The 57,438-nt window shown below is 40.6% G+C and carries 51 protein-coding genes; 5 read left to right on the forward strand and 46 right to left on the reverse strand.

The features are described 5' to 3' along the window. Positions 1 to 185: 185 nt before the first annotated feature. The 16 genes from LKD48_RS09905 to LKD48_RS09980 form a co-directional block, all read right to left on the reverse strand. The gene (locus LKD48_RS09905) at positions 186 to 440 is read right to left on the reverse strand and encodes a hypothetical protein (RefSeq protein WP_308731918.1); all 255 of its coding nucleotides are present in this window, start codon (positions 438 to 440) and stop codon (positions 186 to 188) included. A 259-nt stretch (positions 441 to 699) separates the two neighbouring features. Beyond that, the gene (locus LKD48_RS09910) at positions 700 to 2,142 is read right to left on the reverse strand and encodes an ATP-binding protein (protein WP_308731919.1); all 1,443 of its coding nucleotides are present in this window, start codon (positions 2,140 to 2,142) and stop codon (positions 700 to 702) included. 122 nt (positions 2,143 to 2,264) lie between these two features. After that, complete coding sequence (locus LKD48_RS09915; protein WP_308731920.1) at positions 2,265 to 2,909, reverse strand: ATP-binding cassette domain-containing protein; 645 nt, start codon at positions 2,907 to 2,909, stop codon at positions 2,265 to 2,267. A 33-nt stretch (positions 2,910 to 2,942) separates the two neighbouring features. Continuing rightward, complete coding sequence (locus LKD48_RS09920; protein ID WP_308731921.1) at positions 2,943 to 3,848, reverse strand: hypothetical protein; 906 nt, start codon at positions 3,846 to 3,848, stop codon at positions 2,943 to 2,945. Further along, entirely contained in the window at positions 3,835 to 4,626 is a 792-nt protein-coding gene (locus LKD48_RS09925; RefSeq protein ID WP_308731922.1) for a hypothetical protein, read from the reverse strand. Before LKD48_RS09925 ends, LKD48_RS09920 begins: the two co-directional genes overlap by 14 nt. Before the next feature lie 14 nt (positions 4,627 to 4,640). Then, the gene (locus LKD48_RS09930; RefSeq protein ID WP_308731923.1) at positions 4,641 to 5,834 is read right to left on the reverse strand and encodes a hypothetical protein; all 1,194 of its coding nucleotides are present in this window, start codon (positions 5,832 to 5,834) and stop codon (positions 4,641 to 4,643) included. Positions 5,835 to 5,905: 71 nt separating this feature from the next. Next, positions 5,906 to 6,304, reverse strand: coding sequence for a hypothetical protein (locus LKD48_RS09935; RefSeq protein WP_308731924.1), 399 nt, complete (start codon positions 6,302 to 6,304; stop codon positions 5,906 to 5,908). 450 nt (positions 6,305 to 6,754) lie between these two features. Beyond that, entirely contained in the window at positions 6,755 to 7,420 is a 666-nt protein-coding gene (locus LKD48_RS09940; RefSeq protein WP_308731925.1) for a hypothetical protein, read from the reverse strand. Positions 7,421 to 8,375: 955 nt separating this feature from the next. Next, on the reverse strand, positions 8,376 to 9,002 hold the full coding sequence (locus LKD48_RS09945; protein WP_308731926.1) for a hypothetical protein: 627 nt from the start codon (positions 9,000 to 9,002) through the stop codon (positions 8,376 to 8,378). A gap of 9 nt (positions 9,003 to 9,011) precedes the next feature. Further along, the gene (locus LKD48_RS09950) at positions 9,012 to 9,830 is read right to left on the reverse strand and encodes an ATP-binding cassette domain-containing protein (protein ID WP_308731927.1); all 819 of its coding nucleotides are present in this window, start codon (positions 9,828 to 9,830) and stop codon (positions 9,012 to 9,014) included. Further along, positions 9,820 to 11,859, reverse strand: a complete 2,040-nt coding sequence (locus tag LKD48_RS09955; RefSeq protein ID WP_308731928.1) for a hypothetical protein — start codon at positions 11,857 to 11,859, stop codon at positions 9,820 to 9,822. The genes LKD48_RS09950 and LKD48_RS09955 overlap by 11 nt, the downstream gene beginning before the upstream one ends. A gap of 90 nt (positions 11,860 to 11,949) precedes the next feature. Further along, complete coding sequence (locus LKD48_RS09960) at positions 11,950 to 12,318, reverse strand: hypothetical protein (protein ID WP_308731929.1); 369 nt, start codon at positions 12,316 to 12,318, stop codon at positions 11,950 to 11,952. Positions 12,319 to 13,162: 844 nt separating this feature from the next. Then, the gene (locus LKD48_RS09965) at positions 13,163 to 14,560 is read right to left on the reverse strand and encodes a M56 family metallopeptidase (RefSeq protein WP_308731930.1); all 1,398 of its coding nucleotides are present in this window, start codon (positions 14,558 to 14,560) and stop codon (positions 13,163 to 13,165) included. A gap of 26 nt (positions 14,561 to 14,586) precedes the next feature. After that, positions 14,587 to 14,925 carry a BlaI/MecI/CopY family transcriptional regulator gene (locus LKD48_RS09970; protein WP_308731931.1) on the reverse strand — a complete coding sequence of 113 codons (339 nt, stop codon included), beginning with the start codon at positions 14,923 to 14,925 and terminating at the stop codon, positions 14,587 to 14,589. 15 nt (positions 14,926 to 14,940) lie between these two features. Further along, entirely contained in the window at positions 14,941 to 16,881 is a 1,941-nt protein-coding gene (locus LKD48_RS09975; protein ID WP_308731932.1) for an ABC transporter ATP-binding protein, read from the reverse strand. Then, the gene (locus LKD48_RS09980) at positions 16,871 to 18,658 is read right to left on the reverse strand and encodes an ABC transporter ATP-binding protein (protein WP_308731933.1); all 1,788 of its coding nucleotides are present in this window, start codon (positions 18,656 to 18,658) and stop codon (positions 16,871 to 16,873) included. Before LKD48_RS09980 ends, LKD48_RS09975 begins: the two co-directional genes overlap by 11 nt. A 204-nt stretch (positions 18,659 to 18,862) precedes the next feature. Here LKD48_RS09980 and LKD48_RS09985 point away from each other — a divergent pair, with 204 nt between their 5' ends. Continuing rightward, positions 18,863 to 19,603, forward strand: a complete 741-nt coding sequence (locus LKD48_RS09985; RefSeq protein ID WP_308731934.1) for a helix-turn-helix domain-containing protein — start codon at positions 18,863 to 18,865, stop codon at positions 19,601 to 19,603. A 48-nt stretch (positions 19,604 to 19,651) separates the two neighbouring features. On the opposite strand, the gene LKD48_RS09990 is transcribed toward LKD48_RS09985, so the two are convergent. The 6 genes from LKD48_RS09990 to LKD48_RS10015 all read right to left on the reverse strand — a co-directional run bounded on the left by LKD48_RS09990 (position 19,652) and on the right by LKD48_RS10015 (position 24,230). Further along, positions 19,652 to 19,819: a 4Fe-4S ferredoxin gene (locus LKD48_RS09990; RefSeq protein ID WP_066562753.1), complete on the reverse strand. Its 168-nt coding sequence runs from the start codon at positions 19,817 to 19,819 to the stop codon at positions 19,652 to 19,654. Positions 19,820 to 19,902: 83 nt separating this feature from the next. Beyond that, the gene (locus LKD48_RS09995; RefSeq protein ID WP_066562755.1) at positions 19,903 to 20,964 is read right to left on the reverse strand and encodes an ABC transporter substrate-binding protein; all 1,062 of its coding nucleotides are present in this window, start codon (positions 20,962 to 20,964) and stop codon (positions 19,903 to 19,905) included. Positions 20,965 to 20,966: 2 nt separating this feature from the next. Next, on the reverse strand, positions 20,967 to 21,770 hold the full coding sequence (locus LKD48_RS10000; RefSeq protein WP_156500964.1) for an ABC transporter permease: 804 nt from the start codon (positions 21,768 to 21,770) through the stop codon (positions 20,967 to 20,969). After that, entirely contained in the window at positions 21,770 to 22,585 is an 816-nt protein-coding gene (locus LKD48_RS10005) for an ABC transporter permease (RefSeq protein ID WP_227101616.1), read from the reverse strand. The genes LKD48_RS10000 and LKD48_RS10005 overlap by 1 nt, the downstream gene beginning before the upstream one ends. Continuing rightward, complete coding sequence (locus LKD48_RS10010) at positions 22,578 to 23,651, reverse strand: ABC transporter ATP-binding protein (RefSeq protein ID WP_262538976.1); 1,074 nt, start codon at positions 23,649 to 23,651, stop codon at positions 22,578 to 22,580. The genes LKD48_RS10005 and LKD48_RS10010 overlap by 8 nt, the downstream gene beginning before the upstream one ends. 45 nt (positions 23,652 to 23,696) lie before the next feature. Then, the gene (locus LKD48_RS10015; RefSeq protein WP_227101615.1) at positions 23,697 to 24,230 is read right to left on the reverse strand and encodes a helix-turn-helix domain-containing protein; all 534 of its coding nucleotides are present in this window, start codon (positions 24,228 to 24,230) and stop codon (positions 23,697 to 23,699) included. 337 nt (positions 24,231 to 24,567) lie between these two features. Here LKD48_RS10015 and LKD48_RS10020 point away from each other — a divergent pair, with 337 nt between their 5' ends. Both LKD48_RS10020 and LKD48_RS10025 read left to right on the forward strand, forming a co-directional pair. After that, on the forward strand, positions 24,568 to 25,623 hold the full coding sequence (locus LKD48_RS10020) for a lactonase family protein (protein ID WP_066562766.1): 1,056 nt from the start codon (positions 24,568 to 24,570) through the stop codon (positions 25,621 to 25,623). A gap of 104 nt (positions 25,624 to 25,727) precedes the next feature. Beyond that, positions 25,728 to 26,984 carry a peptidoglycan-binding protein gene (locus LKD48_RS10025; RefSeq protein WP_308731935.1) on the forward strand — a complete coding sequence of 419 codons (1,257 nt, stop codon included), beginning with the start codon at positions 25,728 to 25,730 and terminating at the stop codon, positions 26,982 to 26,984. 66 nt (positions 26,985 to 27,050) lie between these two features. Here the strand turns inward: LKD48_RS10025 and LKD48_RS10030 are convergent, their stop codons facing one another. The 4 genes from LKD48_RS10030 to LKD48_RS10045 are packed head-to-tail and all read right to left on the reverse strand — an operon-like array spanning position 27,051 to position 31,265. Beyond that, positions 27,051 to 28,781 (reverse strand): extracellular solute-binding protein, encoded by a 1,731-nt coding sequence (locus LKD48_RS10030; RefSeq protein ID WP_308731936.1) that lies wholly within the window; start codon positions 28,779 to 28,781, stop codon positions 27,051 to 27,053. A gap of 56 nt (positions 28,782 to 28,837) precedes the next feature. Next, positions 28,838 to 29,803, reverse strand: a complete 966-nt coding sequence (locus LKD48_RS10035; RefSeq protein ID WP_308731937.1) for a carbohydrate ABC transporter permease — start codon at positions 29,801 to 29,803, stop codon at positions 28,838 to 28,840. A 10-nt stretch (positions 29,804 to 29,813) separates the two neighbouring features. Beyond that, on the reverse strand, positions 29,814 to 30,581 hold the full coding sequence (locus LKD48_RS10040) for an ABC transporter permease subunit (protein ID WP_308731938.1): 768 nt from the start codon (positions 30,579 to 30,581) through the stop codon (positions 29,814 to 29,816). A gap of 42 nt (positions 30,582 to 30,623) precedes the next feature. Further along, positions 30,624 to 31,265 carry a hypothetical protein gene (locus LKD48_RS10045; protein WP_308731939.1) on the reverse strand — a complete coding sequence of 214 codons (642 nt, stop codon included), beginning with the start codon at positions 31,263 to 31,265 and terminating at the stop codon, positions 30,624 to 30,626. Between the two features lie 293 nt (positions 31,266 to 31,558). Between LKD48_RS10045 and LKD48_RS10050 the strand changes: the two genes are divergently transcribed. Continuing rightward, positions 31,559 to 32,404, forward strand: a complete 846-nt coding sequence (locus tag LKD48_RS10050; RefSeq protein ID WP_308731940.1) for an AraC family transcriptional regulator — start codon at positions 31,559 to 31,561, stop codon at positions 32,402 to 32,404. An 87-nt stretch (positions 32,405 to 32,491) separates the two neighbouring features. Here LKD48_RS10050 and LKD48_RS10055 read toward each other — a convergent pair whose 3' ends face one another. The 7 genes from LKD48_RS10055 to asnS all read right to left on the reverse strand — a co-directional run bounded on the left by LKD48_RS10055 (position 32,492) and on the right by asnS (position 40,328). After that, a complete protein-coding gene (locus LKD48_RS10055; protein ID WP_308731941.1) occupies positions 32,492 to 32,944 on the reverse strand; it encodes a GNAT family N-acetyltransferase in 453 nt (150 codons plus the stop codon). A 10-nt stretch (positions 32,945 to 32,954) separates the two neighbouring features. Beyond that, positions 32,955 to 33,479 (reverse strand): adenine phosphoribosyltransferase, encoded by a 525-nt coding sequence (locus LKD48_RS10060; protein ID WP_066562777.1) that lies wholly within the window; start codon positions 33,477 to 33,479, stop codon positions 32,955 to 32,957. 32 nt (positions 33,480 to 33,511) lie between these two features. Then, positions 33,512 to 34,273, reverse strand: coding sequence for a TraX family protein (locus LKD48_RS10065; RefSeq protein ID WP_118614045.1), 762 nt, complete (start codon positions 34,271 to 34,273; stop codon positions 33,512 to 33,514). A 30-nt stretch (positions 34,274 to 34,303) separates the two neighbouring features. Beyond that, entirely contained in the window at positions 34,304 to 35,953 is a 1,650-nt protein-coding gene (locus tag LKD48_RS10070; RefSeq protein ID WP_066562780.1) for an ABC-F family ATP-binding cassette domain-containing protein, read from the reverse strand. Between the two features lie 67 nt (positions 35,954 to 36,020). Beyond that, entirely contained in the window at positions 36,021 to 37,700 is a 1,680-nt protein-coding gene (locus tag LKD48_RS10075; RefSeq protein WP_308731942.1) for an ATP-binding protein, read from the reverse strand. A gap of 23 nt (positions 37,701 to 37,723) precedes the next feature. Then, complete coding sequence (locus tag LKD48_RS10080) at positions 37,724 to 38,785, reverse strand: metallophosphoesterase family protein (RefSeq protein WP_308731943.1); 1,062 nt, start codon at positions 38,783 to 38,785, stop codon at positions 37,724 to 37,726. Positions 38,786 to 38,936: 151 nt separating this feature from the next. Then, positions 38,937 to 40,328: an asparagine--tRNA ligase gene (gene asnS / locus LKD48_RS10085; RefSeq protein WP_118614035.1), complete on the reverse strand. Its 1,392-nt coding sequence runs from the start codon at positions 40,326 to 40,328 to the stop codon at positions 38,937 to 38,939. Between the two features lie 193 nt (positions 40,329 to 40,521). Between asnS and LKD48_RS10090 the strand changes: the two genes are divergently transcribed. Next, entirely contained in the window at positions 40,522 to 41,703 is a 1,182-nt protein-coding gene (locus tag LKD48_RS10090; RefSeq protein ID WP_308731944.1) for a cysteine desulfurase family protein, read from the forward strand. On the opposite strand, the gene LKD48_RS10095 is transcribed toward LKD48_RS10090, so the two are convergent. The 13 genes from LKD48_RS10095 to LKD48_RS10155 form a co-directional block, all read right to left on the reverse strand. Further along, a complete protein-coding gene (locus LKD48_RS10095) occupies positions 41,679 to 42,581 on the reverse strand; it encodes an ABC transporter permease (RefSeq protein ID WP_308731945.1) in 903 nt (300 codons plus the stop codon). The genes LKD48_RS10090 and LKD48_RS10095 overlap by 25 nt on opposite strands. Then, positions 42,578 to 43,516: an ABC transporter ATP-binding protein gene (locus tag LKD48_RS10100; RefSeq protein WP_308731946.1), complete on the reverse strand. Its 939-nt coding sequence runs from the start codon at positions 43,514 to 43,516 to the stop codon at positions 42,578 to 42,580. Before LKD48_RS10100 ends, LKD48_RS10095 begins: the two co-directional genes overlap by 4 nt. Before the next feature lie 37 nt (positions 43,517 to 43,553). After that, on the reverse strand, positions 43,554 to 45,428 hold the full coding sequence (locus LKD48_RS10105; RefSeq protein WP_308731947.1) for a DUF8725 domain-containing protein: 1,875 nt from the start codon (positions 45,426 to 45,428) through the stop codon (positions 43,554 to 43,556). Further along, positions 45,418 to 46,575: a HAMP domain-containing sensor histidine kinase gene (locus LKD48_RS10110; protein ID WP_308731948.1), complete on the reverse strand. Its 1,158-nt coding sequence runs from the start codon at positions 46,573 to 46,575 to the stop codon at positions 45,418 to 45,420. Before LKD48_RS10110 ends, LKD48_RS10105 begins: the two co-directional genes overlap by 11 nt. Further along, a complete protein-coding gene (locus tag LKD48_RS10115) occupies positions 46,565 to 47,269 on the reverse strand; it encodes a response regulator transcription factor (RefSeq protein ID WP_308731949.1) in 705 nt (234 codons plus the stop codon). Before LKD48_RS10115 ends, LKD48_RS10110 begins: the two co-directional genes overlap by 11 nt. Positions 47,270 to 47,326: 57 nt before the next feature. Then, positions 47,327 to 49,477, reverse strand: a complete 2,151-nt coding sequence (locus tag LKD48_RS10120; RefSeq protein WP_308731950.1) for an RNA degradosome polyphosphate kinase — start codon at positions 49,475 to 49,477, stop codon at positions 47,327 to 47,329. A 35-nt stretch (positions 49,478 to 49,512) separates the two neighbouring features. Next, entirely contained in the window at positions 49,513 to 51,048 is a 1,536-nt protein-coding gene (locus LKD48_RS10125) for a Ppx/GppA phosphatase family protein (protein ID WP_308731951.1), read from the reverse strand. A 23-nt stretch (positions 51,049 to 51,071) separates the two neighbouring features. Beyond that, complete coding sequence (locus tag LKD48_RS10130; RefSeq protein ID WP_262538952.1) at positions 51,072 to 52,370, reverse strand: ATP-binding protein; 1,299 nt, start codon at positions 52,368 to 52,370, stop codon at positions 51,072 to 51,074. 62 nt (positions 52,371 to 52,432) lie between these two features. Then, positions 52,433 to 53,563, reverse strand: a complete 1,131-nt coding sequence (gene pheA / locus LKD48_RS10135; RefSeq protein ID WP_066562807.1) for a prephenate dehydratase — start codon at positions 53,561 to 53,563, stop codon at positions 52,433 to 52,435. An 87-nt stretch (positions 53,564 to 53,650) separates the two neighbouring features. Then, entirely contained in the window at positions 53,651 to 54,472 is an 822-nt protein-coding gene (folK, locus tag LKD48_RS10140) for a 2-amino-4-hydroxy-6-hydroxymethyldihydropteridine diphosphokinase (RefSeq protein WP_118614015.1), read from the reverse strand. 35 nt (positions 54,473 to 54,507) lie between these two features. Beyond that, on the reverse strand, positions 54,508 to 55,317 hold the full coding sequence (gene folP, locus LKD48_RS10145) for a dihydropteroate synthase (protein ID WP_227101595.1): 810 nt from the start codon (positions 55,315 to 55,317) through the stop codon (positions 54,508 to 54,510). Between the two features lie 13 nt (positions 55,318 to 55,330). After that, positions 55,331 to 55,885 (reverse strand): GTP cyclohydrolase I FolE, encoded by a 555-nt coding sequence (gene folE / locus LKD48_RS10150; protein WP_066562812.1) that lies wholly within the window; start codon positions 55,883 to 55,885, stop codon positions 55,331 to 55,333. A 22-nt stretch (positions 55,886 to 55,907) separates the two neighbouring features. After that, complete coding sequence (locus LKD48_RS10155) at positions 55,908 to 57,194, reverse strand: bifunctional folylpolyglutamate synthase/dihydrofolate synthase (protein WP_308731952.1); 1,287 nt, start codon at positions 57,192 to 57,194, stop codon at positions 55,908 to 55,910. Positions 57,195 to 57,438: the final 244 nt, after the last annotated feature.

Here is a 57,438-nt window from a genome sequence, read left to right on the forward strand (position 1 = left end):
TGAGAAAGTAGTACACGACGTATGAAATCCCATCAGCATAAATCCTGAATACTGTGGCTATATTTCAGTCTATAGGGCTGGATGACGCTACAAGAATCTAAGGAATCCCACGGTTTTAACCGTGGGAGTATGTCAAATAACGATAACCGCTTACGATACCGTACAGACTGTAAATCTTGCTATAATCATTTACAAAAGTCAGGAATCAGCTCGCCCTTTGTATTCATGGAAAGAAGTCCATCGATACAGTTTGTGAGAACCTGCAATTCCTTTGCGTTCTGCGCATTCTGTACGCAGAATGTCTCCATCTCATTCACAGCAGTCTGATAAGTATAATAGGAAGTTAACCCCTCTGTCTCATCAGCCATTGCCGTGATCGGTGTCATCGATGCTGTCATCGCCGCTGCAAGCGCCAATGCAAGTGCTTTGTTTTTTCTCATAATCTGCTCCTTTCGCTGCCCAAGGGCTGCCCTTTACTGCCTAATTACAAAAAAGAGCAAAGGAAATCAAGGTCTTGTGTAATCACCATTGATTATCCTTTGCTTTTATTTTTTTGTTATCTAGCTGTTTTTTATTATATTATTCAACGTTTTAGTTGTCAAGCACTTTTTCACTTTAGTTTAATAAAACTGTGAAGTGGTATTACAGTTCACATAGCTAGTCTACAAAAGCCGTAAACTGTAACAAAGTGATGATTTTTCATCTTACATATACAGACTCATGCTTTGTCTTGTAATACATTGCCCTCGACACCTTATTTTTCTCCAGATATCCATTTTGCACAAGATTTTCCAGAACCTTTTTTCGCAGATATGAAGAATCTCTCACACCGAGATAAGCTGCTATCTCCGAAACCTTGCGTGCGCGATAATAGCAAAATGACAACACCTTCTCGTCAAAATCTGTGCCTTCTGGAACTGGTGCAAATTCAATAGTTGGAATTGCGCTTTCCTCTATGCCATCAACATATGTTAAGTCTGGCAGCACTAGTGTAAAATGATCAGATGCTGAAGAAATAAACGGCCGATGCTTCTCGTCTGCATCTTTATAATCCTCCACAATCTTATCAAATCCTGTTCCTGCTGCTTCCATCACATTGCAGGACACTAACACAGAACAAATTAGTTCGTTTCTTCTCTTTGAAATAATTCCAGATAAATCGTATGTTTTTCCTAGCTTTTCTCCCCTGTAAAAACCTCCTGGAGACGAAATTTCCAAACGATCCCTAAACAAATCTACTTGAATCTGAGTCCCATCAAGAAAATAATCACGGTGAGCTACAGCATTGATAATTCCCTCAAACAATGCCCTCTGTGGATATGCATCAATATTTTTTCTGCCATCCTTTTGTTTTATCACTGAATGATTCATTCGCTGTAAAACAAATTCTGTCATATATTTAATTGAAGAAATAAGATCTCCCTGAAAACGGTTAATGGTTACAATCCGCTCACTGCCTTTTGTAAATCCTGAAAAAACAGAACACTGTACTTGTGTTTTTCTTCCATCATATCCATCTTGAAACAGTACAGCGCCATTTGCTAAAAAACCATTCTCATCATAAAAGCCCATAGAGCGAAGTGCCTTTTCGGCAATTTCCTTTCCATTATTATGCTCGGAATAAAACTCATGCAAAATGTGAAACTTATCTGCCTCATATTTCTCATCAGATGCTAAAACATCGTATTGTGTATTTTTGCTTTTCACACTCATCTCTATAATTTCCTCGTAGGTTGCACCATTTGTAAAGCCATCCCTTCGCATGAAAATAGATGGAATATTTTTATATTTTAATATGACTGGCTTTACAACTGACTCTGGAATATTTACCCGAATCACAAAGCGCTCATTTCCTTTTACTTCATACGAAAGGAAGGAAATCTTCATCTGCGGTCTAGGTGACAGATGTTCATTCACCTGATTATTGAAATAATTACGCTCATTGTCAGCCTCAGTGCGGCTAAATCCAATCAATTTATTAGTCTTATCCTCTACGCCAATATAAAATTCTCCACCTAGTGCATTCGCAAAACCTGCAATACTTTTCAGCCATCCTACTACATCTTCTCTATTTAGTCTGCTTTTACATTCAAATTTATCATTTTCTAGCTGTACGTTTCCAATAAGCTCTTCCAAATACATGCGTTCACCTCCAAAATAGCATCAAGCTTGTTTTAAAACTTCAATGTCATTTCAATTTTACTTCAAAGTCACTTCAAAGTCAACTTCAATATCACTTCAAACAAGCTTCAATCTACTTTGAACTACTTTTCTGCGATCTGGTGATCGATCATCTTTCCCTTGTCAAAATGGAAAATCTCATTGCAAAGGACACGGATGTCCTCGCTGCTGTGGCTGGCGACAACGATTAGCTTTCCCTCTTCTCTTTGCTTTAGAAGAATCTGGTACATTTCCTGCACGCCATCGTTATCTAAGCCTGACAATGGCTCGTCCAAAAGAAGAATATCTGGGTGCTCCATTAGTGCCTGCGCTAGTCCAAGGCGCTGACGCATACCGAGCGAATATTTTCCTACATGCTTCTTACTCTCTGGGTCAAGTCCAACAAGACGAATCGCATTTTTAATATCTTCATCGGAAATCTTATGACGAATTGATGCAAGCATTTTTAAATTGCGAAAACCGGAATAGCCAGGCAAAAATCCTGGATTTTCAATAATGGCTCCAATATTATCTGGCGCATCAATATCTTTTCCAAGTACTTTACCATCAATTGTGATGGTTCCCGATGTGGGCGAAACGAAACCCAAAATATGCTTCATCAGCATCGTTTTTCCTGATCCATTTCGTCCAACAAGGCCATAAATTTTTCCTTTTTCCAGCGTCATGCTAATATGAGATAAAACTTCCACACCATCAAAGCTCTTTGTCAAATCTTTTATTTCGATCATTCTACGTCCTCACTTTCTCTTTTTGATCACTCATTATTGTTCATTGTTTCCCTGCAAATCTGTGATCATGATTCGTTTGCTCTGGTAATAGATTGCCACAAAAGATGCCAACAACAAAATTACATACAGAGCTGAAACTGCTGGAATCGTGAGTGCCCGATGTGCCTGTACAGAATCTAGTGACTCTACACTTGTCCAGCAGACAGGCGAAAAATATTGCAGCCAATAATTTTTAGGCCATGCAAGCCACATCAATATCGGATCAAGAAAAACAATGATTCCTGTCACAGCCAATCCCCACAATATATTTTTGCTGATCAAGCTAACCAAATACAAAATCATACCAAGCAGTGTAAAGGAAGCCCATGCCGTCAGAAACGTATAAAGTGTTGCTCCACTTGGATATAGATATTTTACAACTATAATTGGAATAACCGTTGGATATAATTGAGCTAATTGCTCTTTACTCATCTGTGAGGTTCCATAAATAAGATCCGCTGCTGCTCCATCCCAACTGTCCCTCAAGGAAAGAATTGGAACGGCTACCAGTGCTGCGCAAACTGTAATAAATGCGATGTAAACAAGTGAAACTGCTGCTATGTACAGACAAGTACCAATGCACCAACCAGAGCGTTTGCTCCTCATGATTGCATATGGTGTAATCGGATAATAAAATGGTGCATCACAGAGTAACAAAATAAGCCCAATATGAAAGTACATTTTCGGTGTTCCTATTGAAATCTCCGTACTTCCAAATAGTAACGGAAGAAGAAGTGGTGTAGATACTACACCATTATCTAGTCCGTACTGCAAAACAGGTTTCAATGTATTAAAAACAATAAGTGCAGTAAATAAAAGAATAAATTTTACTCTAAAGTCCCGTCTCCAACAATTAAAATTAATGGAAGTAACTGCCATTGAACGTTTAAATAAGCCCATGTTTTTTCCTCCATTCTAGTCTTCTCGCAAAGAAAAATGCACAAAAAGCATATATGGTCAGCGGATACAGCATCCCCCATAAAAACATAATTCTATGAGATACTGTACTTCCCCAAGTTGATGACATAGAAATCAATCCGAGTATACTAAATATACTTCTACTCGGAATATAAGAGACTGCCACATAAAATACCAGTCCACATGTTCCTACTGCCACAAACAAATTTGCCTGATATACCGATAGCAACAAACCAATACCACTACATGCCACTGTAATAACACCAAACTGAAGTGCCATCATAATTAGATAAAAAACTGGATGTCGTACTGCAAAGGCTCCGTAAAAGAATCCTTCCACATAACTTCCTACTAATGGCATCCCTCCGAAAAGACAAAGAATACTATAGAGTCCAAAAGATACTAACATTCCTAAAATAATCGCCAAGCAGTTAACTGCAAACCTCGTTAATGTATATGATGTAATTGTTGTTCTTGTAAAAATAGACCGAATATATCGACTTTGCATATCACTACAATAACTTCCCGTATAGAGTCCGCCTAGCAAAAACACTACTACTATTTTAAATTTATCAAATGCTAAACTTTTTGCTAGTGTATCAACTGGTCCGCTATATCCTGGAACATCCCCCCATCTCGTATACATTTTTAAATCATCCCATGTTGAAATAATCAATACTATCAACACACCAAGCACAACCGCGCAAAATTTTTTGCAGAAAATACTTCTTTTCAAATCCATGCGAAAACAATTTGACATATCGTTACCTCACTCTAATCTTGTTTCCAATAATCAGCCACAAACCCACTTACTGCATCAATCCATAATGATCCAGAGTCTCTGATTTTTGTATTTTCATCTGCATTTTTCAATACATAATCTACTTTCCATGAAGGAATTGCACACAACTGATCTGTTCCTGCATATTGCATTGCATACACTAACGAAACCGCATCAATTTGTATGTCATCCTGTGTACGTACTCCTAATGTTTGTGCTACCTGAGACACCGCTGCTTCCTTGCTAATCAATTCACTGATTTTTGATACAGCAGTTTGTTGGCAAGGAACATGTCCTGTTATTAATACAATTTTATCTATATATGGAACATAGACAATTTCTAATCCTGCATCATGTGAATCTAACAACATTCCATTTAATTTTGATCGATAATACACTACCATGGCTTCATGCTCTTTTTTCCATGGCAATCCGCGCCCAGTTGCACTATGTAACTGATCATCCATTTTTTCTGCTTCTTCATCTTTTCCTTCATCTCGTAGTTCTTCCACCTGACCTTTTGTCACAATATCAAACCCTTCACCTGGCGCACTGATACTATCAGCAAACACTTCATTAACCTTTTCTATTGCATCCAATGTAAAAGCATATACTGTAATATCACAATCACTTCCATATCCACATGCCTGTGCGTATTTACTACAAGCTTCTATTGCCTGTTCTTTTGAACATATATCTAAACTTTCATTTGGACATAACTGTCTAAACGAATTTCCCATTCCATTTGTAAGATATCCTAATGAATTTATAATAGCATCATAACAATCTCCCGCACCATCTGTCACGTCATTATAGCTGATAATACCTGATGTTATACCAGTGTATACAATTGTCTTTCCACCTATTTCATAGTAATATTCGCCAAGTGAATGCTTCGGCTTATATTTTTCCGCTTCTTCTATTGTTGAGGTTTCCATAAATACCTGTGCAAAAAGATTCAGATCAATATTTTTATATACAACACTCAATGTCTCAGCACTTGTCTGCGCACTTTCATTTTGAACTTGACTCATATCTTCATCGTTCTGATTCATTTCTGATTGAGTTTTTTCAGGTTCCGTTGGAATACTAATATCAACATTCCTTTTAAATCTACATCCGCCCAATGTTCCCAACAAACTGCATACAACTACCATTGTTAAAATTTTCTTTTTCTTATTTTTCATCGGACTCCTCCTACGAAATATCACCCTAGAGAAACCTTCTAGGGTGATACTCTTAATACTTTGCTTATTTTTTAGCCGTTCGGATTCCATTTTCCCCAAACTGTATAATTAGCTTCTGATTGTGCTGCATTAATTCGTAATACGCAATTACCTGAATACTGATAATATCCTGACTTATATGGATTTGATTTTCTACTTCTATCTCCATTTGAAATAACAAAAGCTCCCTGAGTCATCTGTACTCCATTATCTGCTCTTGTAACTAAATAGTTTGTAGAAAGTTCATTATGATTGCTTCCTGTTACTCCAATATAAGCATGATCCGCATTTGCAACCTTATTAACCGTAGATGCATTATACCCTACATTTGTATAATACACAGGTTGCCAAAAATTTGTTGCTGCAAACGCAGTTCCCGTCGTTGCCATTGTCAGCATAGCCAAAGCAGCTGCTAAGCCTCTCTTTTTCATAGAAGCCTCCTTCTAGGCTTTCGCCTTTGTGATATATTTTACACAACTGATCCCCCCTACTTACCTTCGGCGCCTTTATATATGCAAGTAGAAAACAATCAATGTATAATCAAAAAAAGATTCGTAACATCTTGTTATTATACTAACGCAATGTTACGAATCTGTCAATTAACATTTATATATTTTTTCTTACATTTTCCTTAAGGCACCTATTTGGCTTCATCCTTTTACTATACCACAAGTGACCCGTCCTCTGTTTTCTCACAAATATATGTATCATCTCTGTAGTACAGTGTACTCATGCAACCGCACTTTTACACTAATCCCCCAGTTTTAACCGTAGGAGTATGTCAATTATGAGTTAATGCTAAGATTACAATACTCAAAAGTATAACTATCACTACAAATATCAATACGATTATGCCTGCTGTTTTAATAAACCTCATATGATCACCAAGCATTTCCTGTACCAACACCAGCGCCATTGCAACTCATAGAAATATAGAATGTTCGTGGGGTTACACCTATAATATTATCTCCAATTTTTGCTCCAACATAGGCTGTAAATGCTGCTGAAGCATAGAATCTGCCATTACTAACATAGGCATCAAGAGAGGTCCTCTCAAAGCCACTAAGTGGAACCCAGTTTTTCACAATATAGGCATTTTTATATTCAACAGTTTTTACAGTTGTACCAGAACGTGTAAACCGACCTTCTAATCTAATTGTTACGAAAGTTATTCCAAACAATTGGAAGTCTGCATCATAATAAACACCCAATTGAGATGTGCGTGCTATAGATGGAGTAGTTACGATTGGCTCAGAAAGTTTTACATCAAGTGTCCCTCCATTAGATAAAACATCAAGAATCGTCTGTTGTTTCTCAGGAGAGAGTGTTTTAAATTGAGATAAAAATTCACTGTATTCATTACCAAATGACTCTAAATATTTAATGTAGGCTTCAGGAGAAATAAATGGATTAGATGTATTTTCCTGAGAGACGCTTTCAGGCTGAGCTACCGCTAACGCATCTGAGGCAAATGTAGTAATTGACAATGAGAGAAACATAGCAAGCGAAATAATAAGGGATAAAATTTTTTTCATAATAACCTCCATTCCGCCGCCTTCAGCTGGCGGCACAAATAGTAATGAAAGTATTTCAACTCTCTCCGTTATGCTGTAAAATAGTTTGCAAGCAACTACACTACAAAACACGGGAGGGAGAGTTGTAATAACTTTCTTCCTTTTAGACAACATAAAATCAATGTAAGTTCTGCTCTTTCAAGCACAAATGCGTATTATCTTGAATCTGTATACTAAGAATTATTTAAGTACCTTAGTTAAATTTGATCCCCACTACTTACCTCTGGCGCCTTGTACATTGCAAGTAAAAAACAACTCATGTATGCTTAAAAAGATTCGTAACATCTTGTTATTATGCTAACATAATGTTACGAATCTGTCAAGCAGTAATCTTGTTATTTTTTATAATTTCTTCTTATCTTTTCATTTTTTCTTGTCTGTTTTTCCCACTCCCGTCTTCCGTCGTAGTACTATGAAATTTCCGACGTTTCGATTCACAAACATATATTCTGTGTGATCCAAATACTCTAAAAAGCTTGATTTTGCTAGAAAATTTGATGCCCTCTTAGAAAATCTTTTTTATTGAAAAAATTTTCTGCATGTTGTATTATCATAGTACTGCATAGTACTCTGTAAAAGAGGAATATATAGAGTACTATTTTACGACAGAACAAAAAGAAAAGGGCACTATTTACAGATGTATGAGAGTTAATTGGATAAAGAAAACAGCCTCGTTCAAGGTCTCCGATAACCGTGGCGTTGGACCCTGCATCCTCGTCATGCATATGGCTTTTTACATGCTGATTAACAGTTGAGTACTAGGTTTTGAGAGAAACGACGAAAGTCAAGTATAATATCATATCCCCTAAAATCTTACAAGCATACAAATACGTTTCTTTGCACTTTTTTCAATACATCGGGGGATTCCAGCGTCAGCCTTCCAGAAAAACTATTAATATAATTTATATATTCCATTTTTCTTTGTGTTTTATCGACACCCTATGTATACAATCATCGCTAATGAACAGCTTTTCAGTGCATGACCAATATACCATTGATCTGAAAGAAAAATCGGTATTTCCGCACACAAAATGCTAAGGAAGGCTGGCATTACTTTTCCAAATAGGAAACAAAAACAGATCACGCAGATGCCTACTGCTAATGCAGTTTCCACCGAGTGTCCTATTACAATCACCACACTCATCAGTAATCTTATTTCTATCATTTCCAACAAAAAAATACCGATACTATTCGCATACTCATTATTTGCCTGCTGTATAATAAGCCACATTGGCAGACAAAATATGACATACCATGCAAAAGAAAATAGATTCCATCCAATAAGCAAACGCTTTCGATACACAAAACTGCTTTCCCGCCCTCTTAAATGGAAATACACAAAAAAATCTGTTGCAAAAAACAGTACTGATAGAATCGCAGACTCATATTGAATCATGAAAAAAGCCATTCGTAAATGCTCTTCAGATGCATTTCCTCCAGTAAGAAGTTTTGAACTGATAATCGCGAACAACACAAAAGCCATTGTTGCAAAATAAAAGATTTTCCATTTACGTACTTGAAGGATCTTTGCATGCCAATAAAAATAAATTCTCATTTCTACCTCTCAAAACTTCTTAATATATGCAAAATATCCATCTTCTAGCGTTGCTTTTTGCAAAACTCCCTCATCTGGTTTTACATCTGAAAGGACTCTTATTAAGCTTTCTGCACCATTCGTCTCTGCATTCATAACAAAACAATGCTCATTTTGAATATTTTTCGACGCAGGAATCAAGTATACTTTTCCCTGTGCATATCGAATAATGTCGTTTTTATCAGAATCAACCAAGATACGTCCATTATTCATTATGATAATTTGAGAACAGATATCTCGGATATCTTCCGTCTGGTGAGTCGATATCATTATCGTACTTTTACCTTGCAATGAAGTAATCACCTGATTGAAGCGAAGCCTCTCCTCCAAATCCAGTCCAACCGTAGGCTCATCAAGCAGCAGTAGTCTGGGCGAACCCAGCAGTGCCTGCGCGATTCCCACTCTTCGAATCATTCCTCCAGATAATTTTTTACACCGAATCTCTTTTTGATCAGTAAGATGAACCAATTTCAATACCGAATTTATCTGTTCTTTTTCTTCCCTAACTGAAATATTCTTTAAAAAGCAAAAATATTGCAGTTGCTCATACACCGTAACATCTGGAAAACAGCCAAAACGCTGTGGCACATATCCTATACTTTCTTTATTTAAATCTTGCGAAATACTTCCAGAAGTGGGTTTTAGTACTCCCGCTAACATTCGTATCAACGTTGTTTTTCCTGCGCCATTCGGACCAAGAAGTGCATATGTTTTACAATCCAATGACAAATCCACCTCATCCACTACACTTTTCTTGCCATATTTTTTTGTTAATCCTCTAATTTCCATTTAACACTCCATTCTGCAAATATTCTATGAACTCACTATCATTTTGGTAAGCACTTTGATTTATTGCATACCCTGTAAGCATTTGCATCAATTCGAGTTCTTTTTTCTGATTTATATACGAATTACATATTGATTCAAGTGTCTCTAATTCCACAGACAATCTCTCATCTTCCTGTGTCAGAATATTCTTCCACATAGAAAGTGTATTTGAAAAATCAATCACTGAATCTGACGGATTTTGATATAGCGAAATATGATTTAGTATCACGTCTGCCAATTTTGTTCTATGAGCATTCTCCTGTGCTAGGTAATAAAACAAATTTCTTGCAGAAAAATATCCAGCTGAGCATAGAATATAATCATCAAAAATGGCTATGTTATTATTTGAAAAGTTGCGTCCCAAATCTTCTGTCGAATAGATAATCTTCATTCCTCCAAAATCCAGCTGCTCATTTTGAAAATACTGCTTAAATATCTCTATTTCTCGTTTTATATTCTCATTTTCCTGCTCAATATATTTTTGCTCTGTCTGCCCCTTATAAAGGTTCAAAGGCAGATAATCAATCAAACTTGGCATATTATCTGAGACATTTTGCTGTGTCTCTACTGAAACAAGATTTCCTGTCATAAGTGTAATACTATCTGCTTTGTCAGAATAATAGCCATCTCGCGTTTTATTCAAATTTGTAACTGCTTCTTTATTCACTTTCAAATAAACCGTTGTCTCTCGAATTCGATTATACGGATTATACCCATATGCGCCGCTATCATCATAAGTAAAAATCTCATGTCTGCCCGGCATCGGATACCATGCAAACCATCCCGGCAAAAGACATGCCTCTGAATTTGAATAAAATCTACTGCTATGCCCATGATAGCTTATATACACTATTAACTCTGAAACAGTCTTCTCTGTATTCAGCACAAGTTCATCGCCATTTTGTATCCAACTAATTGAAACAGACTCATCATTAGCATATACCGAATCAACCCGATATCCTCTATAAAGAGTAAAGAGGAAATTATCAATCGGAGTCTCTGCACAAATACGCATATTCAAATCGACTGACACTTCTCTCTTTAGTTTCACATCCAACTGATATTCCGTTACTGTAAAATTGACATCAGAGGAATCAGCGCATGTTTTGTTTCCGTTATCTGATTCATTGTTTGAATCTGCATAAATTGTTCTATCATAAAAAATACCATTCCAATTTGCATTCAACCGATATGCAGAAAATGGAATAAAGGATATCACAAGCATGCTACATGCAAATATCAAACCTATATACCACAAACTTTTCCTTGTAAAACGAGCGAGCAGTATGAATACAATTGACACTAGCCAAAATATTTGCAATTCAATGCGAAATGTTTCCGTCTGAAGACCATACATTGAATCAGGTGCCCATTCTCCATTTTGGTATAAAATCAAAAACGGGTGCCTTATTATTTCCCATATTTTTTCGATTTTTAATCCTGTAGAAGATACCCACACAATCTGCTCTGCAAATGGGCTAATCATAAACAAAAAGAAAATCAAACAAAAAAACGCGGCATATTGTCGTGAAGAAATCACTACTGCAATCGTAAGTCCTGCGCAAATCAGCTGTGGAAATACTACATTAATGAAGTAGCTTTTCCAAAACCAAGCACAAAAAAATGAAGTTCCATCATTTTTCAAGGAGCAAAAAAGCAAAATTCCCACTACACATACATTCCAAACTACATATACAATCAATAGGAAAGTCGATGCACTCATCTCATACGAATAATATTTACCTGCATATGAATCTGAAACTTCACGAACCGACGCATTTACCGCTCTTGAAACAAACCCAAACGTGATGCACACCCAGACAAAGCAAGTATAAAATTCAAACCGACACAATGTATGAAGTACTTCAAATGCTGTCATTCCCAAAATCGAAAAAAAAATGCAGAAACCTAGTGATATTAAAAATAATGCAACAGTAATAAATATTATGCTTTTTTGTCGAAAAAAATGCTTTGCTACGATATTATTCATATAAACATACTCCTTTATATATTACAATAAGAGAGACAATTCACACCATCTGTCAAACTGTCTCTCTTATTTTTAGTCTGTTTAATATTCCTACTTAGCTTCTACATATGCGCTTCCATCACACAAACCATTTCCTACAAGTTTCACATAAAAACTAGAATTCTTATCCTGTGGCTCGTAATGCGTGACAGAATCCCCTGGCTGTAACGACGCTGAATATTCCAATGTATACGGCCATCCTACCCAACATGCATATGCACGAACATCCAAAGCACCTGATGAAGTTGATTTGTTCAATGCAAAGTATTTTGCTGAAGTTGATACTCCTACAGCTTCTGACTGTACAGACGACTGTCCTTTACTAATAGTTACATATGAATATGTAGATGCTGCCTTAACAGAAACAGTCGCTATGAGTGCTCCGCATAACACTCCATAAAATAGTTTTTCTCTTGCCATAAATCAAATTCTCCTTTCTATATTCTTCCGATTTTTTATACTATATATTGTACACTTTGTTTGTATACTTGTCAATATTATTTTTTGTGTATTTTTTATCAAAGCAGTCATTTATTGCGCTCTTTTTTGTTTTTTTTGTCATTTTTAATTCAAGTGTGATATCGTATTTATGTGCACTATGCACTACACAAACCGCATAAACCGGCAAGTTCATTCCGTTGATAAAATAGTCGGAGCAGTTTAATTCAGTGTAGACAGCAAATCAAAAAGGCTATTCAACATTTCTTCGTATTGCTCGGTGCAGCACTTTTCGAAACGTTCCCGTCTTCCGTAGTAGTACTATGAAATTTCCGACGTTTTGATTCACAAACATATATTCTGTGTGATCCAAATACTCTAAAAAGCTTGATTTTGCTAGAAAATTTGATACCCTATCAGAAAAATTTTTATCAAAAAAATTTTCTGCATGTTGTATGATCATAGTACTCTGTAAAAGAGAAACATATAGAGTACTATTTTACGACAGAACAAAAAGAAAAGGGCATTATTTACAGATGTATGAGAGTTAATTGGATAAAGAAAACAGCCTCGTTCAAGGTCTCCGACAACCGTGGCGTTGGACTCTGCATCCTCGTCATGCGTATGGCTTTTTACATGCTGATTAACAGTTGAGTACTAGGTTTTGAGAGAAACAACGGAAGTCAAGTACTAACATAATGTTACGAATCTGTCAAGCAGTAATCTTGTTATTTTTTATAATTTCTTCTTATCTTTTCATTTTTTCTTGTCTGTTTTTCCCACTCAAGCTGTATATCCATTCTATGTACCCTTCGCAATAAGCAGCTCACTGTACCACCAGCGATCCACCCTTTGTCCGCTCTCCTGACCAATTTCTGATAAAGACATAATACATCCCACTCTCTTCTATATCAAAATTATGGCCTTCATTCTTTCCTTCCAGGCAGCGTCTTTTCGTGTCACGGATGATTCCATATTCTACTTTATAGTTCGCGTATGTATAAACCCATATGCTCTCGCCTTTTTCTTTGTAGAACGGACCAAACTGAATTTCCTGATCTTTTTGCAGCGTCCATTTTTGTTCATCTGAACCATATTTATGGGCTGATTTTTTTGATAGCAGCTCATCAATTTTAATCTCATCACCAGTAAAATAAAGGTCAGATACATCAAGCTCTGTCTGCTTTTTCTGATACTCCGTTTCTTCTGATGTAATAAATTTCATTGCGGCATCATAGCTGACTATTGATGCAAAGCTGATTGTATAGGCACTTGTACATAAGATAATGCCTGCAAGAATTACAGCTGTTATACGTCCTGTTGCTGTAAACATCTTACTGTTTTGTGCAAGCTGCGTCTTTTGAGCGGCACGCTCACGCGCTTTTAACGTGTTTTTGTTTTCGCACAGTGCTGAATACGCATATGCACGCCGCTGCTTCTGATCGGCTGCAAAGGCACGAATCTTTGAAAAATATTCATGTTGCTCTATGCCAAGCTGTTTGATGCTGTCAAGGTCACAATAATATTCATTACATACATTTAATTCTGCAAAAAGCTCATTTATGCCCGGACAAAACCAATAAAGACTTGAAATCACAAGCATCATCTGCTTCATTAAGAAATCTTTGTGATGAATATGCGTCAGTTCATGCACTAGAATTAACCTAAGCGTCTCTTTGTCGATTTCACCTGCCGGAAGAAAAATACATGGATTTAAAAATCCCATTGTCATTGGCGACACAATCTCTTTGCTTATAAAAACATTAACATGGCGGCAGATACCCATTTTAGTGCAAAGCTTATATGTTTCTTTTTGTTCATCCTCCTGCCACAAAAGATCTCGCTTCGCGTTTATTTTTAACTGATACAGGCTATTAAGCTGACATACTGTAATAGCAGTTCTTCGCAAAGCGCCTGCCAGCCAGATAATTATAACAGCACTAAGCATAAGCGTCACAAATCCTGCTGAACGAAACATTTCATATTGAAATGCATGTCTGCCTTCTTTTTGCTGCCAGTACAGAAAAATCACCGGGACAAAGAAACTGATCAAAACAGGCCAAAGAAGCATCCTCATAAAGATCGTATCGTTTATAAAGTGACGTTTTCTAGCAAAGCGCCACAAATTTGCTATTATGCTTCCTGTCATTCCAGTCAGAAAGAAAATCCAAAATAATGTTGCTGCCCACTGAAAGAAAAAGTTAGACCACTCTGATGTTTCCATATGTTTTCACCTGCCTTTCTTTTTCATCAGTTATCTTCTTCGTCCTCATCCTCTGCACTGTAAAGATCTGAGACAAGCTGATCAAGAGAGCCGTTATACCAGAGCTTTAAGATTTCTCTTCCCTTCTTTTTTCTCGCCTCCTCTTCCTTTACCTTTGCTGTATAGAGGTTTACTCTTGTGCTGACATCTACGTTGACATAGCCCTTTTGATCAAGGCGGTACATAAGCGTGCCGAGTGATCTGCGGTCAAGTTCAGTCTGATATTTTTCCAGCAGAATCTGCTGAATCTGTGTCGCTGTCACCGGACGGTCAGAACCCCATACACATTTCATAATTAAAAGTTCAGTCTTTGACAAATCTTTCATGAATTTCTTCCTTTCTTAAATCTGTTTTCCTGCGAATTGTGAATCATACAGTGAGCGATAGAAGCCGCGTTTCTCCATAAGTTCATCATGTGTTCCCTGTTCGATTACTTCGCCTTCTTTTACAACTAGTATACAGTCTGCATTCTGAATTGTCGAGAGGCGATGTGCTATTACAAAGCATGTCTTGTCTTTCATAAGCTCCAGCATGGCTTCCTGAATTTGAAGCTCTGTTCTTGTATCGACATTTGATGTAGCCTCATCGAGTATCAGCATATGTGCATCAAGAAGCATTGCTCTGGCGATAGTTAGAAGCTGCTTTTGTCCCTTAGAAATATTTCTTCCGTCATCTGTAAGTACTGTGTCGTACTGCTTTGGCAGACGCATTATATAGTTATGAATACGGGCGGCCTTGCAGACACGCTGCACATCTTCGAGTGTGGCATCTGGCTTGCCGTAGGCGATATTTTCATAAATTGTTCCGTGAAACAGCCACGTATCCTGCAGTACCATGGCAAATGCACGGCGCAGACTGTCTCTTGTAACCTTTGTAATGTCGTTTCCATCAATAGTAATTTTTCCGCTGTCGATATCGTAAAAGCGCATCAAAAGATTTATGATGGTTGTCTTTCCTGCTCCTGTAGGACCGACTATTGCAATAAGCTTGCCCGGTTCTGCATGTAAACTCAGATCATGGATAATAGTATGATCCTTTGTGTAGCCGAAGCTTACATGTGACAGCTCTACGTCTCCGTAAATGTCGGTTAGTACTTTCGCATCTGTGCTGTCAGCCGGCTCCTCTGTCTCATCAAGCAGCCTAAACACGCGCTCTGCGGCGGCAAGTGCTGACTGCAGCTCGCTCATGATATTTGCAGACTCGTTGATTGGACCAGAAAATTTTCTTGAATATAGAACAAATGAGGAAATATTTCCAAGTGTCATCTGACCAAATATGAAGCGAATCGCTCCAAAGATCGTGACTAGTGCAAGTGAAATATTGTTGACAAGGTTTACTGACGGTCCTACCATGCTGCCCATGTAATCGGCGCGGTAATAAGCATCCACAGCCTCCTCATTTTTTGCCTGAAACTTGCCTATTGTATTGACTTCCTGATGATATGCCTTTAAGCTTTTCTGACCTGCAAGCATCTCCTCTATAAAGCCGTTTAACTCGCCAAGCTTTCCTGAACGGGCACGAAAAAGAGGTCTTGTAAGTCCTGTAAGCTTTTTAATAAAGAAGATTGTAAGCGGTACAGTAACGACAAAAATCAATACAAGCGGCGGTGAAATTAAAAGCATCATAACTAGCGAGCCTATTACTGTAATAAAGCTTGCAGCAAGTGACACAACATCATTTGAAAGGCTTGTGTTTATTGTATCTACATCATAGGTGATACGGCTTATAATATCGCCTGCCGCGTGCGTATCAAAGAAGCTGACAGGAAGACGCATCAGGCGGTCGAAGATATTGCTTCGCATAGTTGAGACTATGCGCTTTGTAATCTGAAGCATGACAAGATTTAAGATATAGGCAAGTGCTGCTGATACTAAATACAGCGCAATCATGATCTCACAGCAGTAAATTACACGCTCCATATTTACCTGTCCCTTGCCAACCATCGCATCGACGGCATAGCCAGAATACATAGGACCTGCTAGCGACAGCAGATTTGAGCTTATACTTAACAAGATGGCAAGAAACAACCAACCTTTAAACTGCCACAGATAACGGCCAAGGCGAAGCAGGATATGACGCTTTTCACCCTTTCCTTTTGTAAACTGTGCCTGCATTTTTTCTTTTTGTTCTCTTGCAATAGCGCGGCACTCCTCTGCCATGTTGCGGTTATCATTTTCCTTTTGATGTGCGCGGCATGCGGCCTCGATCTCTTCCAGCGTGATATCATGGTTAAGCTTTGGAGCATTTTTTTCTTCATATTGTTTCATATTCTTATGCTTCATCAATACCACCTCCCATCTGTGACTGGCTGATTTCCCTATAGACCTCACAGCTTTCCATCAGCTCTTTATGTGTTCCATAGCCGATCATTTCTCCATCTTCAAGAACGATAATCTTATCGGCGCGGTAAATTGAACTGATTCTCTGCGCTACAATAATGGATGTAAGATCGCCATAATTTTCCTGAATTGCCCTGCGAAGACGTGCATCTGTCGCATAATCGAGCGCACTTGATGAATCGTCAAGCACAAGAATCTGCGGATGCTTTGCGAGCGCTCTTGTAATTAAAAGACGCTGCTTTTGTCCGCCTGAAAGATCCATTCCCCTAATGGCAAGCATAGTATCAAGTCCCTTTTCCTCAATAAACTCGACAGCCTGCGCATCCTGTGCTGCTGCCATTGCTTCTTTCTTTGAGACATCACGTCCAAAGCGAATGTTCTCATAGATTGTATCATGGAAAATAACATCATTTTGGAAGGCAGCACCAAAAAGAGGCATGAGTTCCTTTGACGTGTAGGTGCGCACATCGCGGCCATTGACATAGATGTGTCCTTCGTCCGGATCATAGTAGCGCATCAAAAGATTCACAATAGTTGTCTTTCCTGAGCCGGTGGCTCCTATAATACCAAGCGTTTCTCCTTTATTTACTGTAAAGCTTACATCATGCAGACAGTCCTCACCGTCCCCATCCTCATAACTAAAGGATACATGATCGAAGATAATCTGCGGCAGGACAAACTCTGCACCTGTCTCTTTGGCAGCGGCTGCCTCTGCCTCATTCACTGCCTTTTCTACTACTGAATCTACATTTCCAACAGGATGCTCTACCATAAGATCCTCAGGCAGATTTAATACCTCGCTGATACGTCTTGCGGATGCAGATGCCTTTGAATACATTACAAAAATTCGTGACAAAAACAAAATTGAATTTAAAATAATTGTCACATATGACATAAATGCCATGATGACACCTGGTGTTGTTAATCCTTCATTGACACGCTTTGCACCTACGAAAAGAACTAGCACCAATCCTATATTTAAAATGATGCTCATGACAGGGTTCATTGCACCCATGATCATTCCGGCATGCTGATCACGCGTTACAACTTCTTCATTTATTTTTGCAAATTTACTTCTTTCTGTGTCTGTCTTTGACAGTGCCTTGATGACACGAATACCTGCAATGTCCTCTCTTACAAGACGCACAAAGCGATCTACTGCCTCCTGCACCTTTGTGTACATTGGCACACCTTTACTTGAAAACAAATATACAAGAAATGCCATGACTGGAAGAAGTGCCAGCATGATACATGTAAGCGGCGCATCCATTGAAAGCGTGACGGCAAGACCTCCGATAAGCATGATAGGCTGACGCACGCCAAGGCGCTGCATCATACCGATAAATTGATGAATGTTGTAAGTATCTGATGTTGATCTTGAAATTAGTGATGCCTGTCCTATCTGCTCCTGCTGTCTGGCAGATAAAAAGCTGATCTTTGAAAACAGCTGCAGACGGATTCTTTCTGTTGTATTTCTGGCAACAAGCGATGCCATGCGGTTTGCCACGATATTTCCAAGCAGCGCAAGAAGCGCAAATAAAATCATTACACCGCCCCACGCAAATACAAAGCCAATGTTTTCAGTCGGAATCACCTTATCTACCATGATGGAAAGTGCCCACGGAATCAAAAGTTCAACAATGGTAGCAGCAACCTTTATTGAAAAACCTACTGCCATTCTTGCCCGATACGGAATCAGATAAGAAAATATCTGTTTCATTTGTTTTTTCTCCTTTCTTTTCTCTCTATATAAAGAAATGATACCACCCTTTTTGTATGCAAAGCAATGTAGAATCCTCGAAAAATTTGGGGAAATGAAACGAAGGAATTTTTTCGCGCTGCCCATAAAAGCTGATATAGTATCGCTATAGGATATTTTGATGTTCATGTGAACACAGCTTTCATTTTAGAAAGGAAGGAATTTATGCAGGATCGAGAGGAAAAAACAGAACAGCAATTGCAGGAAACTATTCAGGCCGCTGACGAACAGCCCATTTTGATTTCGGATGCCTGCAAGCAGCTCAATATGGAGGCTCATGTGCTTCGATACTGGGAGGAGGAGCTTGGTCTTCCTATCATGAGAAATGATCAGGGCTATCGCTGCTACACAAATGCGCAACTTCTGATGTTTCAGCGGATTAAGATTTTGCGTGATGCGGGCTATCAGCTAAAGGCTATTAAGCTGGTGGTTCCAAGACTGGCTCTTTTGGATGATGATGAATTTTATTATCTGGTGAAATTATCTGATGAGATGAATAAACGAGCCAGTGAGCTGCCTGATACGCTTCCGGCTATTCTTCCTGTCTCTGCAAGTCAGACGGAGCTTGCACGAAAGCTTCGCATGGAGGAATTTGAAGATGTTATGAACCGTATTTTAGATGAGGCACTGTGCCGACACTCCGCTGATGTTAATGCACAGCTTGCAGATACAATCTGCGAAAAGATAGGTGTGCAGCTTGACAATGTTATCGCAGAAAAAATCACGGAACAGGTCAGCACAAAGGTTATCAAGGAGATGGATTATAGAATGCGGCTGCAGGATGATGAGGCAGAGGAGCGCTTTCGCAAGCTTGATGAAACACTTTTTATGCGCCGCAAAAAGTCGCGTGAACAAAAGGAGGCTGCCGCGAGCCGGCTGCCATGGAAAAGAAAACATAAAACGTAAGCAAAAAAGACTGCCCTCTCGGACAGTCTTTTTCTTACAGTGAATAAATTATTCGCTGATTGCACCTACTGGACATGCAGCTGCGCAGCTTCCGCACTCGATGCATGCGTCTGCGTCGATCTCGTACTTGCCTTCGCCCTCTGCGATTGCACCTACTGGGCACTCACCCTCACATGTACCACACATAATACACTCATCACTAATCTTGTATGCCATTTGTTTTTCCTCCTTGGAAATAATATTTAACGCTTTTATCAGCACCATTATTCTAATACAGGTTTGTATTTTTTGCAACTATTTTATTTTACCTTCTTCCAAAGCTCATAATACATATCTTCAGCTTCTTCGCCCAGATAATTGTAAACCTCACACTTTTCAATGGTTTCTTCATCTGGGAATACGCCCGGATTGTTTATGATATCTTCGTCGATTAACTCCTGTGCTGCGATATTTGGTGTTCCGTAGTAGATATACTCAAAGTTATCATAAGCTGCTTCCTGACTGCACAGAAAATCAATCCACTTATGCGCGTTTTCTACATTTTCGGAGCCCTTTGTGATAACCCAACCATCATACCAGATATTTGTTCCTTCTTTTGGAATTACATATTCAAGGTCTTCGTTCTCTTCCTGGCAGTACAGATATTCACCTGAGTAGATAACGCCGATTGCTGCTGCACCGTTGATCATCTTATCACGCACTTCGTCGATGGTGTAAGCCTTGTTTAACTTGGACTGGATCTTTAACTCCTCCATTGCCTCGTTTAACTCGTCCTCATCTGTTGTGTTGCATGAATAGCCAAGACGCTTTAAGGAGATCATAAATGCATCACGCACAGAATCCTGCATGATGATATCGTTCTTGTATGTCTCATCCCAAAGTACATCCCAGCTGTCAATTACAGCATCCTCATCTACTAATTCCTTATTATAAAGAATGCCGACTGTTCCGAATGTATATGGAACACAATATTTATTGCCTGGATCAAAGCCTTCGCAGCTCTTTAAGTAAACTTCTCCAATGTTTTCCTTGTTTGTGATCTGATCCCAGTCGATCTCCTGCAGAACATCATTCTGGATCATCTTCTCGATCATATAGTCAGATGGACAGATAACGTCATAAAGACTTGGATCTGCCTCTACACGCGGATACATAGCCTCGTTTGTATCAAATGTATCATAGATAACTTCGATACCATACTCATCTTCGAACTCGTCAATCAGATCCTCGTCAATATATTCGCCCCAGTTAAATACCTTTACCTGGCCATTTGGATACTTATCTGCCAATACAGCCTGTGCGCCAAATGCAGTAGTTGCCATCATTGCAGCAGATGCTGCTGCCCATACTCTTCTTTTCATAGTCAACTTTTCTCCTCTTGTTTTCTTTTTCTTTTATCGCGCATGTCCGGAAGCGTGTTCATTAAAACTAACAACAGCAGTACAGAAACAAACATCACTGTTGACAGTGCGTTCATTGTTGGCTTGATGCCCTTTCTTACTTCACTGTATATTAATGTTGACAGCGTATTGATGCCGGCGCCTCTGGTGAAGTAGGTGATGATAAAATCGTCTAAAGACATCGTAAATGCCAGTAAAAATCCAGATGTAATTCCCGGTGCAAGATCTGGAAGCACAACCTTAAAAAAAGCAGACAGTGGCGTTGCACCTAAATCCATAGCTGCCTCGTAAGTACTTACATTTGTCTGGCGAAGACGAGGCATAACGCTTAAGATCACATACGGAATATTGAACGTGATATGCGCCACCAATATAGTGGAAAAGCCAAACTTCCAGCCAACAGAAATAAATACAAGCATCAATGAAAGTCCTGTTACAAGATCGGAATTCATAAGCGGAATGTTGTTTATAGCCATATAAGTTGTCTTAAACTTTCCTTTTAATGCATTGATACCGATACATGTAATTGTGCCTACCAGTGTGGCAACTAACGCGGACACAAATGCTATAATTAATGTATTGCTGAGAGCCTCCATAATCATTCTGCTCTCAAATAAATCCTCATACCACTTTAAGGAAAATCCTTTCCAACGGCTTCCTTTTCCTTCATTGAAGGAAAAAATAATTAATGTTACAATCGGGGCATACAAAAAGATAAAGATCAGTGTAAGGTACATGCCCGAAAAAAAAGATTTTAATTTTTTCATCAGAATGATGTTCCCTCCCCGTTTTTATCGTAATGCTCAAGTACTGCCATGCTGATTAAGATAAATACCATTAAGACAAGTGAAAGTCCTGAGCCAAGATGCCAGTTATCAGCTGTGGAAAATTCCTGCTCGATAATGTTGCCGATTAACATAATCTTTCTCGCACCAAGAAGATCTGAGATGGCAAATGTGGTCAGTGACGGAACAAATACCATTGTAACACCGCTTATAATACCTGGAAGGCTGAGCGGCAATGTTACTTTAAAAAATACCTGCGCACTGTTTGCACCGAGATCTCTTGCTGCATTTAATACATTCTCATCAATTTTTGTTAGAACGTTAAACAGCGGAAGAACCATAAATGGCAGGAAGTTGTAGATCATACCCATAATGATTGCCGCGTTTGTTCCTACCACACTAAATGTCGGAAGACCTAAGTTTCTGCAGATATTAAATAAAATACCGCCGTCATCAAGAAGATTTAACCATGCGTAGGTACGAAGCAAAAAATTCATCCACATCGGCAGGATAAATATAAATACAACAAAGCCTTTCTTGCCCATACCTGTTTTTTTTAAAATCATGGCAAGCGGATATGCAATCAGCAAACAAAGAATCGTACAGGCAATTGATAGACTAAGTGATAGTCCAAGTGCCTTTAGATGCTCTGGACTTGCTATGGCTCTTACATTTGCAAGCGTGAAGGCACCTGTGCGGTCTGTAAAGCCATACCAGGCAATCACTAAAAGCGGTATTATAGTAAAGAGAATCATCCAGACAAAGTACGGTCCAGATAACAATTTTTTCTTATTCATGGACCCCCATCGCCTCCTCATCCTCGGATTCCGGCTTGTTCATAATCTGAATGTCAAACGGATCGACATGGATGCTTACCTTTGTTCCAATCGGGAACATGTCGGTGCTGTGGACAAGCCACTCAAAACCGCCGGCCATGACCTCCATCTCGTAATGTACACCCTTAAAGATCATATGAGTAACTACTCCCTCGAGACTTCCCTGACCCTCTGGCAAAAGATCTACATCCTCTGGACGAATCACGACATCGACTGGCTTATTTCTTCCAAAACCTTTATCTACACAGGCAAAACGGCTTCCTAAAATCTCTACAAGCTCATCTTGAATGAAGGTTGCACCGATGATGTTGCTGTCACCAATAAAGTCTGCAACGAATGCATTCTCTGGCTCGTTATAGATCTTTTCCGGGGAACCCTGCTGCTGAATATAACCCTGGTTCATTACAATGATATGGTCGGACATTGTAAGCGCCTCTTCCTGGTCGTGTGTGACATAGATAAAGGTAATGCCAAGCTCTTTTTTCATGCGAATTAGCTCATACTGCATGTCCTGACGAAGTTTTAAGTCAAGTGCACCAAGCGGCTCATCAAGAAGAAGCACCTTAGGCTCGTTTACAATAGCACGTGCAATAGCAATACGCTGCTGCTGTCCTCCTGAAAGAGAATCTGGCATACGCTTCTCGTAACCTTTCAGATTAACAAGCTTTAATGCATATGCAATCTTATCTTTAATATACTGCTTTGACTTTTTCTTGATTTTTAAGCCAAATGCAATATTGTCTTCTATTGTCATATTAGGAAAGAGTGCATATTTCTGGAATACAGTATTTAATGCTCTCTTATGAGGCGGAAGGGATGTAATATCCTGTCCGTCAAAAATAACCTTTCCCTTGTCAGGTGTCTCAAAACCGCCGATGATACGAAGCGTTGTGGTCTTTCCGCAGCCGCTTGGTCCTAACAGCGTTACAAATGAATTTTGATAAATATCAAGATTTAAATCATCTAGTATCATCTGCCCATCATAGCTTTTTGTGATACCCTCCAATTTAACCAGCGATTCTTTCATTGTACTATAAAACCATGCCTTTCACACATTTTTTCTGATACCTGATCAAAACGTCGGCGGTGAACTAATCCAAAGTACTGTCGCGCCTACCTTTGATGTTAAGTAATGCTGCTTACCAGATACATAGTAAAAGGTTTCTCCCTTTTTTGCCCGGTAAACCTTATTTCCCAGATGAATTGTGACAGCGCCATTTAAGACATATCCAAACTCTTCTCCCTCATGTGGGTTGTCTGGATCTGTTGATCCTCCCGGCTCTAATTTCAAAAGAATGGGCTCCATCTGATTTTTCTGTGCATTTGGAACGATCCACTCAATCGTATTTTCGTTCTCTTCATCCTTCTTAATAAAGTAATCTTCCTTTGTAAATACAATCTGTTCTTCGGGTTCTTCTGTAAAAAACTCGCTGACAGAAACGCCCAGACACTGCAAAATATCCATCAGTGTCGCAATCGATGGAGAGGTCAGATCCCTCTCTACCTGTGATATAAAGCCCTTCGATAACTCCGCGCGGTCTGCCAGCTCTTCCTGCGTCAACCCCTTCATGACTCTCAGCTGCTTTATCCTCTGTCCGATTTCCACATTTGCCTCCCATATTGCATCCATGTGACTGCAAAAACACACAATAAAACATGGTTTGTAAAAGCAAAGTAAAGCTAAACAAAATGTTTTGTATTATTTCTGCAATTCTATTATTAAACCTCAGGTTTAGTTTTGCTAAACTCACAATAGACAATTATACCTATTTTTTTTATGTTGTCAAGTAATTTTATTTGAATATTTTCCCAAAATGTGGTATGCTTAGATAGGGCAGTTTAGCAGACTCTGCCACATGATTTGAATGAATCTGTCTGCAGCCGTTTTTGAGTGTAAATCAGGCAGATGCAGCGGCATTTATATAACTAGGAGGTTTACTTTTATGGCACAAAAATATGTTGCATATGTAGGCTCTTACACCTATTATGGTTCCAGCAAAGGCATCAGCATTATGGACGTAGATGTAGAAAAGGGCATCTTTACAAAGCGAAAGGAAGTTTCTGTCAACAATTCTTCTTATCTTGTTGCTTCTCGCAATAACAAATATTTGTATTCTGTTGTTGATGAGGGTGTTGCCGCATTTAAGATCCTTCCTGATGGTGATCTTGAATATTTAAATACTGCTTCTATCCGCGGTATGCGTACCTGTTATCTGACTGTTGATAAGGCTGGAAAGTTTTTAGTTACTGCTGGTTATCACGATGGTAAGATGACTATTCTTAATATCAATGAGGATGGTTCTGTTGGAAGCATTGCATCTGAAATCTTTGATCACGGTACTGGTACAATCGGTGAGCGTAATTTCCGCCCACATGTCACATGCGTTCAGTTTACTCCGGATGAAAAGTTCCTCTGCATGGTAGATACTGGTCTTGATAACATTAAGGCATATCGTTTTGATCACTCTAATGGTCATCTTACACTTGCCGATATCATTCACTGTGAATTAAATTCTGCACCGCTTCGTATGCTCTTCTCAAAAGATGACCGTCATATGTACATGATCTCTGAGCTGAAAAATTATGTAACAGTCTATAATTATCTTCCTCATCCAAATGAGCCTGAGTTTCAGTTTAAGCAGCTTGTATCCACACTGCCAAAGAAATATGACGAGCAGTCTGCTGCATGTGCAATGCAGTTTACAAGCGATGATAAGTATCTGTTTTGCTCTAATGCTGGAGACAACAGCTTTGCACTGTATGAGCGTGATCCGGAGAACGGCCTTCTTTATATGAAATGCGTTCTTCCAATCAGCGGTGATTTCCCGAAGCACATTTCTGTCTTCCCTGATAATAAGCATGTTGCAAGTATTAACAAGAATTCTAACTCAATTACTTTCTTTACTGTTGATTACGAGAAGGGTCTTCTTGTTATGAATGGCCGTCCGCTTAATGTTGATACACCTAACTGCTGTAAGATTGTTCCGATTGAGGGATAAAGTTATATAAAGCCGCGGGGTTTCCCGTGGCTTTTTTCATGCCTGTGAAGAATTATGCATATACTAATAGGGATTTACGCTGATGTGAAAGGATTTCTAAATTTATGAGTCTTCTTCGCTCGTTTTCTTCTGACACGCCTGACAGCGGCTTTCTTTTGACTACTGTTCTTTCTGCGCAAAATAATTATCCTATTGATGGTGCCAGCGTTTCCATCGCTGACGAATCTGACCCTGACACGATTTTGGAGGAGCTTTCAACAAATTCTGTCGGTCAGACACCTGATTTATCTGTCGCAACACCACCTATTGACTACAGCCTAAAGCCTGATGAACCACGTCCTTACTCTGCACTGATTCTCACAATCAATGCGCCTGGCTTTGAACCTCTTACCATTCGCGGTACTGAGGTGCTTCCTGACCAGACTGCTATCCAGATGGCACGTCTTCGCCCTATTGGATCTAGTTTAAATAATTTAATTGAGATTCCTGAGCATACACTTTATGGCACCTATCCCCCTAAAAATCCTGAGGCTGAGGTGAAGCCCTCCTATGAGTCAGGTGAGGTTGTATTAAGCCGTGTCGTTATTCCTGAAACTATTGTTGTCCATGACGGCACACCATCTGACCGCACGGCACCAGATTACTACGTGCCTTACAGGGATTATATTAAAAATGTAGCTTCCAGTGAAATTTATGCAACATGGCCTGAAAGTGCTCTTGTGTCAAATATCCTGGCAATCATGTCTTTCACGCTCAACCGTGTGTATACAGAATGGTACCGCAATCAGGGCTATGATTTTACAATAACATCATCAACTGCCTACGACCACAAGTGGATTTATGGACGCAATATCTTTGATTCTATTTCAATTATCGTTGATGAGATTTTTGACCAGTATCTGTCACGTCCTGATGTGCGACAGCCCATTTTAACTCAGTACTGCGACGGAAAGCGTGTTTCATGCCCTAACTGGATGAGCCAGTGGGGATCGGCATCGCTTGGCGAGCAGGGTTATTCACCTATCGAAATTCTTCGTTATTATTATGGCGATGATCTCTATATTAATACTGCACAGCAGATCGCAGGTATTCCGGCATCATGGCCGCGCTATGATCTGACGGTAGGCAGCTCTGGTCCAAAAGTTCAGCAGCTTCAGGAGCAACTGCTTGAAATCTCGAAAGTCTACACGACTATTCCGCCCCTCACGCCAACTGGCTACTATGATGAGGCGACTGCGGAGGCAGTTCGTGCCTTTCAGAATATTTTCGGGCTGCCACAAACAGGCGTGGTAGACTTTGCTACCTGGTACAAGATTAGTTATATCTATGTAGGAATTACAAGAATGGGAGAATTAAATTAATCTGCCAAAAGAGGTCTGACCAAATGGCCAGACCCCCTTTTTAATAAAAATGATTTTTATTTTGTTTTACTCAACAACTTCTCCTGCTCTTGCTGCATCTTCTGCTGCTGCACGAAGTGTTACCTCGTTCTGCTGGAACTCTACACACTGATCATAGCCATACTCGTTTGCCTGTGCAACCATATCAGCTACGATCTTGTCAAATTCTTCATCAGAGGAAGCGTAGATTGCCTTCCAGGAACCTTCTTTGATACATGTTGTTACCTGTGTCCATACAAGCTGAAGCTCATCAGATCTTACGCCTGCAGAATACATGGTACCAGGTGCAATGTGAAGATTTACATTCTTGAAGTAATCATCAAACAGTTCGCAGTTATTGTGATCTCTCCAATCCTGCTCAATCTCAGAACCTGCTGCAGAGTTAAAGCTTGACCATCTCTTGTAGTTATAAGTCTCGCCAACCTTTGAATCAAGATTTGTTGTATCAAGTGCCCATGTTGTATTGTTGATCTTGAAGTTTCCATCTTCGAAGGTACCGCTGTAACCATCAGACATTTCTGTCTTTCCATCAAGCTTTGCAGTCTTTCCAAGATCAGTAAAGCATGTATTTCCATCCTCATCATAATACCAACATACATCCTTTGGACCATACTCAAGTGTCATACGTCCTTCTGGTGTTGCAAGCCAGTTGATGATTGCCATACAAAGCTCTGGATACTCAGTATTTGCACCGATGGTCCACGGTCTGTTTCCGCCATAAATATTCTGGCCATAAGCGATTGGCTCTGCTTCTGACGGCGGACACGGAGCCATCATCTTGCCCTCTGCTGTATGTGCTTCGCTATTATACAGAGAAGATCCAAGGAAGTTAAATACGTTTAAGAATGCAGTACCATTCTGATAATCCTCTACCATGCCATCATATCCCTGTGTCTGGGAATCTGGATCTAAAAGTCCCTTCTGGTACAGAGTGTTATAGAATTTCAGTGCTGTCAGGTATGGTCCATTCTCCTCTAAGCATGGATGATACTCCTGCTTATCAGAATCATAAAGACCAATTCCAAACTCATCATAGCCAAAATATGCAGATGCAGTTGACTTTACAAACATAACCATATCGCCATCCCAGTCTGCAAATAATGATACGCCGTAGGTGGTCTTTCCATTATCATCTGTCGGACAAAGTTCCTTCATCTGTGCAAGAACATCTACCATGTCATCAAGATTCTTAATTTCTGGATAGCCAAGCTCTTTATAAAGATCCCAGCGAAGATCCCACTCATACATGATATCCTGACGCTGATTAGCATCTGTTGCGATATCAAATCCGATTCCATATGTTGTTCCGCCGGAAATCTTTGTATTCTTCTCAAGTGCCGGCTGCATATGCTCTGCAATATATGGACCATATTCACTGAGAATATCATCCTCGTTCCAGTCAAAGAGCATACCCTTATCTACTGCCTGCAGATATTCATCACCATCATTTCCCCAGATTACAAGGTCGCCAAGATCGCCTGACTCCATACGTGTCTCATAAGTTCCATCACTGTCAGGAATGATATTTAATTTTACATTAAACTTTTCTAACATAACTTGTCCAAACCAACCGATCTGCTCACCTGAATAGTTTGCCAGCTGGTCAAATACATTCAGTGTAACAGTCTCATCCGGAATCACGTCCTCCGGAATAGCCTTTGCAGGATCCTCAGTCTCATCTGCTGCTGCAGGAACAACAAACATTGATGCGGACATAGCTGCCGCCATAAACAGTGCACTCGCTTTTCTCAATTTCATATTTTTCTTCCTCCTAATTTTTATATGCTCCGCGCTCTTGCGGTTAACATCATTTATTATCCCTTGACAGCTCCCAGCATAATTCCCTTTTCAAAGTAACGCTGCATGAACGGATATACAACAAGAATCGGAATAACCGTTACCATGGAGATTGTGTACTTGATTACCTTGCCGCTGAGTGCTGACTTTACTGCTGAATCACTGACAGAACCGCCTGACTGCATCAATGCACTTAAATTAGATGCCTGATTTAAATAAATATAGAGACGATGCTGTAGTGTGTAAAGCTCTGGCTTTGATGACATCAATATCAAAGAATCAGTGAATGAGTTCCAGTTTCCAACTGCACCGAAGATCGCAATGGTCGCTAAAATTGGCTTGCTGAGCGGCCATATAATCTGTGCAAATATACGGATATGAGAAGCGCCATCAATCTTTGCGCTTTCCTCAAGCTCGTTCGGAATAGATTCGATGTAGGTTTTTACAAGAATAATATTGTATGGTGCCACAATACCTGGGATTATGTAAGCCCAGTAGGTATTTGTCAGACCAAGCATCTGCATATTCAAAAACCAAGGAATTAATCCGGCATTGAAATACATCGTGATTACGATAAAACGGTACCAAACTTTTCGTCCCCACATCTCCTGCTGTGTTACAAGATAACCTATGAAGGCTGATGCGGCAACCATAAGCGCCGTACCAAACACAGTTCTGGTGACTGATACGATAAAGGAGCTCATCAAATCACTTACATTTAAAAGTGCCGCATAATTTCCAAAATGAATGCCTCTTGGAATAAAATTGATCAGTCCTTTTACAACAAGATCGTTGTCGCTGATCGTATTGATAAACAGATAGTAGAATGGAAAGATACATATAATCGTAAACAACGTGTATACAACATAATTGATTACATTAAAAATTTGATCTCCCACACTAGTGCGGTATCTATTTTTATGTGTTTTTTCATATAATTTCTCGGCCTTTAAATCGGCCTTTTCCTGTGCTGTCTTTGCCATTGTCCCCTCCTTATACGATACTCTCACCACGGATCAGCTTAGACGCACCATTTGCTAAAAACAAAAGCGTAACACTGATAACCGATTTGAGCATACTGACAACGGTGGTCAGCGGTATGGAACCCTGTCCAATACCAAGCTCATACACATACAGATCCAAAACACGTATAGATGTCGCATTCGTCGCATTCTTGAATACAAGATACTGATCCATGCCATTGCTTAATACGTTTGCAATGGACATCAAAAGCAATACACAAAAGGTCGGAATAAGACCTGGCACGGTGATGTGCCACATACGCTGGAAGCGTCCTGCGCCGTCAACTGTTGCTGCCTCATAGAGCTGCTGGTCAATACCTGAGATACCGGCTATGTAGATGATTGCGCTCCATCCGATTCCCTTCCAGGTTCCCCAAAGCCACATCTTAAGCCATGTATGTGAGCCGTTCATAAGAAGATTATGTCCTTCACTCCATATTCCAAGATTAACAAGAATACTGCTTAAAAATCCATCTGTCGAGAAGATACATGTTGCAATTGAGTATACTAATACCCAGCTGATAAAATTCGGAACAGTAGTAAATGTCTGAACAAAACGTCTAAACTTAAGGTTTTTAATCTCACAAAGGAATATTGCAAATGCCATTGGCATCCAGCTTGTTAAAATTCCGATTCCGCTCATACCAAGCGTATTTTTCATTACATTTCCAATATCCTTTACCGTTGCCGGATTTTTCAAAAGCTCTGTGAACCACTTAAATCCAACAAAGTTTGCCATGCTCAGAGAATCGCCGGCTTTGTAGTCAAAGAATGCATATCTCTAGCCCCAAAGCGGCAAATATGAAAATACTGCAACAAGTGCTAAAAATGGCATAAGCATCAAAAATAGAGCATACTTTGTCTCCATTTCAAACTTCTTTTCGCTCTTTTGCTTTTTAAGAAGAAGTATGGCTACAACAGACGAAACAATTAAAATGACTGCAAATGCGGTCATAATTGTGACGCTCTTTGGCAGCATAGGCTCGATTTTATCAACCTTTTCACTGGCGCTTATCTGTTTGTATGCAGTAGAAATCATCACGATACCAGCTGTCATCACCACACCGCTTATCAAAGAAAAAATATTTCCAAGCTTCTTTAAGCGTATATTTCCTAGTGACATACAGGCTGCTGCTACGCCTGATGCAATGCCGACACACATAACGATTGCGCCTGCACAGTCAAGCATGAAGCTTTCTTGTGATACCCATCCCTTCTTAAATGCACGGCCAAAACCATTTGTCAACGTACTATATGAAATACCTGACGTAAAGAGTGACAGATTCTTATTGATCATTTCACTAATTCTTGCTGGGTTCAAACTCGGTATAAATAAAAAGACAACCGACAGCAGAACGGCAGCGCGAATTACATAATAGAGATAATCATAAGCCTGGCGCTGTTTTGCTTTTTTTTGATTCATTTTCTTCCCCTTTCTGTCTGTTGTCTGCGGTAACGTTTTCGCTTTTTCTTAAAAAAATAATGATATATTATGTTATATTATTTTTTTTCAAAGACAACTTTATGTTATTTTTATTATAATACTGACTATCTAAATTTGCACTGGTGTTTTTTGAGGTATATACTGGTATTTTTTATTATTTTACTTGTTTTCTTCTTTGTTTTGTAGTACAATATGTGAAACGCAATCGTTTTCTTATTTTTGCTTTTTGTCTCTTTTGTACGATAAATTAGAAAAATTTGTGAGGTGTTCATATGTATTCTTGTGATATCTTATTTCCTGCCCACCATCAGATCACTATCATCAAGAATCCTTCTGCTGCAGAAGGCCGCCACAATCATACCTTTTTTGAGCTTAATTGTATAAAAACTGGACGCTGTCTTGTTGAGTTGGGGGGGCATTCTTTTTTTCTGCCCGCTGGCTCCTTTGCCTTTTTGCCGCCTGACACAGCTCATCTTGTTCATCCAAATCAAGACTGCATCTGGTATCAGCTTCTGATCGCACCTGATGTTCTTGAGCAGCTGCTTTCTTTTGATAACAATATTTTCTGCGAATTTTTTCTGCAGTCTGTCTTTGCTAAGGAAAGCACTGACTGCTTGATCAGCCATACTGACAGCGCAGAACCTGATACTTGGGTACTGCTTGATGCAATGACACAGGAATGTCAGAAAGCTGATCTTTACAGTGAAAAAATGCTTTTTCATCTGCTGCTTACGCTTTTTTATAAATTAATGCGAAACGGTGAGATGACGATTCTTGGATCACATGATTTTTCTAAGAAGACTCATATGGCTGTCATTGCACGCTATCTGCTGCAAAACTACACATGCGCGTCACTGGCCGGACTGGCAGATCAGCTTAACTATTCTCTTTCCTACTGCTCTCACTTTGTTCTGGAGAATACTGGCTTCACCTTTAAACAGCTGCAAAAAAAGATCCGCATGCAAAAGGCAGTCAGTTACCTTTTATATGCGGACACACCAGTAAATCTTATTGCTGAGCAGCTTGGCTACAGCTGTTCAGAGAACTTTATGAAGGTCTTTAAACAGGAATACGGCCTCACTCCTACGCAATATCGCGCAAGAATGAAGCCGCAGTGAAAATTCTATTACATATTATTAATCTTACGATAACTACGAATTGCTCCGCTGCTACGCAGCTCTCGCAATTCTACGACCATTCGGGTCTTACCCCCTGTTATCGTTCAAATATTGGATCATTCCTGGTCCTAACTTTTCTGTTGGGCGCGCCAAAAAGCCGTGTGCTTCGTAGAAGCGCTCTCGTCCTTTTGCACACATAAGATCAAACATCATCTCTGTACCTGGAAGGCGAAGACTTTCGACGTACCTAGTCAGTCTTGAAAGAATAAGCGATCCGATTCCGTACCCTTGCGCCTGCGGCGGAATGACAAGATCCTGCACGTAGCAGATGACTGCACCATCTCCTACCAGACGTCCCATGCCAATTGGCTGTCCTGCCAGATAGGCGCCGACAACAAGAAGACTATTATCGAGTGCCTTCTGTGCCTGCTCACGTGATAATTTCTTCCAGCCGACAAGCGCACGAAGCTTTAGATATTCGTCTACTGTCAGCTTATTGTCGATCAATTCTATCATATCAAGATCTACTTGTCTTGGCATCGTTTTTACCTTACTTTCCTTCGTATGTGATAACGGACTCTACATCATAACCTGCCAGGCGCTCTCTTCCCTTTAATCCAGCCAGCTCCATGACAAATGCAATCTTTACAACTTCTGCACCAAGGCTCTCTGCTAACTTTACAGCTGCCTCTACTGTTCCGCCTGTTGCAATCAAATCGTCGATGATGACAACTTTCATGCCTGGACGAAGATCTTCCTTATGAATCTCAATCTCCGCTGTGCCGTATTCAAGATCGTACTTTGCAGAAACAGTCTCTCTTGGCAGCTTTCCCTTTTTTCTTACTGGGATAAATGCTTTATGCAAATTGTAGGCAATCGGCATACCAAAGATAAAGCCTCTTGACTCTAAGCCAAGTACTGCATCAAACTCAACACCCTCTAACATTTCCTGAATCTTGTCTATGGACAGCTTTAATCCGTCAGCATCACGAAGGATTCCAGTTATGTCACGGAAAATGATACCTGGCTCCGGAAAATCCGGAATACTGATTACATAATCTTCAATTCTTTTCATTCGTTTTTCCACCTTTGTTTATTTTTTATTCCTTACCTGAATGTATACGCGATCACAAACAGCACTATCAGATGCACAGGATAGAAAAAATAAAATGCATATTGTACCTTTTTGCTTGAATAGCCTTTTCTTCCATTATAAAGGGCGATTGGAAGCAGTGCAAAAAATCCATATATTTCAAAGCTGTTCTTATAATAAAGTACAAATATTCCAAGTGCCGCAAATACTACGTGAATCATCTGAGAGACTGCCGGTGTGTATGGCCTAAAAACCTTCTCCCATGGCTCATTCATAAGACCCATGACAGCGATGCACACAACTCCGCTCCAGTCATAGTCAGTATGAAAGATGAATTTTGCCATGTAACCGTATCCAAATACAAGGACTGGCCACACCAGATATTTCCAGTCTTGATCAACTACCTTCATAAATGTAACAATCATCATGCCAAACAGCAGCGTAAGAAATACATTTTGTGAAGACATATCAATCTGAAAATTTTTTAATGCCAGATCAAATGGAATCTCAGAAATTAAGGCAAGCAGTGCCAGACGCGCCATGTAGCGCTTCCAGTTTTTTGTGTACCGCACTCCCTCCACTATCTGGAAGCAGAATATAGGAAAAGCAATGCGTCCGATCATTCTGCCAATCCAGTAAAGTGTAGTTCCAGTTCCTGGCACGATATGCCTTGAAATGTTCCATACATCAACACCATATGGATCGATACAGGAGGCAAAGAGATGATCGATAAACATTGTGACCATTGCAATAATTTTTAATGCAAATGCACTCATGCTTCACCGCCTTTCTCTTTAGTAACAAGATTATTCTTCGCCATCCGGTTCTACATCATCCTCGAGATTTGCAGTGTAAACCTGACGCTTCATTGCCATCTCATCACTTGCCAGATACTCATCGTATGTGGTAATCTTATCGATAAATCCGCCTGGAAGCAGCTCGATAATACGGTTTGCAGTTGTCTGAACGATCTGATGGTCTCTTGAGGAGAACAAAATTACACCTGGGAACTTCATCATACCGTTATTTAATGCTGTGATAGACTCCATGTCTAAGTGGTTTGTTGGCTCATCAAATACTAATACGTTTGCACCAGAAATCATCATCTTGGAGAGCATACAGCGAACCTTCTCTCCTCCTGATAAAACGCGAACCTTCTTCGCACCGTCATCACCAGCAAAAAGCATACGTCCAAGGAAACCTCTTACATAAGTGATATCCTTTACAGGGGAGTACTGCTGCAGCCAGTCATAGATCACAAGATCGCTGTCAAACTCAGCGGAGTTATCCTTCGGGAAGTATGCCTGAGATGTTGTTACACCCCACTTGAAGCTTCCTGAATCTGGCTCCATCTCACCCATTAAGATCTGGAATAATGTTGTCTTTGCCAGCTCGTTTGAACCAACAAATGCAACCTTATCGTCGTGACGCAGTGTAAAGCTGATATTGTCAAGCACCTTTACACCATCGATTGTCTTACTTAAATTCTCGACTGTCAGAACCTCATTTCCGATAGTACGGTCTGGTCTAAAGTCGATGTATGGATACTTTCTGGAAGATGGACGCATATCGTCAAGCTGGATCTTCTCAAGTGCTCTCTTACGTGATGTTGCCTGCTTACTCTTAGATGCATTTGCGGAGAAACGCTGGATGAACTCCTGTAACTCCTTAATCTTTTCTTCCTTCTTGCGGTTTGCTTCCTTCATCTGCTTAATCATAAGCTGAGAAGACTCATACCAGAAATCATAGTTACCAGAATACAGCTGAATCTTTGCATAGTCAATATCAGCGATCTGTGTACATACCTTATTTAAGAAATAACGGTCATGGGAAACGACAATGACAGTGTTTTCAAAGTTGATCAAAAACTCCTCTAACCAGTCGATTGCTGCTAAGTCCAAATGGTTGGTCGGCTCGTCCATTAATAGAATATCTGGATTTCCAAACAAAGCTCTTGCAAGAAGAACCTTTACCTTGTCTGGACCATCAAGCTCACCCATCTTCTTATAATGAAGATCAGTTTCAATACCAAGACCATTTAACAAAGATGCAGCATCAGAATCTGCCTCCCATCCATTCATCTGTGCAAATTCTGCCTCCAGCTCACTTGCACGAATACCATCTTCATCAGAGAAATCCTCTTTTGCATAGATAGCATCCTTTTCCTTCATGATTTCAAAAAGACGGGCATTTCCCATCATAACAGTATCTAGTACTACACAGTCATCATACTTAAAGTGATCCTGCTCCAATACGGAAAGACGCTGTCCCGGTGTCATTGTGATGCTTCCATTTGTCGGCTCAAGCTGACCAGACAAAATCTTTAAAAATGTTGATTTTCCGGCACCGTTTGCACCGATAATTCCATAACAGTTTCCTTCTGTAAATTTGATATTTACATCTTCGAAAAGGGCGCGTTTGCCCAGACGTAATGTTACTCCATTTGCACTAATCATGTTTCCCTCTCATTCCGCCGCCTGCCTGCTGCATCTGCGGCTTATACACTCCTGTCTTCTTGTTCTCTTATCTTAATAAGCTGTCTTCTCTTGAATGACAGCTAAATATGATTACCTGATGACCGCACTTTTTGAGCATATCGATTGCTGCGGCAAGGCGCTCATCATCATAGTACGCAAATACATCATCAAACAAAAATGGCATCGGTTCGTCCTGCCACAAAAGCTTTGCAGCTGCAACACGGATGCTTAAGTAAATCTGCTCGATTGTTCCTCGGCTTACACTTTCTAACTGAATCTCCCGCTCATCTGCATACACTCTCACCTTCATATCCTGTCCAATAACAACCTTCTCATACTTTCCGTCTGTAATATCAAACAAAATTTTAGAAGCCTCACTGTTTAACAGATTTCCAAAGGTGGCACGGATACGTTCTGATACGTGATCCATTGTCTTAAGTGCCATATTGACAGATTCAATTTCTTCTGCAAGTCTGGCATTTTCTGCGGCAGCACCCTTTAGCTTCTGATCGTTTTCTTCAAGTGACAGCAAAATCTTTTCTTCTTCTTTTTGCTCATGCACAAGATAAGAAAGCTCTCGCTGTGCCTTTTCATACTGCTCTTCAAGTGGCTTGCAGCGGTCGGCAGCATCCGTCGGCATCTTTGTTTTACATTCCTCAAATTCTTTTAAGCTTTGTTCAAGCTTTTCTTTTAGTTCTTTTGATATCTTCTGGGCCGCAAACGCATTCTTTTTGTTGTCCTTACTCTTCCATGCACATAAAAACATGGAAACAATACATACAAATGCTGCGCATGCCCCGATTGTAATCATCCAGAAATCGCCTCTGTTTGTCATACCGACACTGCTGTAGCGATAGATGGAAAATGCACCAGCAAGAACAGCAAGCACTAACCATATAAGCCATCCATGTCCGCCTGCTGCCGTCATATTGGCATTAGCTGCATTTTCACTTGCCTTTTTGTCTGATTCATAGCGGCGGCGAAGCTCATTTCGCTCGCGCTCATATGCCATCAGTTCTTCCTCTGCCTGACGGCGCTCAGTCTCGATTTTTGTCTGTAAATCACTGCTTTGCTTTTCTCTAATATAACGTGAACGCTGAAGGCGACTCAGACGCTTGCCTGACTCATCTGCCATCTTTTGATTCTTTTGATGAACGCTGTCCACATCATTTACGATCTGTGACTGCAGACTCTGCTTTTTTAATAACAGCTCCTGTTTTGCCTGCTTGACGTCGATGTTCAGATTTTTGCTCCGACTGGCATTGACTGCCATATCCTCAAGTTCCTTTGCAAGCTGAGGATCTGTAGCACTCTTTAGCTGCTCAATACAGATAGTATTAAGATAGCTTGTCTCAGTGAGACCGCTCAAAATCTGTCTTAAATGCTGCTTTGCCGGCTGAAGCGACTCGCCTGTCTCATCATCAAATACACGAACCGTTGGCTGCGGTCTTAAAAAGTTTCGCTCGATTCTGTATACTTTATCATCTTTTTTAATCCACATTCTTCCACAAAAATCATGCGGTGTCTCCCATGGAAGATAATGACTGTAACGCTCATTTCCCTCCTCTGTATCCGGGATGCCAAACAGCATACTGCGCACAAATGCATGAATCGTGGATTTTCCAGCCTCATTTTTGCCATACACAATATTCAGGCCGGACGTAAATGTAATTGTTTTTAAATGGAATTTTCCAAAATGTGTCAATTCCAGCTTTAGAATATTCACTTGCTACCCCACTTCCCTGTCTGTTACTGTGTCTTCTGTACGGCATTTAAAAGTGCCTCCAAGCCGCAGTAAAGTGCTTTTTGCTCACGCGTTCCTGCCGGTTCTTTTAAAAACTCTTCCAGATACATACCGATCATATCATCCTTATGCTCATCTAAAAGTGCCACCAGATTATAGTCTGGCATTGTGCCATCCTTTACATCTGCCACATTGCCAAGCGCAAGAAGACGTGCTCTGTCATATGGCTCTTTTGGCTGATAACGTCCTTCAAGACTAATCGTGAAGATGTTATCTCTTCCATACTGATTGATTGCAACTGTCAGCTTTTCTTCCAGCTCATCCTCTGTAATATCACTTGACAGGCGCACCTTAATATTGATGTATTCGCGGCAGGCAAACGGTACGAACCTAATCGTTGTACTATCCTCATTAATCTCTCCGAGAATAAATCCATGTTTGCCTGTTTCCTGTACGCTAAGAGGCTCAAGTGATCCGGCATAAGCCATGTGCATACTTTGCATAACGCTTGCCTTGTGCTCGTAGCCAAGTGCAATATAGTCAAAGCCTTTTTCAGACAACTCTGAAAGGTCTGCCGGCATATGATTATCATCACCTGTATAGCCAAGCAAAATCTGATATTCACTTTCTTTATCTGGTCTTGCATCCTCCAGATACGGCTTGCCTTCTGTCGGAGCATAGTAGCTGCATCCATGAACAGATGTATTTATGTTTCCCAGCTGCACATTCATGCAATGCTTATCAGACAGCATATGTACCCATGACTGCCACGGATATGTCTTCCACGGACTATCTTCTGTGATATAGTCAGATGCACCGGCAATCATGACAACTTCTGTGGCGGTCAGTCTGGCAAACAGCTTTGCTGCCCGGTCAAGATCTGCCCAGACGGGAGGTCGATCAAAGAGATCTCCTGCGATTAATAACAGGTCGATCTCCTTTTCATTACACGCATCTATCACTGCAGCAAATGAGTCCCAAATTTCTTCTGCACGGTTCTTTCCCCAGAGAAATTCTGCTTCAGGGCTGCTGCCCAGATGCAAGTCTGCTATGTGTATAAAGCGCATTTGGTCTCCTCTCTTGTTTTATGCAACCCGCAAGTTCGACGAAGGCGGTTCGACGATTGTTTTGTCGTCTCACCGCTAATTCAGATTACGATGTTGCCACCATAAACTATACTCATCTGCCCAGCAAGGTTGTCCTTGTTATAAATATACATTAGATATCACAGTTATTTACAGTTCTTGGGAATGGGATTACGTCGCGGATGTTGCCCATTCCTGTCAGGTACATAACGCAGCGCTCAAATCCCAGACCAAAGCCTGCATGACGTGCACTTCCGTACTTTCTTAAATCCAGATAGAAGCCATAATCTTCTTCGTTTAAGCCAAGTTCTTTCATACGCTCTGTCAGCTTTGTATAGTCGTCCTCTCTCTGGCTTCCTCCGATGATTTCTCCGATACCTGGTACGAGGCAGTCCATTGCGGCAACTGTCTTTCCATCTTCATTTTGCTTCATGTAGAATGCCTTGATTTCCTTCGGATAATCAGTTACAAATACAGGACGCTTGAAGATCTCCTCTGTCAGATAACGCTCATGCTCTGTCTGTAAATCACAGCCCCAGCTTACCTTATAATCAAACTTATCATTGTGCTTCTCTAAAATCTCGATTGCCTCTGTGTAGGTGACATGACCAAACTCAGAGTTTAATACGTGATTTAAGCGATCTAATAATCCCTTGTCGATGAAGGAATTGAAGAACTCCATCTCCTTTGGTGCCTTCTCTAATACATAGCGAATTACATACTTTAACATTTCCTCTGCTAACTTCATATCATCATTTAAATCAGCAAATGCCATCTCAGGCTCGATCATCCAGAACTCTGCTGCATGACGTGTAGTGTTTGAGTTTTCTGCACGGAATGTCGGTCCAAAGGTGTAGATGTTTCTAAATGCCATTGCATATGTCTCACCGTTTAACTGTCCACTTACAGTCAGGTTAGTTGGCTTTCCAAAGAAGTCCTGTGAGTAGTCAACCTTTCCATCCTCTGTCTTCGGGATGTTGTTTAAATCCATAGTTGTTACCTGAAACATCTCGCCTGCACCCTCGCAGTCACTTCCAGTGATCAATGGAGTGTGCACATATACAAAGCCCTTCTCCTGGAAGAACTGATGAATAGCAAATGCGATCAAAGAACGAACACGGAAAACTGCCTGGAAGGTGTTTGTACGCGGACGCAGATGGGAAATGGTACGCAGATATTCCATGCTGTGACGCTTCTTCTGTAACGGATAGTCTGGTGTAGATGCACCCTCAACTGTAACAGTCACTGCCTGAATCTCGAATGGCTGCTTTGCCTGCGGTGTAGCAACTAATGTTCCCTTTACAATCAGGGCTGTACCTACATTGCACTTTGAGATCTCTGCAAAATTCTCCATTGTATCATGATATACTACCTGAATTGGCTCAAAGCTAGTTCCATCGCTGAGTACGATAAATCCAAATGTCTTGGAATCACGGATACTGCGAATCCATCCTCCTACTGTTACTTCCTTATCCATATACGCGTCCGGCTGCGCAAAAATTTCGCGGACTGTAATTAATTCCATAATTGCCTCCTTTTAGTAAATGAAATTGCGGCAGCAAATTTTTTTCATAACAGCTGCACACAGTTGTTTTTAATTATACCGCGAATAAACGAATATGACAACTGCCTTTTTTCGCAATCCCGGTACTTTACAGTTGTTTTTTCATAAGATAAAATAGAAGGCAGCAACTTCCATAAAGAAAGGATCCTTTTTTATGAACCAAATCTATCTTGATCATGCCGCAACGACCCCACCTCTACCAGAGGTCTGCGACACTATGATCTCTTATATGAAAAGTGAATGGGGAAATCCCTCTTCGCTGTATGATTTTTCCGATGAACCACGACGCGCCGTTTTGGACGCGCGTGCACATACTGCCGCCCTGATCCATGCTGATCCAAAGCGCATATTCTTTACTTCCGGCGGCTCTGAATCTGACAGCTGGGCACTTATTGGTTGCGCACGGCTGCTTCGCTGTAAAGGAAATCACATCATCGTCTCTGCTATTGAACATCATGCAATTTTGCATGCAACCGCCTTCCTTGAAGATGAAGGCTTTGATGTCACTTATCTGATGCCTGATGCAGCCGGCTTCATTCACCCTGAAAATCTTCTAAAGGCCATGCGCCCTGATACGATTCTTGTGTCAATTATGATGGCAAATAATGAAATTGGTACGATACAGCCAATTTCTGATTTAGCTTATATTGCTCATACAAACGGCTGTGAGGGCTGTCTTTTTCACACTGATGCTGTTCAGGCATACGGACAAATTCCTATTGACGTAAAACGTCTTGGAGTTGATCTTTTAAGTGCCAGTGCACATAAAATTTATGGACCAAAGGGCATCGGTCTTTTGTATATCCGCGATGGCGTTACACTGACACCACTTATATTTGGCGGAGGGCAGGAAAGTGGCATTCGCGGAGGCACAGAAAATGTACCGGCAATTGCAGGCTTTGGCGTGGCAGCAAAAATCGCATTCAATCAGATGCGCGCCACAATGCGTCACGAAATTGCCCTTCGCAATTATCTGATTCAACGAGTACTGCATGAAATTCCATTTTGTCAGTTAAATGGCAGTCACCAAAATCGTCTTCCCGGCAATGCAAACTTTTCATTCGAATATGTCGAGGGCAGCTCCCTTCTTATGATGCTTGACGCGCAAGGTATCTGTGCATCATCTGGCTCTGCTTGTGCCTCTTCATCTGCGGAGCCGTCCCATGTACTGACTGCAATCGGATTGCCTGATGAGCTTGCACATGCTTCGCTTCGTCTGACACTTGGACGAAACACAACAAAAAAAGAGCTGGACTTAGTTGTTTCAATATTAAAAGAAACAATTGACCAGCTCAGAAGTATTTCTGATTCTTATCTTAATCGGATTTCGCGATAGTTGCCTTTTCGCTTACTGTATAAGATATGAACGGCATATAATAACTCAAATGCTACGATGGCTGCCTGTACTAATAAACTTACGGGCAGCCAATGCTGCGTAATCCAGTTTTGTTTATAATTTCCCATGTAATTAATCATATCAAAAATTGCACTGCGGCTTCCCGCCTGGTAATTTAATACACCATAAAATGTGACAACTGGATTAGTAAGAAGCAGATAATGATACCAGGATACAGGACTTCCCAACTGATCTCCATAGACTGATGAGCTGTACAAAAGGCTCGGTGCAAGATGAACAAATAATGTTCCACCGATCAAAATCAGATTTGAAGCGTAGGCAGAAAGCGCCGCGTAGACTGAACGATTTGCACCTGCTGAGCATAGAATGGAGAGCGAACAAATCTCAAGTGCAACAACAAGAAGCACGCTGATCATTGCAATAAGATCGCGCATCTGAACACCACCGTACACAAATACAAGTGAAAAAACTGGAAGTGATGTCACAATAAGCACAAACATCATATTCATGCAAGAAACAAGCTTTCCTAAAATCACCTGCCATGGCGAAACACCCGTCGATAAAAACAGCTCCAGATTTCCATTTTCGCGCTCCTGACTGATGCCAGTTCCTGCAAGTGCCGGGGCGATAAAAACGATCATCAAACATTCTGCCATCGCAAGCGTAAGATATAACTGAAGCAGTGCGGCATAATCATTTTCACTGCTCGTCTTCATGTAACTTACCATGTTCATGAATACAACTATTGCTATAACAGCAATCACACTGTTAACAGAAAGAACAGCAATTAGAAATGCCTTGCTGCGGTTTGCTGCCCAACGATCCTTTTCATATATTGGATTATGAAATTTGCTCATCTTCTCCCCTTTCCGCCTGAAATTTCACGCTCTAACAGATTTTCCAGACTGCTCTGCCCACGGCTAAATGAGTATACCTTGACATTGCTTTCTATAAGTTTTTTTAAAAGTGCAGCTTCATCTTTGATGCCTCCAGCAAAATGCATAACGATAAAATTACCATCTCTTGAAATCGTGCGCACAAGCGCTTCCTTTCGCAAAATGGCAACAGCTGCCTCAGGCGCTTCACAGACACGAAGATATAAAAGTGCCTCGCTTCTTGCCTGACGAAGAATATCTGACAGATTTCCTTCACTTATAATGCGTCCCTTCTCAATAATACCGATCTCACCGCAAAGATGCGCTGCATCTGGAAGTGACTGCGATGCCATTAAGACAGTTACCTCATCCTCTGCAAGAATAGCAAACAATTCCTCCATCGCAAGCTTTTGTGCACTCTCCATCCCATTAAATGGATCATCAAGAAGCAGCAGGCGCGGACGATGAATAATCGCCCGCAAAAAGGAAAGTTCTCTTCTGACACTAGCAGACTGCTCCTCCACAAGCTGCTCTGCTCTTCGCTCAAGGTGCCCCATCTGAAGCACCTCCATGCAGCGCTCTCTCGCTGCAAGACCATAAAGTCCCTGCGCATGTGCATACACTTCGAGATACTCCATTACCTGAAGACGCGGAAAATAACCATCCTGCGATCCCATATAGCCCAGAATACGAAGAATATTTTTCTTATTTTCTCGTTTTGACACATCCATCCCATTAATGTAAATATTTCCGCTTTGCGGCTCTAAAAGACCAGAACAAAGACGAAGAAGTGTTGTCTTACCTGACCCTTTTCTGCCAAGAAGCGCATAAAAGCTGCCCGGCGTAACGTTTAGCGTAAGCTCGTCGATCAAAGTCTTATTTTTTACCTTAAATTTAAGCTGATTTACAGACAGCATACATGCCTCCTATCTAATAGTTATCATGTTACATCCGTCAGTTCTGTGTGACAGACAAACAAATAATGGTATCATTTTCTACCGGATAATCTGTATACTGCTGTATAGCAGGCATATAATCAATTTGCGCCATAACATATAACTGCTCTTTTTTTGTATACAAATAGTATTCATAATAATCTGCTAGCTTTCCAATCCACTGACAGCGGTTTTTGTATGCACCATCTGAAAACTGATCTTTTGTCATCATATGAACACGTCCATTTTGCTGTTCTGTCTCCAAATCAATTGTCTCCCCCGGCTTCCAGTGCTCGATCAGTGCAAGCTCATTTCCTGTATTTACTACAGCCGATATAAGTTCGTATTCAGTATTATTTACAAGTGTTCCAAAAACTCCTGACGCATTTTCTTCAACTGTGCCTGTAATAGTTCCGATACCTGAAATATTATTTCCAAGTGCAAAACAGCGTGAGGAAAAGGCTGTCAGGTTTTCCAAAGACAAAAGTGTCTGCTCTTTAGAAAAATCAAACGACACGACACGCTTTGCATTGACAGTTCCGTTTTGTGTGCCGCTTCCCCAATAATACTCTTCCATAAGTGATGTAACATGGTATGCTGGATTAATGCTTACCTCATAGCTGCTGTTAAACGGTGCCTGAATGCTTGTATAGATTGTTTCACTATTCTCATTTTCTCTGCTGTTCTCATCAGATAATACAGTGAGGCTTCGAATAAATGGCCGTGAATAACGTGTGCTTGTTCCTACTATGAATATCAAAATGGAAAAGCATGCAGCAAGCAGACAGACAAGCGGGCGAAACCAGCGTATCCTTTTTTTCTTGCGCATCAAAAGATAAATTCCAGGAATGCCAACTACTAGATATAAAATTAAAATGGCTACATATATCCATACCTTTGGTGTCTCAGCAGATGATTTATGTGTCCTGAGTCTGTAAAGCAGCGATGAATTTTCATAAACACTAAGAGAGCTAAAATCTTCTGAGTAGCTTCCGCTTGCTCCTTTGCTCAAGATTAGAATAAACTGCGACTTTCTTTCATCTGTAAGACGTGACACAGTCTGGCTGAGTGTTTTTCCAAGAAACCATACACTTCCATCTCCAAGACTTCTGTAAAGTAGCTTTTGGTTACTGCCTGCACTAAAAGTTTTGGAGCTGCCAAATCCGTTTATATTCATTTTCTGGAGTGCTGTCCATCCGCCGCTTCCCTCAAATACAATCGTACCGCCCTCTTTTACCCAATCTAACAATGCATTTTTCACATCACTGCTTAGTTCTTCAAAATAAGCAACATCAACCGATAAAAAATCGAGCATACCATAGCCCTCTTTTTCGGTATACAAATTGTCTTCTGTGAGTGTGACAGTTCGTACTGAAACTGCTGTTCCAAGATCATTTCTTTTAATTTGCTCTGGCCATGATACGGTATCTGTCTGTTTTCCCATATGGCCTGCTAAAAGCATATTCTGCCATTCATCATATGCCTGATAGGTACATGTTCTGCTGTAAATGACACGCTCATAACTATCAAGAAGTTCAATTGTAATCTGACTGCTGTATTTCGCTGCAGGGACAATAAACGAGATCGTCTGTTCACTTTCCTCTGACAATGGCTTTCGGTACGCATAGTAATCACTTGCATTTGTCGGCACTGTAAGAACACATGTTTTGCCCTCTTTTGCATAATCTCCATCAACATGCACCGTAACTGGAAAAGGATGTTCTTCCACAAGAATCCCTTCTCTTCCAAGACCAAGACTGACACTGACTGTTCCTGAATAGGCGCGGTACGCGCGTTTTGAAGCATTTTTACAGCCACCTGCTGTAAGCAGGCATAGGATAATTGTAAAAAACAGTACTGTGACTGCAGTGCGATGGGTAGTTTTAGCTCTCATCTGACACCTCCTGCTTAGCGTGATTGTCGTCCTCGATATTTTCTTCATGTGTGCTTGGCAGCATCACACTAAAAACAGTTCCCTCAAGGCTGCTTTTTGCCGCAATTGAACCTCCGTGTATACGCGCCACATTTGCTGCAATCGCAAGACCAAGACCTGTTCCTCCTGTAGCGGAATTTCTTGAACTTTCAGCACGGTAAAACTTTTCAAATACGCGGTCTAAATCCTTTTGCGGAATTACCTTTCCAAAGTTAATGATATCTACTGTGATTGCTTCTTTTTGTGTTCTCGTCTTTACAATCAGAAGCTTTCCCTCTTTTCCATACTTGATTGCATTGTTAATCAAGTTGTCAAAAAGACGCACAAGAAGCGTAGCGTCACCCTGAATTACAAAATTTGATGCATCGGGATGGTACTCGTAATCCATCTCGTTATTCTCAAATACCGGATAAAATTCATCAAGAAGCTGCGCTAAAAGTGTGATTATATCAATTGGCTGCATATTTGTAGTCTGCTTACTGTAGCTAAGCTTAGTAAATCCAAACAAATCTTCTATCATCTGCTGCAAATGTTTTGCCTTGTCATGAGCAATCCTGATGTAATTCTGACGCGTCTCTTCTGGGAGATCCTTTCTCATGGAAAGAATATCAAGATATCCTAAAATTGATGTGAGCGGTGTACGCAAATCATGTGCAATATTAGTTATCAGCTCATTTTTTGTCTCCTCTGCCTGCTTTTCTTTTTCAAGAAGCTGCTCGATCTCCTCTGCCATGTGATTGACCTGCATTGCAATATCTGACAGCTCATTATCGCCTCGCACTGGAATACGCGTATTAAAATGTCCTTCTGAAATCTCCTGAAGAGATGCTGAAATCTTTCTTGTATATTTGAGTGTTCGATGCTGAAGCATACCAAACACAAAAGCAAACACACATATGCCAATCAGCAGATAAACAAAAATCAGGGGCGCGTTATACTCACCTGACAAACTGGCGACGCTCCCCTGAAAACCGAACTGACACAAAATCACGTCGGCCAGCTTGCTGTTTAGCAAAAGTGCGACCTCAGCCGCCAGCGCGGCAGCTGCACTTAACACAGTGTTAAGCAGCAGACTGCCTCTATATTTCACTTTATTTTTACTGGTCAATTTTGTATCCAACTCCCCATACGGTTGTTATGATCTTATCCTCACGATTATCATCCTTGATTTTTGTACGAAGACGGCGGATATGTACCATAACAGTATTATTTGCCTCGTAAACAGTTTCATTCCAGACGTTTTTAAAGATTTCGTCTGTACTGAATACCTTGCCTGGGTTTTGTGCCAACAGACAAAGAATATCAAATTCAAGCGGTGTCAGCTTAATTTCCTCACCATCTACAGTAACAACATGAGTTGTGCGATTAATCACAACACCTCGTATTGAAATGACTTCACTTGCGTCCTTTTTTTGTACGCCATCTGGATTAAATTCCGTATAACGGCGAAGCTGTGACTTGACTCTTGCAGTAAGCTCTAATGGGCTAAACGGCTTTGTCACGTAGTCATCTGCTCCGCAGCCAAGTCCAAGAATTTTATCAAGATCTGCTGACTTAGCACTTAAAAAGATAACAGGAATGTTGCTGAATTTCCTAATCTGTCTGCACATCTCGATGCCGTCCATCTCCGGCATCATAATGTCTAAAATAGCCAGCTGAATATCATGCTCCTGTAAAATCTCAAGACCTTCTTTTGCACTGTATGCCTTCCAGACACGATATCCATCGCTGACAAGATAGATTTCAAGAAGATCAGCAATTTCTCTCTCGTCATCTGTTACTAATATATTAATTTGATCCATGTTTTTCTCCGTTTCTCTTTGCTGCTGCCTAAACCAGACGACAGCAGCAAATTTTTATTAATCTTGCGCATCCTCTGCCGTAAGCGGCTCAAATACGCGCTGCTTTTGCAGCCCTTCATTTTCATCCTCTCTTACAGCCTCTGCTTCTGCTTCTTTACAGAAAACATCCTGAGAATCAACAATTTCCTTTCCTCTTTTGTCGATGCGCTCATACTGACCGCTTTCGTCCATCTTCATGATTCTTGCACGTACAGTATCCTCAAGCTCAACCTCTAAAATGTGACGTACCTTTGCGCGCACAGATGGATCAAGCACCGGGAATGTAATCTCTACTCTTCTGTCAAGATTTCTTGGCATCCAATCTGCACTTCCCATATAAATTTCTTCATTTCCGCCATTTCCAAAACAGAAAATACGGCTGTGCTCAAGGAAGGTTCCTACTATAGAGCGCACGCGAATGTTTTCGCTGACTTCTGGTATACCTGTCTTTACGCAGCAGATACCACGAATGATCAGATCAATCTTAACACCGGCTGCTGAAGCCTCATAAAGTGCTGCAATGATGCCTTTATCACAAAGGGAGTTCATCTTAGCAATGATATATGCCGGACGGCCGCTCTTTGCAAACTCAGTTTCTCTTTTAATCCATGACAAAAACTTTCCTCTTAGCCACAGCGGTGCTACAGCAAGCTGGTTCCAAGACTCCGGCTCTGAATAACCAGACAGCATGTTAAATACAGCAGTAGCATCCTCACCAATCATGCGGTTGCATGTCATGATACCACAGTCAGTGTAAAGCTTTGCAGTCGCATCATTATAATTTCCAGTTCCTAAATGTACATAGCGACAGATTCCATCTTCCTCATCACGAACGATAAGTGTAATCTTGCTATGCGTCTTTAAGCCGCGAAGACCATAAATTACATGGCAGCCTGCTTTCTCAAGCATCTTTGCCCATACAATATTGTGTTCCTCATCAAAACGTGCCTTCAGCTCGACAAGAACTGTTACCTGCTTGCCATTTTCTGCTGCCTTTGCAAGTGCTGCAACGATTGGTGAATTGCCGCTGACACGGTACAATGTCTGTTTGATCGCCAACACCTTTGGATCAACTGCTGCTTCTTTAATAAAGTTTACAACAGGGTCGAATGTGATGTATGGATGATGCAGGAAAATATCACCTTTTTTAATGTTGTCAAAGATGGACAGCTCTGGGTCAATCTGCGGGCATCTCTGTGGCTTATACTTTGGCTGCTTGAATGCATCAAAGCCTTCCATTCCATAGAGCTTCATTAAAAATGTAAGATCGAGCGGTCCTTGGATCTTATAAATTTCCTCGTCTGATATTGCCAGCTCTTTTTTAAGATATTTGAGCAGATATTTGTCAATCTCCTCACTGACCTCAAGCTTGATTGCCTCGCCCCACTGGCGCTGCTTTAACTGCTTTTCAATCTCCTGAAGAAGATCCTCTGCTTCCTCCTCGTCGATGCTAAGATCTGCGTTTCTTTCAATACGGTATGCAGCAGTACTTATGACATCATAATTTAAAAACAGCTTGCTGATATTTCTGCGGATGATTTCTTCAAGAAGAATCAGCTTAACACCCTCTGTACATGGCAGCTGTACAATTCGTCCCATCACGGACGGCACCTGAACTGTCGCAAACTCAAGCTCTGGTTCCATTTCCTCTTCGCTTTGATTCTTTGTCTTAATAAGTGCAGCAATATTTAATGACTTATTTCTGATTAATGGAAATGGTCTTGATGCATCTACAGCCATCGGTGTTAAAACAGGGTACACCTTTTCCATAAAGAAATTGTCTGCAAATGATGCTTCCTCATCGTTCATCTGCTCAAATGAAGTTAACACGGTGATATGCTCCTTTGCCAACAACGGCAAAAGACTTCTGTTATATGTTGAATATTGTGTCTGAGTAAATTCATGAAGTGCTTCGCTGATAGCTGAAAGCTGCTCCTTTGGTGTCATACCTGCAATGTCCGGCTTTTTGTAGCCGGCATTTACCATATCCTTTAATGATGCAACACGCACCATAAAAAATTCATCCAGATTTGATGAGGTGATGCTTAAGAATTTGAGGCGCTCAAACAACGGATTACTCTTATCCCTTGCCTCTTCCAGCACACGATAGTTGAACTGAATCCAGCTTAATTCTCTGTTTGTATAATATTGACTATTTTCAAAATCCATCTTGCCAACCTGCCTTTCTATTTTTCTCTATTTTCTCACTGTTTCTTTTTCTTCTGCTTAATTTCAAACCCAAGTCCGTATACTTCCTCAAAGAAATCCTGCTTATCCTTTAATGTCTTTTTCTCGAGCGTAATGTTGTCCGGATAAGCTGTCGTGATCACGATATTTGAGTCCTTAATAGTCAGCTTCATATCGGCAAATTTCTGGCGGTGGCTTCGGTCAAGCGCATTGCATACTCTTAAGATAGCTGCTAATTTCATAACAATCAAATATTCGTCATTGCCAAGCTTCCCATCAAATTCCCTGAAATTTGGAAGCTCCATTGTGTTGTAGCGGACAATGCTTGCAACCATCTCACGCTCCATATGAGAAATTCCGAGAATTTCTGTAGACATAATAATTTGATATGCACACTCGCCCGGTGCACTCATACTTATAAATTTTCCACAGTCATGTAAAATGGCAGCCAGACGAAGAAGCAGACGCTCACGCTCCCCAAGACCATGATATTTTTGCAGCAGATCAAAAAACTTGCCTGCCATCTGCTCAAGATATTCTGCATGAGCCTGATTTCCTTTGTAGCGCTTGCAGATTGTCTTTGCAGATGCAATTATGTCTTCTTCGAAATTGTATGTGATGCGTCCAAGCTTATGCTTTTCCATGTAATCAATTGCATAACCGTCACAAAGATCAGACTGCGGAATCCATATTCTCTCTGCCTGACTTGCATCAAGAAGTGTCTGCGCTAAAATCATAACAGGAAGCACCATCGCTGCATACTCAAATGGCATGTCAAGCATCTGACTAATCTCACTTGTTGATTTTCCGCGAATCTGTGAGTACAAGTTTCTGATATCCTCTGCGGTTATGCCTGGATCTCCAGTATGCTCAAGCACCTTTCTGATCTGAGAAATAAGCGTATCACCGACAAGAATCAGACTGCGGATCGTGTGATCCTTTAAGAACATTTTCTCAAATGTCTGTACATCATTGTCGATCATTTCCTTTAACACAAGCTCTACAACAGGATATTCCCATGAAAATGCAGAGAACATCTCACCAATCTTTGCCATTCCAAGACGAATATTCTGTGTAGTTGCAAGAGCTTTTTTCTCGTAAATAGAAATCTGTAAGCTTCCTGCACCAATATCAACCATAGCTGTTCCTTTTTCCGGAAGCTTGAAATCATTTTCTCTTGCAATTACACCCTTAATTCTTACATAACGCTGCTCGGAATTACTAAGCACTCGCACGCGGATTCCTGTGCGCACCTCGATCTGGTCCACGACCATTGCACAGTTTTTTGCCTCACGCACGGCACTGTTTGCAAGTGCATAATACTCTGTTATTCCATACTCAGCCAGCGTCTGCTTAAAATGAGTAAATGCATTACAGATCTGTTCTAAGACCTGTGCACTGATTCGCCCCTCTGAATATGTATCTTTTCCTACCGGAACCATTCGGCGCAGGCTGTCAATCACCTGCATTCCCTTTCTAGGAGCAATCTCGTACACTTTCATAATCACGTCCTGTGCCCCGATCTCCATTACTGCCATACGCACTGCTGCCATAATTTCACGTCCTTTCTATTGCTTTACTGTTTTTTTAATGCCTTTTGTCCAAGCAGATAAATAATAAACTGCTGTGCACACCTTCCGCTTCTGCCTCCATGATTTAATTCCCATCTGCCTGCCTCTAACAAAAGCTCGTCTGTGTCCATTTCGATGCCATTCTTTTTTGCAAGATTGATCACGATATCATCATACTCCTGCTTTTCTGGTGCACCATAATAGATAGTTACGCCAAAACGTGCCACCAAAGACAGCTTTTCCTGCACTGTATCTGAAGAATGAAGCTCTGGCTTATAATCCTTTACATCATCGAAGCTTTCCTTAATTAAATGACGGCGATTACTTGTAGCATAAATCAGCACATTATCTGGTTTTGTCTCAAGACCGCCCTCGATAACAGCCTTTAAATATTTGTACTCGATCTCAAACTCCTCAAATGACAAATCATCCATATAAATGATGAATTTATAATTGCGGCTTTTAATCTGAGAAATAATTTTTGGCAAATCTTTGAACTGATGCTTATACACCTCGATCAGACGAAGTCCCTTAGAATAAAACTCGTTCATGATTGCCTTTATGCTAGAGGATTTTCCTGTTCCGGCATCACCAAACAAAAGGCAATTGTTTGCGGCCTGTCCATTAACAAAACTAAGTGTATTATCAACTAACTTTTTCTTCTGACGCTCGTAACCTACAAGATCATCTAAATGCACATGCTCAGTACATGTGATTGGCTCGATGATTGGCTCTCCATCATTATCCTGGCCTATGCGGAATGCCTTATGAAGACCAAGCTTTCCAACACCATAATCGCGATAAAAATCTGTCAGCGTATGTAAAAAATCTTCCTCACTGTCACATGCACCAAGATTTTTTCCAAGCTCTGTGATGCTGTCGCGAATACGCTTGTTAAATACATGACCATTTGTATTAGAGTTTACATAATTCTCCAAAAGAGCTGCCAAGCTGCATCCAAATGCACGGTCTAAATCTTCAAGGCTTACTGCAAACATTTCTTTCCAAAATGAAATATCTGGAAGAACAAGCTTTGATAATGTTCCCTGCGGAAGACCCTTTTTCTCACATGCCTTAGAAAACGCATTTTCTGCATTTGCCAATATACAGGCAAGTACACTGTGCCACAGATTTTCCTGCAGTCCATAGGCTGCTGCCATCTCGATCATCTGATGGATGCAGTTTTCATAGCATTCTAAATCATCCTCGGTAAGCGCATCAATCTGTGCCTTTTTTGCCAATGTTCTCATCTGGTAAACCAGATCTTCGTGTTCAAAGTTTCTGTATAATAATAATCTGTTCATGTCAAATCCCCTGATGCTTTCTATAATAATTAATTCGTTACTTTTGAAACTTTTCTATGTTTTTAGTAGTTTCCCAAGATTTTCAAGCGTGCAGCCTCCTCTTTGATGCCAAGAATCGCATTTTCTACAGCTGCATCGGCAAGATTTCCTTCGAAATCAACAAAGAAGCGATACTCAAATGGCTGCTCTGGAATTGGTCTTGATTCGATTTTTGTCATATTCAAATCATTATAAATCATATGAGACAAAATCGTGTACAAACTTCCGCTCTCATGAGGAATCTCAAACATGATAGAAATCTTTGATGCATCCCTGCGGTAGCATTTTTTTCTGCTTACAATAATAAATCTTGTTGTATTAGTCTTGTTGTCATTGATTCCTTCCTCAAGAATCTCTAATCCATACAGCTTTGCCGCTGTTTCGCTTGCTATTGCAGCTGTCTTTGGATTATTTTCCTTAATGACCTTCTGTGCAGCCATTGCCGTATTTGCCTGACTGATCTGCTGCCAGGATGAGTGCTCATTTAAAAATTTTCCACACTGCATAAGTCCCTGCGGATGAGAGTAAACTGTCTGAATCTTATCTATGTCTGCACCCTTTAATCCTAGCAGACAATGACGTACAGGAAGATAATACTCGCCTACAATAGTATTATCGTAGCGTGTCAAAAGATCATACACATCACCAACCTGTCCGGCACTGGAATTTTCAAGAGGCAGCACGCCAAAATCAGCTTCTTTATTTGCAACTGCCTTCATGACCTCCTCGAAGTTTGGCACATGAAAATATGTTGCCAAGTCTCCAAAATATGCCATGGAAGCAGCATGACTGTATGCTCCTTCTACTCCCTGAAATACGACAGTTGCATTTATTTTGTCAATCTCATCCACACAGTCAAATGGAACCGGCTGAGCAACGCCCTCTTCCTTCATGATCTGATACTGACGCTTGCGGCAAATTGCCATGACCTGTGTAAACAAATCGCAGATGCCATGTTCTTTAAAACCATCCTCTGCAAGCTTTGACAAAGCTTCTAGCTTCTGGTTTTCTCTTGTTTTATCAAGCACCTTTTTATTATTCTGTATCTTGTATGCGGCTACATCCCTGCAGACATCAATTCGTTTCTGAAACAGGCGTGTGATTTCTTTATCTATCACGTCAATCTGTGCTCTTGATTCTGATAAATCTAACATATATTTTTTATTCCTCACTTATAACCTGTATTTTTGTTAATGCTATTTTGCAAGCAACTATGCTTCTCACAGTGAACTGTTTCTTATTTACTGCTCTGCGTTCAATTCTTCAAGCAGCTGTTTGATCGTGCTTTTACTTACCGGATGACGAAGCCATGGTGCAATCTGTGCCATCGGCACTAACACAAAACTTCTCTTTTCAATTTCTGGATGCGGTACAATCAGTCTCTTTGTTCCAAGGATCTGATCATCGTAGAAAAGCAAATCTAAATCAAGTGTCCTCGGTCCCCAATGAATCTTGCGCTCACGTCCTGCCTTTGCTTCAATACTCTGAAGCACATCTAAAAGTGCAAATGGCTCCAGCCAGGTACGAAGACATGCACAGCCATTTAAAAAATTTGGCTGATCAAGATAGCCATACGGCTCTGTCTCAATCCAGTCGGAAACACTTTCTATCTCAATGCCTTTTACTGCTTTTAATTCTTCAATGGCAACATCAAGATAGTTTTTCTTTTCTCCAAGATTTGAGCCAAGCGCAATATATGCAGTATGCCACTTTCTTGTTGTCTCGACTGCCACAGTTTCAAGCGGCAGACCAACAGGCGCCCACGGCTTTTCAATTTTGATTGTGATGCCGTTAATGAGCGGATTTGTCAGCAAAATTTCTTCAGCTGTAACTGCTGCTGCACGCTCTAAGAGCTTATGGTTTTCACGCTGCAAAATCTGCGTGATCTGTCTTGAGATTGCTCCATAATTTACTGTCTTATCAAGATCATCTGTCTGTGCAGCTGCTGTTGTATCAAGAGATAAAACAGCTGACACAACAAATTTTTGTCCTAGACGCTGCTCCTCTTCATATACACCATGATGGGCAAATACTTCAAGCCCCTTGATTTCTATTTTATCCATTCTATTTTATCTATCCTTTTATTGTAATAATCATATTAATTTTTAAGCAGAGCTTCTGCCATCTTAATTGCTCTCACATTTGCCTGTACATTGTGGACACGTACAAACATGCAGCCTTTCTGTACTGCCCAGACGGTCGTTACCATAGTGCCTTCTTCTCTCTGGTCTGATGGCAAATCAAGTGTCAGTCCAATCATTGATTTACGGCTTGTTCCAAGAAGCACCGGGCAGCCAAGTGTATCTAATACTTCAAGATGATTTGTGATGGCTAAATTCTGCTCATAATTTTTTGCAAAACCAACACCAGGATCGAGTATAATGGTATCCTTTGAAATTCCTGCTTTTTTTGCAATATTTAATGTCTCCTGCAAATCTGATACAACATCCTCTAAAAAGTTGTTATAATCCATTGTCTCTCGATTATGCATAAGACATGACGGCAGCTTTGCCTTTGCAATCACTTCTGCCATTTTTTTATCTGCCTTTAATCCCCAGATATCATTGATCAGATCAGCTCCTGCCGCAATCGCTGCACTTGCAACACCAGATTTGTAGGTGTCCACGGAAAGCGGAGTGTCAAAACGTTTCTTTAATGCCTCGATAACGGGTGCCACACGAGAAATTTCCTCTTCGTCTGAAATTCGTGTATAACCACCAGGTCTTGTCGATTCGCCGCCAATATCTAAGATATCTGCACCTTCTTCAATCATGCGCTGTGCATGAAAAAGTGCATCGTCCATATGATTCCAGCGTCCACCATCTGAAAATGAGTCTGGTGTAACATTTAAAATTCCCATTACGTAGGTATGACCGCTTGTCTGAAAGTCTCTGTTTCCTATTCTCATTTTTTCCTCCAACTTAGCGAACCATCATCAAAACACGATTGATCAGCTCGTCATTATTTTCAAAGACGCCTCTGCACACATATGTTAACGTCTTGGTACCTGGCTTTCTTACGCCGCGCATTGTCATGCACATATGCTCTGCTTCTATTACAACCATAACACCCTTTGGCTTTAAATGTTCCATAAGTGCATCAGCCGTCTGAGCTGTCAGCTGCTCCTGAATCTGTGGGCGCTTTGCAAATACTTCTATTGTTCTTGCCAGCTTGGAAAGTCCTGCAACTCTGCCATCTGGTATATATGCTATATGTGCTTTTCCATAAAATGGTAGCAAATGATGTTCACACACTGAATAAAGATCAATGTCTTTTTCTAATATCAGCTCGTTATTCTTTGCTTCAAATGTTGTATGCAAATATTGTCCTGCATCCTGCCCCAGTCCGCCATATATTTCACTGCACATACGTGCAACGCGGTCGGGAGTTCCTAACAGTCCCTCTCTGTTTGGATCTTCACCGATTCCTTCTAAAAACAAGCGCACAGCCTGTTCAATCTTTTCTTTATCCATAATTCCTCGTCTCTATTTTATTTGCTTACATTCTGTCGTTGCGTTTCATCCACTCTTTTACCCTTGCAAGAATTGTAAGGGTTCCGCACACAACCACTGGATTGTTCTGTGATACAGCCGCTTCCATTGCTTTTTCAATACCATCCTCACTGTCAAATGAAGTGACCTTTAACTGTGAAAAACGCTTTTTAATTGCAGCTTTTAAATCTGTGCTTTTCATTGCCCTTGGTGATGGCGGTGTCACAGTAAACACGTTTGATGCGCGGCCAAATAAAATTTCAATTTCTTTTTCGTAATCTTTATCTGCCAGAACACCACAGACATAGCAAATCGGCACTGCACCAAACATTTGATTTACAGACTCACGAAGGCGTCTTATGCCATCTGGATTATGCGCACCATCTAATATTATATCAGGTGAACCGCTATGAAGCTCAAAGCGTCCGCCCCAGCGTGTTTTTTCAATTCCATCATAAATGTGCTTTTTTTCAATTGGATAGCTGCTGCTAAGTACGCTTGCTGCCTGTACGGCAAGTGCAGCATTTTCAGGCTGACAACTTCCAAGCATCTTTAAATGCAGATTTTCAAATTCTCGAAAAAATACAATGCTCTCTCGCTTATCAGAAAATATCTGACGCACCTCATCGCGGTGTACCTCGTAAAGCGGCGTGTCTGCTGCTTTTGCTGCTGCACGAATTGGCTCCATCGCATCTTCCTTCTGCTCGATGCAAATAACAGGTGCACCCGGCTTTATAATACCAGCCTTATGTGCTGCAATCTCGCTGATCTTATTTCCAAGGATACGGCAATGATCCATGCTAATTGATGTTATGATACTGCATACGGTTGTTGTCACAATATTTGTAGCATCCATGTCACCGCCAAGACCTGCCTCTAAAATTGCCAGCTCGCAGCCTTTTTTGGCAAAATACCAAAACGCCAATGCTGTTTCCTGTTCAAAAGCAGTAGGTGTTTCGCCGTCAAGACTCGCTGCAGCCTCTGCCACTGCTGTCACGCCTTTGGCATATTCGCTTTCACTTATACAGCTTCCACATGCGAAATACTGCTCTGTGCTTGAAAATACAGCTGGAGATGTATATCTTCCTACTTTAATTCCTGCCTCTAATAAGATTGAAGTGAGATAGGCAGCTGTTGATCCCTTGCCGTTTGTTCCTGCAACCTGAATAAATTTGACTTTATCCTGCGGATTATTAAGTTTAGCCATCAGATGGCGCATTGTGTCAAGTCCCAGAACGATTCCCTTTTGACTTCGCACCTTTTCCAGATAATTTTGTGCTTCCAAAAAGTCCATGGAGTCCCCCTTTCAAGGTTTTTGTCAGATAGATTTGAGCTTTTGACCCTAGTATCATAATAATATAATTTTTCATTTTATTGACATACGCCCACGGTTAAAACCGTGGGATTCCTTAGATTCTTGTAGCGTCATTCAACCCTATAGACTGAAATATAGCCACAGTATTCAGGATTTATGCTGATGGGATTTCATACGTCGTGTACTACTTTCTCAGCAAAAGACCTATGCCGAAGCCTTATGT

Source organism: Anthropogastromicrobium aceti (assembly GCF_020687335.1).
In the GTDB taxonomy this organism is placed as follows: Bacteria; Bacillota; Clostridia; order Lachnospirales; family Lachnospiraceae; genus Anthropogastromicrobium; species Anthropogastromicrobium aceti.

Coding starts and splice junctions, on each gene's coding strand:
- LKD48_RS09905 (WP_308731918.1), bottom strand. CDS start 440: ATGAGAAAAAACAAAGCACTTGCATTGGCGCTTGCAGCGGCGATGACA.
- LKD48_RS09910 (WP_308731919.1), bottom strand. CDS start 2,142: ATGTATTTGGAAGAGCTTATTGGAAACGTACAGCTAGAAAATGATAAA.
- LKD48_RS09915 (WP_308731920.1), bottom strand. CDS start 2,909: ATGATCGAAATAAAAGATTTGACAAAGAGCTTTGATGGTGTGGAAGTT.
- LKD48_RS09920 (WP_308731921.1), bottom strand. CDS start 3,848: ATGGGCTTATTTAAACGTTCAATGGCAGTTACTTCCATTAATTTTAAT.
- LKD48_RS09925 (WP_308731922.1), bottom strand. CDS start 4,626: ATGTCAAATTGTTTTCGCATGGATTTGAAAAGAAGTATTTTCTGCAAA.
- LKD48_RS09930 (WP_308731923.1), bottom strand. CDS start 5,834: ATGAAAAATAAGAAAAAGAAAATTTTAACAATGGTAGTTGTATGCAGT.
- LKD48_RS09935 (WP_308731924.1), bottom strand. CDS start 6,304: ATGAAAAAGAGAGGCTTAGCAGCTGCTTTGGCTATGCTGACAATGGCA.
- LKD48_RS09940 (WP_308731925.1), bottom strand. CDS start 7,420: ATGGAGGTTATTATGAAAAAAATTTTATCCCTTATTATTTCGCTTGCT.
- LKD48_RS09945 (WP_308731926.1), bottom strand. CDS start 9,002: ATGAGAATTTATTTTTATTGGCATGCAAAGATCCTTCAAGTACGTAAA.
- LKD48_RS09950 (WP_308731927.1), bottom strand. CDS start 9,830: ATGGAAATTAGAGGATTAACAAAAAAATATGGCAAGAAAAGTGTAGTG.
- LKD48_RS09955 (WP_308731928.1), bottom strand. CDS start 11,859: ATGAATAATATCGTAGCAAAGCATTTTTTTCGACAAAAAAGCATAATA.
- LKD48_RS09960 (WP_308731929.1), bottom strand. CDS start 12,318: ATGGCAAGAGAAAAACTATTTTATGGAGTGTTATGCGGAGCACTCATA.
- LKD48_RS09965 (WP_308731930.1), bottom strand. CDS start 14,560: ATGGAAACATCAGAGTGGTCTAACTTTTTCTTTCAGTGGGCAGCAACA.
- LKD48_RS09970 (WP_308731931.1), bottom strand. CDS start 14,925: ATGAAAGATTTGTCAAAGACTGAACTTTTAATTATGAAATGTGTATGG.
- LKD48_RS09975 (WP_308731932.1), bottom strand. CDS start 16,881: ATGAAGCATAAGAATATGAAACAATATGAAGAAAAAAATGCTCCAAAG.
- LKD48_RS09980 (WP_308731933.1), bottom strand. CDS start 18,658: ATGAAACAGATATTTTCTTATCTGATTCCGTATCGGGCAAGAATGGCA.
- LKD48_RS09985 (WP_308731934.1), top strand. CDS start 18,863: ATGCAGGATCGAGAGGAAAAAACAGAACAGCAATTGCAGGAAACTATT.
- LKD48_RS09990 (WP_066562753.1), bottom strand. CDS start 19,819: ATGGCATACAAGATTAGTGATGAGTGTATTATGTGTGGTACATGTGAG.
- LKD48_RS09995 (WP_066562755.1), bottom strand. CDS start 20,964: ATGAAAAGAAGAGTATGGGCAGCAGCATCTGCTGCAATGATGGCAACT.
- LKD48_RS10000 (WP_156500964.1), bottom strand. CDS start 21,770: ATGAAAAAATTAAAATCTTTTTTTTCGGGCATGTACCTTACACTGATC.
- LKD48_RS10005 (WP_227101616.1), bottom strand. CDS start 22,585: ATGAATAAGAAAAAATTGTTATCTGGACCGTACTTTGTCTGGATGATT.
- LKD48_RS10010 (WP_262538976.1), bottom strand. CDS start 23,651: ATGAAAGAATCGCTGGTTAAATTGGAGGGTATCACAAAAAGCTATGAT.
- LKD48_RS10020 (WP_066562766.1), top strand. CDS start 24,568: ATGGCACAAAAATATGTTGCATATGTAGGCTCTTACACCTATTATGGT.
- LKD48_RS10025 (WP_308731935.1), top strand. CDS start 25,728: ATGAGTCTTCTTCGCTCGTTTTCTTCTGACACGCCTGACAGCGGCTTT.
- LKD48_RS10030 (WP_308731936.1), bottom strand. CDS start 28,781: ATGAAATTGAGAAAAGCGAGTGCACTGTTTATGGCGGCAGCTATGTCC.
- LKD48_RS10035 (WP_308731937.1), bottom strand. CDS start 29,803: ATGGCAAAGACAGCACAGGAAAAGGCCGATTTAAAGGCCGAGAAATTA.
- LKD48_RS10040 (WP_308731938.1), bottom strand. CDS start 30,581: ATGGCAAACTTTGTTGGATTTAAGTGGTTCACAGAGCTTTTGAAAAAT.
- LKD48_RS10045 (WP_308731939.1), bottom strand. CDS start 31,265: ATGAATCAAAAAAAAGCAAAACAGCGCCAGGCTTATGATTATCTCTAT.
- LKD48_RS10050 (WP_308731940.1), top strand. CDS start 31,559: ATGTATTCTTGTGATATCTTATTTCCTGCCCACCATCAGATCACTATC.
- LKD48_RS10055 (WP_308731941.1), bottom strand. CDS start 32,944: ATGCCAAGACAAGTAGATCTTGATATGATAGAATTGATCGACAATAAG.
- LKD48_RS10060 (WP_066562777.1), bottom strand. CDS start 33,479: ATGAAAAGAATTGAAGATTATGTAATCAGTATTCCGGATTTTCCGGAG.
- LKD48_RS10065 (WP_118614045.1), bottom strand. CDS start 34,273: ATGAGTGCATTTGCATTAAAAATTATTGCAATGGTCACAATGTTTATC.
- LKD48_RS10070 (WP_066562780.1), bottom strand. CDS start 35,953: ATGATTAGTGCAAATGGAGTAACATTACGTCTGGGCAAACGCGCCCTT.
- LKD48_RS10080 (WP_308731943.1), bottom strand. CDS start 38,785: ATGCGCTTTATACACATAGCAGACTTGCATCTGGGCAGCAGCCCTGAA.
- asnS (WP_118614035.1), bottom strand. CDS start 40,328: ATGGAATTAATTACAGTCCGCGAAATTTTTGCGCAGCCGGACGCGTAT.
- LKD48_RS10090 (WP_308731944.1), top strand. CDS start 40,522: ATGAACCAAATCTATCTTGATCATGCCGCAACGACCCCACCTCTACCA.
- LKD48_RS10095 (WP_308731945.1), bottom strand. CDS start 42,581: ATGAGCAAATTTCATAATCCAATATATGAAAAGGATCGTTGGGCAGCA.
- LKD48_RS10100 (WP_308731946.1), bottom strand. CDS start 43,516: ATGCTGTCTGTAAATCAGCTTAAATTTAAGGTAAAAAATAAGACTTTG.
- LKD48_RS10105 (WP_308731947.1), bottom strand. CDS start 45,428: ATGAGAGCTAAAACTACCCATCGCACTGCAGTCACAGTACTGTTTTTT.
- LKD48_RS10115 (WP_308731949.1), bottom strand. CDS start 47,269: ATGGATCAAATTAATATATTAGTAACAGATGACGAGAGAGAAATTGCT.
- LKD48_RS10120 (WP_308731950.1), bottom strand. CDS start 49,477: ATGGATTTTGAAAATAGTCAATATTATACAAACAGAGAATTAAGCTGG.
- LKD48_RS10125 (WP_308731951.1), bottom strand. CDS start 51,048: ATGGCAGCAGTGCGTATGGCAGTAATGGAGATCGGGGCACAGGACGTG.
- LKD48_RS10130 (WP_262538952.1), bottom strand. CDS start 52,370: ATGAACAGATTATTATTATACAGAAACTTTGAACACGAAGATCTGGTT.
- pheA (WP_066562807.1), bottom strand. CDS start 53,563: ATGTTAGATTTATCAGAATCAAGAGCACAGATTGACGTGATAGATAAA.
- folK (WP_118614015.1), bottom strand. CDS start 54,472: ATGGATAAAATAGAAATCAAGGGGCTTGAAGTATTTGCCCATCATGGT.
- folP (WP_227101595.1), bottom strand. CDS start 55,317: ATGAGAATAGGAAACAGAGACTTTCAGACAAGCGGTCATACCTACGTA.
- LKD48_RS10155 (WP_308731952.1), bottom strand. CDS start 57,194: ATGGACTTTTTGGAAGCACAAAATTATCTGGAAAAGGTGCGAAGTCAA.